The sequence below is a fragment of the Pseudooceanicola sp. genome (assembly GCF_041987405.1).
Classification (GTDB): Bacteria; Pseudomonadota; Alphaproteobacteria; order Rhodobacterales; family Rhodobacteraceae; genus Pseudooceanicola.
The window spans coordinates 1-54,569 of sequence record NZ_JBHIWR010000002.1 but is presented as its reverse complement, the minus strand read 5'-3'; the positions used below and the strand labels follow the sequence as shown (position 1 = coordinate 54,569).

General features: G+C 66.1%; 55 protein-coding genes (1 of these 55 running past the window's edge). 31 read left to right on the top strand and 24 right to left on the bottom strand.

The window, feature by feature from the left end; translation table 11 throughout:
• The 3 genes from ACFC2Y_RS04975 to rpe form a co-directional block, all read left to right on the top strand.
• Nucleotides 1–118 carry the 3' end of an FMN-binding negative transcriptional regulator gene (locus tag ACFC2Y_RS04975; RefSeq protein ID WP_375174356.1) on the top strand. Its footprint begins 302 nt before the window's first position, so the window shows 118 of its 420 coding nt (coding positions 303–420); its start codon lies off the left edge, out of view; its stop codon occupies nt 116–118.
• Between the two features lie 135 nt (nt 119–253).
• Complete coding sequence (locus ACFC2Y_RS04970) at nt 254–1,195, top strand: class 1 fructose-bisphosphatase (protein ID WP_375174357.1); 942 nt, start codon at nt 254–256, stop codon at nt 1,193–1,195.
• A 72-nt stretch (nt 1,196–1,267) separates the two neighbouring features.
• Nucleotides 1,268–1,954, top strand: coding sequence for a ribulose-phosphate 3-epimerase (rpe, locus tag ACFC2Y_RS04965; RefSeq protein WP_375174358.1), 687 nt, complete (start codon nt 1,268–1,270; stop codon nt 1,952–1,954).
• 3 nt (nt 1,955–1,957) lie between these two features.
• Here rpe and ACFC2Y_RS04960 read toward each other — a convergent pair whose 3' ends face one another.
• On the bottom strand, nt 1,958–2,503 hold the full coding sequence (locus ACFC2Y_RS04960; protein WP_375174359.1) for a LuxR C-terminal-related transcriptional regulator: 546 nt from the start codon (nt 2,501–2,503) through the stop codon (nt 1,958–1,960).
• Nucleotides 2,504–2,563: 60 nt separating this feature from the next.
• Between ACFC2Y_RS04960 and ACFC2Y_RS04955 the strand changes: the two genes are divergently transcribed.
• The 9 genes from ACFC2Y_RS04955 (at nt 2,564) to ACFC2Y_RS04915 (ending at nt 13,596) form a co-directional block, all read left to right on the top strand.
• Complete coding sequence (locus ACFC2Y_RS04955; protein WP_375174360.1) at nt 2,564–3,871, top strand: acetylornithine deacetylase/succinyl-diaminopimelate desuccinylase family protein; 1,308 nt, start codon at nt 2,564–2,566, stop codon at nt 3,869–3,871.
• Nucleotides 3,872–3,898: 27 nt separating this feature from the next.
• Nucleotides 3,899–5,383 (top strand): ABC transporter substrate-binding protein, encoded by a 1,485-nt coding sequence (locus ACFC2Y_RS04950; protein WP_375174361.1) that lies wholly within the window; start codon nt 3,899–3,901, stop codon nt 5,381–5,383.
• Between the two features lie 134 nt (nt 5,384–5,517).
• Nucleotides 5,518–6,465 carry an ABC transporter permease gene (locus ACFC2Y_RS04945; RefSeq protein WP_375174362.1) on the top strand — a complete coding sequence of 316 codons (948 nt, stop codon included), beginning with the start codon at nt 5,518–5,520 and terminating at the stop codon, nt 6,463–6,465.
• A gap of 17 nt (nt 6,466–6,482) precedes the next feature.
• Complete coding sequence (locus ACFC2Y_RS04940) at nt 6,483–7,343, top strand: ABC transporter permease (RefSeq protein ID WP_375174430.1); 861 nt, start codon at nt 6,483–6,485, stop codon at nt 7,341–7,343.
• Nucleotides 7,340–8,926 (top strand): ABC transporter ATP-binding protein, encoded by a 1,587-nt coding sequence (locus ACFC2Y_RS04935; RefSeq protein ID WP_375174363.1) that lies wholly within the window; start codon nt 7,340–7,342, stop codon nt 8,924–8,926. The genes ACFC2Y_RS04940 and ACFC2Y_RS04935 overlap by 4 nt, the downstream gene beginning before the upstream one ends.
• 11 nt (nt 8,927–8,937) lie before the next feature.
• Nucleotides 8,938–10,389: an aldehyde dehydrogenase family protein gene (locus tag ACFC2Y_RS04930; RefSeq protein WP_375174364.1), complete on the top strand. Its 1,452-nt coding sequence runs from the start codon at nt 8,938–8,940 to the stop codon at nt 10,387–10,389.
• A 144-nt stretch (nt 10,390–10,533) separates the two neighbouring features.
• Nucleotides 10,534–11,274, top strand: a complete 741-nt coding sequence (locus ACFC2Y_RS04925; protein ID WP_375174365.1) for an SDR family oxidoreductase — start codon at nt 10,534–10,536, stop codon at nt 11,272–11,274.
• 15 nt (nt 11,275–11,289) lie between these two features.
• Complete coding sequence (locus ACFC2Y_RS04920; protein ID WP_375174366.1) at nt 11,290–12,468, top strand: MFS transporter; 1,179 nt, start codon at nt 11,290–11,292, stop codon at nt 12,466–12,468.
• Nucleotides 12,469–12,573: 105 nt separating this feature from the next.
• On the top strand, nt 12,574–13,596 hold the full coding sequence (locus ACFC2Y_RS04915) for an aspartate-semialdehyde dehydrogenase (RefSeq protein ID WP_375174367.1): 1,023 nt from the start codon (nt 12,574–12,576) through the stop codon (nt 13,594–13,596).
• Nucleotides 13,597–13,844: 248 nt separating this feature from the next.
• Here ACFC2Y_RS04915 and ACFC2Y_RS04910 read toward each other — a convergent pair whose 3' ends face one another.
• Nucleotides 13,845–15,353, bottom strand: coding sequence for a DUF5818 domain-containing protein (locus ACFC2Y_RS04910; RefSeq protein ID WP_375174368.1), 1,509 nt, complete (start codon nt 15,351–15,353; stop codon nt 13,845–13,847).
• A gap of 183 nt (nt 15,354–15,536) precedes the next feature.
• Here ACFC2Y_RS04910 and ACFC2Y_RS04905 point away from each other — a divergent pair, with 183 nt between their 5' ends.
• Nucleotides 15,537–17,159 (top strand): mucoidy inhibitor MuiA family protein, encoded by a 1,623-nt coding sequence (locus ACFC2Y_RS04905; RefSeq protein ID WP_375174369.1) that lies wholly within the window; start codon nt 15,537–15,539, stop codon nt 17,157–17,159.
• A gap of 100 nt (nt 17,160–17,259) precedes the next feature.
• Here the strand turns inward: ACFC2Y_RS04905 and ACFC2Y_RS04900 are convergent, their stop codons facing one another.
• Nucleotides 17,260–17,910, bottom strand: a complete 651-nt coding sequence (locus ACFC2Y_RS04900; RefSeq protein WP_375174370.1) for a carbonic anhydrase — start codon at nt 17,908–17,910, stop codon at nt 17,260–17,262.
• Between the two features lie 179 nt (nt 17,911–18,089).
• On the opposite strand from ACFC2Y_RS04900, the gene ACFC2Y_RS04895 reads away from it, so the two are divergent.
• The 3 genes from ACFC2Y_RS04895 (at nt 18,090) to ACFC2Y_RS04885 (ending at nt 20,801) form a co-directional block, all read left to right on the top strand.
• On the top strand, nt 18,090–18,470 hold the full coding sequence (locus ACFC2Y_RS04895) for a hypothetical protein (RefSeq protein WP_375174371.1): 381 nt from the start codon (nt 18,090–18,092) through the stop codon (nt 18,468–18,470).
• Between the two features lie 67 nt (nt 18,471–18,537).
• Nucleotides 18,538–19,920: a M17 family metallopeptidase gene (locus ACFC2Y_RS04890; protein WP_375174372.1), complete on the top strand. Its 1,383-nt coding sequence runs from the start codon at nt 18,538–18,540 to the stop codon at nt 19,918–19,920.
• Complete coding sequence (locus ACFC2Y_RS04885) at nt 19,917–20,801, top strand: NlpC/P60 family protein (RefSeq protein WP_375174373.1); 885 nt, start codon at nt 19,917–19,919, stop codon at nt 20,799–20,801. Before ACFC2Y_RS04890 ends, ACFC2Y_RS04885 begins: the two co-directional genes overlap by 4 nt.
• A gap of 1 nt (nt 20,802) precedes the next feature.
• Here ACFC2Y_RS04885 and ACFC2Y_RS04880 read toward each other — a convergent pair whose 3' ends face one another.
• Nucleotides 20,803–21,144, bottom strand: coding sequence for a DUF2794 domain-containing protein (locus ACFC2Y_RS04880; RefSeq protein ID WP_375174374.1), 342 nt, complete (start codon nt 21,142–21,144; stop codon nt 20,803–20,805).
• Between the two features lie 143 nt (nt 21,145–21,287).
• Here ACFC2Y_RS04880 and pcaF point away from each other — a divergent pair, with 143 nt between their 5' ends.
• Nucleotides 21,288–22,481, top strand: coding sequence for a 3-oxoadipyl-CoA thiolase (gene pcaF, locus ACFC2Y_RS04875; RefSeq protein WP_375174375.1), 1,194 nt, complete (start codon nt 21,288–21,290; stop codon nt 22,479–22,481).
• A 99-nt stretch (nt 22,482–22,580) separates the two neighbouring features.
• Here pcaF and ACFC2Y_RS04870 read toward each other — a convergent pair whose 3' ends face one another.
• The 3 genes from ACFC2Y_RS04870 to sfsA all read right to left on the bottom strand — a co-directional run bounded on the left by ACFC2Y_RS04870 (nt 22,581) and on the right by sfsA (nt 25,226).
• Nucleotides 22,581–23,333 (bottom strand): SDR family oxidoreductase, encoded by a 753-nt coding sequence (locus ACFC2Y_RS04870; protein WP_375174376.1) that lies wholly within the window; start codon nt 23,331–23,333, stop codon nt 22,581–22,583.
• Between the two features lie 234 nt (nt 23,334–23,567).
• Complete coding sequence (gene map / locus ACFC2Y_RS04865) at nt 23,568–24,374, bottom strand: type I methionyl aminopeptidase (protein ID WP_375174377.1); 807 nt, start codon at nt 24,372–24,374, stop codon at nt 23,568–23,570.
• 150 nt (nt 24,375–24,524) lie between these two features.
• Nucleotides 24,525–25,226 carry a DNA/RNA nuclease SfsA gene (gene sfsA, locus ACFC2Y_RS04860; protein ID WP_375174378.1) on the bottom strand — a complete coding sequence of 234 codons (702 nt, stop codon included), beginning with the start codon at nt 25,224–25,226 and terminating at the stop codon, nt 24,525–24,527.
• Between the two features lie 49 nt (nt 25,227–25,275).
• Between sfsA and ACFC2Y_RS04855 the strand changes: the two genes are divergently transcribed.
• The 5 genes from ACFC2Y_RS04855 (at nt 25,276) to ACFC2Y_RS04835 (ending at nt 29,309) form a co-directional block, all read left to right on the top strand.
• On the top strand, nt 25,276–26,001 hold the full coding sequence (locus ACFC2Y_RS04855; protein ID WP_375174379.1) for a competence/damage-inducible protein A: 726 nt from the start codon (nt 25,276–25,278) through the stop codon (nt 25,999–26,001).
• Nucleotides 25,994–26,716, top strand: a complete 723-nt coding sequence (locus ACFC2Y_RS04850) for a GNAT family N-acetyltransferase (RefSeq protein ID WP_375174380.1) — start codon at nt 25,994–25,996, stop codon at nt 26,714–26,716. The genes ACFC2Y_RS04855 and ACFC2Y_RS04850 overlap by 8 nt, the downstream gene beginning before the upstream one ends.
• Before the next feature lies 1 nt (nt 26,717).
• Nucleotides 26,718–27,287: a peroxidase-related enzyme gene (locus tag ACFC2Y_RS04845; RefSeq protein WP_375174381.1), complete on the top strand. Its 570-nt coding sequence runs from the start codon at nt 26,718–26,720 to the stop codon at nt 27,285–27,287.
• Between the two features lies 1 nt (nt 27,288).
• Nucleotides 27,289–28,284, top strand: coding sequence for an OmpA family protein (locus ACFC2Y_RS04840; protein ID WP_375186130.1), 996 nt, complete (start codon nt 27,289–27,291; stop codon nt 28,282–28,284).
• A 170-nt stretch (nt 28,285–28,454) separates the two neighbouring features.
• Nucleotides 28,455–29,309, top strand: coding sequence for a hypothetical protein (locus tag ACFC2Y_RS04835; protein ID WP_375174383.1), 855 nt, complete (start codon nt 28,455–28,457; stop codon nt 29,307–29,309).
• Nucleotides 29,310–29,462: 153 nt separating this feature from the next.
• On the opposite strand, the gene ACFC2Y_RS04830 is transcribed toward ACFC2Y_RS04835, so the two are convergent.
• The 5 genes from ACFC2Y_RS04830 to ilvD form a co-directional block, all read right to left on the bottom strand.
• Nucleotides 29,463–30,368, bottom strand: coding sequence for a LysR family transcriptional regulator (locus ACFC2Y_RS04830; RefSeq protein WP_375174384.1), 906 nt, complete (start codon nt 30,366–30,368; stop codon nt 29,463–29,465).
• A 163-nt stretch (nt 30,369–30,531) separates the two neighbouring features.
• Nucleotides 30,532–30,903 (bottom strand): hypothetical protein, encoded by a 372-nt coding sequence (locus tag ACFC2Y_RS04825; RefSeq protein ID WP_375174385.1) that lies wholly within the window; start codon nt 30,901–30,903, stop codon nt 30,532–30,534.
• A 13-nt stretch (nt 30,904–30,916) separates the two neighbouring features.
• Nucleotides 30,917–31,690, bottom strand: coding sequence for a DUF6478 family protein (locus ACFC2Y_RS04820; protein WP_375174386.1), 774 nt, complete (start codon nt 31,688–31,690; stop codon nt 30,917–30,919).
• A 102-nt stretch (nt 31,691–31,792) separates the two neighbouring features.
• Nucleotides 31,793–32,440, bottom strand: a complete 648-nt coding sequence (locus ACFC2Y_RS04815; RefSeq protein ID WP_375174387.1) for a hypothetical protein — start codon at nt 32,438–32,440, stop codon at nt 31,793–31,795.
• Nucleotides 32,427–34,184, bottom strand: a complete 1,758-nt coding sequence (gene ilvD, locus ACFC2Y_RS04810) for a dihydroxy-acid dehydratase (protein WP_375174388.1) — start codon at nt 34,182–34,184, stop codon at nt 32,427–32,429. The genes ACFC2Y_RS04815 and ilvD overlap by 14 nt, the downstream gene beginning before the upstream one ends.
• Before the next feature lie 114 nt (nt 34,185–34,298).
• Between ilvD and ACFC2Y_RS04805 the strand changes: the two genes are divergently transcribed.
• From ACFC2Y_RS04805 to ACFC2Y_RS04790, 4 genes are read left to right on the top strand one after another with little or no spacing between them, the layout of a single operon-like run.
• Nucleotides 34,299–35,165 (top strand): lysostaphin resistance A-like protein, encoded by an 867-nt coding sequence (locus ACFC2Y_RS04805; RefSeq protein WP_375174389.1) that lies wholly within the window; start codon nt 34,299–34,301, stop codon nt 35,163–35,165.
• A gap of 1 nt (nt 35,166) precedes the next feature.
• Nucleotides 35,167–36,069, top strand: a complete 903-nt coding sequence (locus ACFC2Y_RS04800) for a CPBP family intramembrane glutamic endopeptidase (protein WP_375174390.1) — start codon at nt 35,167–35,169, stop codon at nt 36,067–36,069.
• A gap of 60 nt (nt 36,070–36,129) precedes the next feature.
• Entirely contained in the window at nt 36,130–37,092 is a 963-nt protein-coding gene (gene accD / locus ACFC2Y_RS04795) for an acetyl-CoA carboxylase, carboxyltransferase subunit beta (RefSeq protein ID WP_375174391.1), read from the top strand.
• A 32-nt stretch (nt 37,093–37,124) separates the two neighbouring features.
• The gene (locus tag ACFC2Y_RS04790; RefSeq protein ID WP_375174431.1) at nt 37,125–38,372 is read left to right on the top strand and encodes a bifunctional folylpolyglutamate synthase/dihydrofolate synthase; all 1,248 of its coding nucleotides are present in this window, start codon (nt 37,125–37,127) and stop codon (nt 38,370–38,372) included.
• Between the two features lie 261 nt (nt 38,373–38,633).
• On the opposite strand, the gene zapE is transcribed toward ACFC2Y_RS04790, so the two are convergent.
• Nucleotides 38,634–39,710, bottom strand: coding sequence for a cell division protein ZapE (zapE, locus tag ACFC2Y_RS04785; protein ID WP_375174392.1), 1,077 nt, complete (start codon nt 39,708–39,710; stop codon nt 38,634–38,636).
• 131 nt (nt 39,711–39,841) lie between these two features.
• Here zapE and ACFC2Y_RS04780 point away from each other — a divergent pair, with 131 nt between their 5' ends.
• Nucleotides 39,842–41,080, top strand: a complete 1,239-nt coding sequence (locus ACFC2Y_RS04780; RefSeq protein WP_375174393.1) for an MFS transporter — start codon at nt 39,842–39,844, stop codon at nt 41,078–41,080.
• A gap of 262 nt (nt 41,081–41,342) precedes the next feature.
• Here ACFC2Y_RS04780 and ACFC2Y_RS04775 read toward each other — a convergent pair whose 3' ends face one another.
• The 6 genes from ACFC2Y_RS04775 to ACFC2Y_RS04750 are packed head-to-tail and all read right to left on the bottom strand — an operon-like array spanning nt 41,343 to nt 45,778.
• Nucleotides 41,343–42,260 (bottom strand): alpha/beta fold hydrolase, encoded by a 918-nt coding sequence (locus tag ACFC2Y_RS04775; RefSeq protein ID WP_375174394.1) that lies wholly within the window; start codon nt 42,258–42,260, stop codon nt 41,343–41,345.
• Entirely contained in the window at nt 42,257–43,171 is a 915-nt protein-coding gene (locus ACFC2Y_RS04770) for an ornithine cyclodeaminase family protein (protein WP_375174395.1), read from the bottom strand. Before ACFC2Y_RS04770 ends, ACFC2Y_RS04775 begins: the two co-directional genes overlap by 4 nt.
• Nucleotides 43,168–43,788: an HAD family hydrolase gene (locus ACFC2Y_RS04765; protein WP_375174396.1), complete on the bottom strand. Its 621-nt coding sequence runs from the start codon at nt 43,786–43,788 to the stop codon at nt 43,168–43,170. Before ACFC2Y_RS04765 ends, ACFC2Y_RS04770 begins: the two co-directional genes overlap by 4 nt.
• The gene (locus ACFC2Y_RS04760; RefSeq protein ID WP_375174397.1) at nt 43,785–44,249 is read right to left on the bottom strand and encodes a YaiI/YqxD family protein; all 465 of its coding nucleotides are present in this window, start codon (nt 44,247–44,249) and stop codon (nt 43,785–43,787) included. The genes ACFC2Y_RS04765 and ACFC2Y_RS04760 overlap by 4 nt, the downstream gene beginning before the upstream one ends.
• Nucleotides 44,246–45,076: an S-formylglutathione hydrolase gene (gene fghA, locus ACFC2Y_RS04755; RefSeq protein ID WP_375174398.1), complete on the bottom strand. Its 831-nt coding sequence runs from the start codon at nt 45,074–45,076 to the stop codon at nt 44,246–44,248. Before fghA ends, ACFC2Y_RS04760 begins: the two co-directional genes overlap by 4 nt.
• Nucleotides 45,077–45,778, bottom strand: a complete 702-nt coding sequence (locus ACFC2Y_RS04750) for a nitroreductase family protein (RefSeq protein ID WP_375174399.1) — start codon at nt 45,776–45,778, stop codon at nt 45,077–45,079.
• Between the two features lie 251 nt (nt 45,779–46,029).
• On the opposite strand from ACFC2Y_RS04750, the gene ACFC2Y_RS04745 reads away from it, so the two are divergent.
• Nucleotides 46,030–46,707: a TetR/AcrR family transcriptional regulator gene (locus ACFC2Y_RS04745; RefSeq protein WP_375174400.1), complete on the top strand. Its 678-nt coding sequence runs from the start codon at nt 46,030–46,032 to the stop codon at nt 46,705–46,707.
• Here the strand turns inward: ACFC2Y_RS04745 and ACFC2Y_RS04740 are convergent.
• Complete coding sequence (locus tag ACFC2Y_RS04740) at nt 46,685–47,395, bottom strand: NYN domain-containing protein (protein WP_375174401.1); 711 nt, start codon at nt 47,393–47,395, stop codon at nt 46,685–46,687. The two genes, ACFC2Y_RS04745 and ACFC2Y_RS04740, sit on opposite strands and share 23 nt — an antisense overlap.
• Before the next feature lie 72 nt (nt 47,396–47,467).
• A complete protein-coding gene (locus ACFC2Y_RS04735; RefSeq protein ID WP_375174402.1) occupies nt 47,468–48,388 on the bottom strand; it encodes a LysR family transcriptional regulator in 921 nt (306 codons plus the stop codon).
• A 91-nt stretch (nt 48,389–48,479) separates the two neighbouring features.
• Here ACFC2Y_RS04735 and ACFC2Y_RS04730 point away from each other — a divergent pair, with 91 nt between their 5' ends.
• Nucleotides 48,480–49,100 (top strand): class I SAM-dependent methyltransferase, encoded by a 621-nt coding sequence (locus ACFC2Y_RS04730; RefSeq protein WP_375174403.1) that lies wholly within the window; start codon nt 48,480–48,482, stop codon nt 49,098–49,100.
• Nucleotides 49,101–49,399: 299 nt separating this feature from the next.
• Here ACFC2Y_RS04730 and ACFC2Y_RS04725 read toward each other — a convergent pair whose 3' ends face one another.
• Complete coding sequence (locus tag ACFC2Y_RS04725) at nt 49,400–50,338, bottom strand: hypothetical protein (RefSeq protein WP_375174404.1); 939 nt, start codon at nt 50,336–50,338, stop codon at nt 49,400–49,402.
• A 260-nt stretch (nt 50,339–50,598) separates the two neighbouring features.
• Nucleotides 50,599–51,726: an S-(hydroxymethyl)glutathione dehydrogenase/class III alcohol dehydrogenase gene (locus ACFC2Y_RS04720; RefSeq protein ID WP_375174405.1), complete on the bottom strand. Its 1,128-nt coding sequence runs from the start codon at nt 51,724–51,726 to the stop codon at nt 50,599–50,601.
• Nucleotides 51,727–51,928: 202 nt separating this feature from the next.
• Between ACFC2Y_RS04720 and ACFC2Y_RS04715 the strand changes: the two genes are divergently transcribed.
• Nucleotides 51,929–52,201: an I78 family peptidase inhibitor gene (locus ACFC2Y_RS04715; protein ID WP_375174406.1), complete on the top strand. Its 273-nt coding sequence runs from the start codon at nt 51,929–51,931 to the stop codon at nt 52,199–52,201.
• A gap of 21 nt (nt 52,202–52,222) precedes the next feature.
• On the opposite strand, the gene ACFC2Y_RS04710 is transcribed toward ACFC2Y_RS04715, so the two are convergent.
• Nucleotides 52,223–52,651 carry a c-type cytochrome gene (locus ACFC2Y_RS04710; protein ID WP_375174407.1) on the bottom strand — a complete coding sequence of 143 codons (429 nt, stop codon included), beginning with the start codon at nt 52,649–52,651 and terminating at the stop codon, nt 52,223–52,225.
• Nucleotides 52,652–52,770: 119 nt separating this feature from the next.
• On the opposite strand from ACFC2Y_RS04710, the gene ACFC2Y_RS04705 reads away from it, so the two are divergent.
• Nucleotides 52,771–54,429 carry a DNA polymerase Y family protein gene (locus tag ACFC2Y_RS04705; protein WP_375174408.1) on the top strand — a complete coding sequence of 553 codons (1,659 nt, stop codon included), beginning with the start codon at nt 52,771–52,773 and terminating at the stop codon, nt 54,427–54,429.
• Nucleotides 54,430–54,569 lie beyond the last annotated feature (140 nt).

Here is a 54,569-nt window from a genome sequence, read left to right as displayed (position 1 = left end):
CCGAAAGCTCAGCCAGAACAGCCGCCCGGAGGACCGGGCGGGGGTGGTTGCGGCGCTCGACGCCTCGACGCACCCGGGCGATCGGGCGCTTCATGCAGAGATGACGCGCGCGGACTGACCGGCCCCCTGATTTCTTTTTGCCGAAAATATCTTCGGGAGGTCCGGAGGGCAGACAGCCCTCCGGTCCCCTCTCTCCGCTTTCGCTGCGTCGCGGAATGGGGCATAACCGCTGCGACCGCAGACGGAGACGCCCATGCCCGCCATTGATCCCGCCCATATTCCCGCCAACCTCCGCCCCGTGATCGAGGCGATGTGCGCCACCGGGGCGCAGCTGTCGCGCGTCATCGCGCGCGGGCCACTGGCTGGGGCGCTCGGGGCCGGGGTTGGTGAAAACTCCGACGGGGACCAGCAGAAGGCGCTGGATGTCATGGCGGACGAGATGTTCGAGGCCGCGCTGGAAGGTACGGGCGTGAAATACTACGCCTCGGAGGAGCAGGAGACGGTCCTGACCCTGGATGAGGGCGGCAGGTTTGCCCTGGCCACGGACCCGCTGGACGGCTCGTCGAACATCGACGTGAACGTGACCATCGGCACGATCTTCTCGATCTTCGAGGCGGCGGAAAGCGCTGAGGCAAGCTTCCTGCGCCCGGCGTCGGACCAGATCGCGGCGGGTTACATTGCCTATGGGCCGCAGACGCTGCTGGCGGTGACATTCGGCGCGGGAACGATGCTGTTCGTGCTGGACCCGGACACCGGGGCCTTCGTTCTGGCGGAAGAGAAGATGGATCTGCCGGTGGCGGCCAAGGAATTTTCGATCAATGCCTCGAACCGGCGGCACTGGTTTCCCCCGGTCCTGGCCTATGTCGAGGAATGCGAACAGGGCGTGGATGGCGCCAAGGGGAAGAACATGAACTTCCGTTGGGTCGGGTCGCTGGTGGCGGAAACGCACCGGATCCTGACGCGCGGCGGCACCTTCCTGTACCCGTCGGATGCGCGCAAGGGTTATGAGGCCGGGCGGCTGCGCATGGTCTATGAGGTGGCGCCGATGGCCTTCCTCGTGGAACAGGCGGGGGGCAAGGCGACGGATGGGGTGGCCCCGATCCTGTCGCTGACGGCGGAGGCGCTGCACGAGAGGCGGCCCTTTGTCTTCGGATCGGCCGAAGAGGTCGACCGGATCGCCGAGCTGCACGGGTAATCCGCCTCCGGCGGGAGTATTTTTGGCAAGATGAAGCAGGGGCCGGACCCCTGCCCTGAAAGGAGGCCGCGAATGGGCTTTGACAGGAACCTCAAGATCGCACCCTCGATCCTCGCAGCGGATTTCGCCAACTTCGGGGCGGAGATCGAGGCCGTCGAGGCGCAGGGCGCCGACTGGATCCATGTCGACGTGATGGACGGGCATTTCGTGCCGAACCTCACCTTCGGGCCGCCGCTGGTGAAAGCGATCCGCAAGCATGTGGGCACTGTGATGGACGTGCATCTGATGATCGCGCCGGTTGATCCTTACATTGAGGCCTTTGCCGATGCGGGGGCGGATATCCTGACCGCGCATGTCGAGGCGGGGCCGCATATCCACCGGACGCTGCAGGCGATCCGCGGGGCGGGAATGAAGCCCGGTGTGGCGCTGAACCCCGGCACGCCTGCGGCGGCCGTTTCGGAGGTGCTGGATCTGGTCGATCTGGTCTGCGTCATGACGGTGAACCCGGGCTTCGGCGGGCAGAAGTATATCGACATGACCGCCAAGGTGCGCGAACTGCGGGCGATGATCGGCGACCGGCCGGTGCATATCGAGATCGACGGCGGCATGGACCCGAAAACCGCGCCGGAGATGCGCGCGGCGGGGGCGGATGTTCTGGTGGCCGGGTCTGCCGTCTTCAAGGGCGGATCGGTCAGCAATTCCGCGCCTTATGGCGAGAATATCCGGGCGATCCGGACCGCCTGCGACACGCTGGTCTGACGCTCAGAAGGCCGGGCCGGAGAGGCGGGCCAGCAGTTCGGCGGCATTGCGGGCGCCGAAGCGGCGCAGCAACCGGGCGCGGACATCTTCGACCGTGCGCGGCGAGAGGCCGAGGTCGCGGGCGATTTCCTTGCTTGTCCTGCCACGGGTCAACCCCGCCACCACCGTGCGTTCGCGCGGGGTGAGGTGGCGGTCGGCGGTGTCTTCGGGCAGCAGCGCGAAAGTCATCACCAGTCGGGCCAGCGGATTATCCGGCGTCAGGGTGCGGGCGCGGAACCGGACCAGCAGGCTGCGACCCGTCGCGTGGCGCAGCAGGCGTTCATCGGAAAAGGTCTGACCCGCCCGCAGCGGGTCGAGGCCGATGTCGCGCACCGCGCGGAAGGCCTGGTCGCTGTTGTAGAAGATGCGGAAATTCTGCCCCGGCAGGGTGGCGCGGTCATGGCCCGTCATCTCGGCAAAGGTCGCGTTGCAGGCACGGATCACGCGGGATTCGGTCAGGCAGATGCCCAGGGGGGCCATGTCGAAGGCGAGGGCGGTGAGGTCTTGCATCGGGGCATCCCGTGAAACTACGGTATTGAGACCGTAGTCTGTCGGGCGCATCCTGTCACCATGGCCGAGACCCCAGACCTGACCGACATGCAGGCGGCATTGTCCGCCGAGGTGGAAAAGCGCCGCGACGATCTGATCGCGCTGACGCAGGACCTGATCCGTATCCCGACTCTGAACCCGCCGGGCGAGAATTATCGCGAGATCTGTGATTACCTCGATTACCGGCTGCTGAAATCCGGGTTCCATACAGAGCTGATCCGGGCCAAGGGCGCGCCGGGCGACAGCGACAGATATCCCCGCTGGAACATCGTGGCGCGGCGTGAGGGCACGCGGCCCGGCGAATGCGTGCATTTCAATTCCCACATCGACGTGGTGGATGTGGGCCGGGGCTGGACGACCGACCCCTTCGGCGGCGAGCTGAAGGACGGCAAGGTCTATGGCCGCGGCGCCTGTGACATGAAGGGGGGGCTGGCGGCCTCCATCATCGCGGCGGAAGCCTTTCTGGCGGTGGTGCCGGACTGGCAGGGCGCGATCGAGATCAGCGGCACGGCGGATGAGGAATCCGGCGGCTTCGGCGGTGTGGCCTATCTGGCGGAGAAGGGGTTCTACGCCAAGGTCGATCACGTGATCATCCCCGAACCCTTGAACGTGGATCGCATCTGCCTGGGCCATCGCGGTGTCTGGTGGGCCGAGATCGAGACCCATGGCGAGATCGCCCATGGCTCCATGCCCTTCCTCGGCGATTGCGCGGTGCGGCACATGGGGGCCGTGCTGCACGAGATGGAGGAGACGCTCTTCCCCGCGCTGGCGCAGAAACGGACCGATATGCCCGTGGTGCCCGAGGGGGCAAAGCAATCGACGCTGAACATCAATTCGCTGCATGGCGGGCAGGAGGAGATCCCGGGGGACTCCACCGGGCTGCCCTCGCCCGTGGTGCCGGACAGCGCGCGCATGGTGATCGACCGCCGGTTCCTGATCGAGGAGGACATCGACGAGGTCCAGGCCGAGATCCGCGATGTGCTGGAACGGGTGAAATCCGGGCGGGCGGGGTTCGACTTTTCGATCCGCGAAATGCACCGGGTGCTGCCGACGATGACCGAGAAGGATGCGCCGGTGGTCACGACGGTGACAGAGGCGATTCGGCAAACCCTTGGAAAGGACCCGGCCTATGTCGTTTCGCCCGGGACCTACGATCAAAAGCACATAGACAGGATCGGGAAGCTGAAAAATTGCGTGGCCTATGGCCCCGGAATTCTGGACCTTGCGCATAAACCGGATGAATATGTCGGTGTGGATGACATGGTGGCCTCTGCACAGGTGATGGCACTCAGTCTGCTGTCACTCCTCGGGCCACCGCAAAACCCCTGAAAAAAGGGGGTGCACAGGGAGACTGCTATGACTTTTAGACCCTTGACTGCAGGGCTCGCCAGCGTGCTGGCGCTGTCGGCCTCCATGGCGCTGGCCGAACGGACGGATATCGTCTTCGGCCTCCAGCTGGAGCCGCCGCATCTGGACCCGACCTCCGCCGCTGCGGGGGCCATCGATTCGGTACTTTATTCCAACGTGTTCGAAGGTCTGACCCGTTTTGGTCCCGACGGATCGGTCGGGCCGGGTCTGGCGCAGAGCTGGGAGATTTCCGACGACGGGCTCACCTATACCTTCAAACTGGCCGAGGGCGTGAAGTTCCATGACGGCACGACGATGGACAGCGAGGACGTGAAATTCTCGCTCGACCGGGCGCGGGCGGAGGACAGCACCAATGCGCAGAAGGCGCTTTTTGCCGGGATCGAGAACGTCGAGGCAACCGACCCGACAACGGTGACCGTGACGCTGAAGAACCCGGACGGGAATTTCCTGTTCAACATGGCCTGGGGTGACGCGGTAATCGTCGCGCCGGAGAGCATCGAGAACATCAAGACCACCCCGATCGGGACCGGCGCCTTTATGTTCGACAACTGGACCCAGGGCGACAAGATCGAGCTGAAGAAGAACCCCGAATACTGGGGAACGCCCGCGATCCTTGATGCGGTGACGTTCAAGTTCATCTCCGACCCGACCGCGGCCTTCAACGCGATGATGGCCGAGGACCTGGACGGGTTCGGCGCCTTCCCCGCACCGGAGAACCTGCCGCAGTTCGATGCCGACCCGCGCTTCAAGGTGCTGATCGGGTCGACCGAGGGCGAGACGATCCTGGCGATGAACAACAAGATGCCGCCGCTGGACAATGTGAAGGTGCGCCAGGCCGTGGCCCATGCGATCAACCGTCAGGAGATCATCGACGGGGCGATGTTTGGCTACGGTACGCCGATCGGCACGCATTTCGCACCGCACCATCCCGACTATGTCGATCTGACCGAGCTGTCGGCCTACGACCCCGAAAAGTCCAAGATGCTGCTGGAAGAGGCCGGGGTGTCCCTGCCGCTGCAGCTCAAGATGACCCTGCCGCCGCCATCCTACGCGCGCCGCGGGGGCGAGATCGTGGCGGCCCAGCTTCGCCAGGTCGGGATCGAGGCGCAGATCGAGAATGTTGAATGGGCCCAGTGGCTTGAGACGACGTTCCGGGGGGCTCATGACTATGGCTTCACGATCATCAGCCATACGGAGCCGCTGGATATCAACATCTATGCGCGGCCGGATTACTACTTCCAGTATGACAATCCGGAGTTTCAGGCTCTGATGGCCGATTTCAGCGTCGAAAGCGATCCGGACAAACGGTCGGAGATGCTGAAGACCGCGCAGCAGACCATCGCTGAGGACTACGTGAACGGCTACCTGTTTCAGCTGCCGCTGCACACGGTGGCCAAGACCGGGCTGGAAGGGCTCTGGATCAATGCTCCGACCCAGGCGTCGGACATGACCGGGGTGTCCTGGTCCGAATGAAACTGCGTCCGCCGGATACCGACCCTGTCCTGTCCGGCGGACCGCTTTGCCATCCGGCGGGCCCCGCCGCGTGGCAGTGTGACCTTGCAGATCGGGGCCTTTCCCCGATGGTCATGGCTTAAGACTGAACCGCCATGCTGCGCTATACCCTGACACGCCTCCTCTCCCTCGCGCTCAGCCTCGCCGTGGCGTCGGTCGTCATCTTTCTGGTGATCGAGATTCTACCGGGCGATCCGGCGGCCTTCATGCTGGGCACCAATGCGCAGGAGGACACGCTGGCCGCCTTGCGCGAACAACTGGGCCTGAACGGCACCCTGTGGGAGCGGTATCTGGGGTGGGTCGGCGGCATGCTGACCGGCGATTTCGGCACCTCCTACACCTACCGGACCCCGGTGTCGGAGATGGTGGCGGACCGGCTGTGGATCTCCCTGCCGCTGGCGATCTATGCGCTGACGCTTTCGACCGTGATCGCCTTTCCGGCGGGGATCTGGGCGGCGTCGCGCCGGGGATCGGCGGTGGATGTGGGGGTAATGGGGGTGACGCAGCTTGGCGTGGCCATCCCGAACTTCTGGTTCGCCATGTTGATGGTGGTGGTCTTTGCAGTGAATCTGCGCTGGTTCTCCGCCGGGGGTTTCCCGGGCTGGGACGAAGGGTTCTGGATTTCGGTCAAGGCGCTGACCCTGCCGGCCATCGCGCTGGCCCTGCCGCAGGCTTCGATCCTGGCGCGGGTCATGCGCTCCGCCCTGCTGGACACATTGTCCGAGGATTTCGTGCGAACGGCGCACGCCAAGGGCCTGTCGCGCCGACAGGCGCTCTGGCGGCATGCGCTGCGCAATGCGCTGATCCCGGTGCTGACGATCATCGGGCTGCAGTTCTCCTTCCTGCTGGCGGGGGGGATCATCATCGAGAACGTCTTCTTTCTGCCCGGCCTCGGGCGGCTGATCTTTCAGTCAATCTCTGCCCGTGACCTGATCGTGGTGGAGTCGGTGGTGATGCTGCTGGTCTTTGCCGTTGTCCTTGTGAACTTCATGGTCGAGATCGCCTATGCGCTGGTCGACCCCCGGCTGAGGCACCGGCGATGACAGACCCGCGCACGGATATGCTGCCGCCGCAGGGCGCGCCGGTTCGGCTCTGGGGGCGGGCGCTGCGGTCGCGCAACCTGGTGATCGGGCTGCTGCTGACTCTGACATTTGCTCTGGCGGCGCTGATCAGCTTTGCCTGGACGCCGTTTGACGTGACCGGGATGGATATCGCCAACCGGATCAAGTCGCCGTCCTGGCGCAACCCCTTGGGAACAGATCATTTCGGGCGGGACATTCTCTCGATGATCATGGTGGGCGCGCGGGTGTCCATCGCCGTGGCCTTTGTCGCCGTCGGGATCGGGTTGCTTTTCGGGGTGCCGCTCGGCCTCTGGGCGGCGGCGCGCAAGGGCACGCTGCTGGACGAGGTGATCATGCGGGGCAATGACCTCGTCTTTGCCTTCCCCTCGCTGATCATCGCAATCCTGATCACGGCGATCTTCGGGCCTTCGGCGCTGAATGCGATCATCGCCATCGGCATCTTCAACATCCCCGTCTTCGCCCGGCTCACCCGGTCCGGCGCGCTGACGCTGTGGCAGCGGGATTACATCCTGGCGGCGCGGGTTGCGGGCAAGGGGGCGGCGCGGATTTCAGTCGAACATATCCTGCCCAATGTCACCAACCTGCTGATCGTGCAGGGGACGATCCAGTTCTCGCTTGGCATCCTGGCCGAGGCGGGGCTGAGCTATGTGGGCCTTGGTGTGCAGCCGCCCACGCCCTCCTGGGGCCGGATGCTGGCAGAAAGCCAGACGATGATCTCCTTCGCGCCGCATATGGCGCTGTTCCCGGGGCTTGCCATCCTGCTCACGGTGCTGGGGCTGAACCTGATGGGCGACGGGCTGCGCGACCTCTTCGACCCGAAACTCCGGGGGCGGTCATGAGCCTGCTGCGGATCGAGGGGCTGACGCTGGACATCGGGCGGCACGCGATCCTGCGGGACGTGTCGCTGTCTGTGGACCCCGGACAGATCGTCGGGGTGATCGGCGAAAGCGGCTCGGGCAAGTCGATGACGGCCTTTGCGGTGATGCAGCTACTGCCCGACGGCGCGCGGGCCAAGGGCGTGGTGGAGCTGTCGGGCCACGACATGCTATCTCTTCCCGAGGCAGAGCTGTGCGCCCTGCGCGGCAACGAGGTCGGCATGGTGTTTCAGGAGCCGATGACGGCGCTGAACCCGATCCGCACCATCGGCGATCAGGTGGCAGAGACGATCCTGATCCATGAAAAGGTCAGCCGGGCCGAGGCGCTGGCGCGGGCGCGCGATGCGCTGAACCGGGTGGAGTTGCCAGAGGACCGCTTTCCGCTGACCCGCTATCCGCATGAGCTTTCCGGCGGGCAGCGTCAGCGGGTGGTGATCGCCATGGCCATCGCGTTGCGGCCCGCGCTGCTGATCGCGGATGAGCCGACGACGGCGCTGGACGTGACCACTCAGGCGCAGATCCTCGACCTGCTCAAGCGGCTGGTGCGAGAGGACGGCATGGGGATGCTCATGATCTCGCACGACCTGGCCGTGGTGTCGGACATGGCGGATGAGATCGTCATCATGCAGAACGGCGTGGTGGTGGAACGCGGGGCCTGTCCGGCGATTTTCGGCGCGTTGCAGCACCCCTATTCGATCTCCCTTCTGGCGGCCTCGACCCATGCACCAGACCGATCGGTCCACACGGAGGAGACGCCCCTACTGCGCGTCCGCGATGTGCGTCGGACCTATGTGCTGCCGCGCAAGACGCTGTTCGGAAAACCCGGCACGGTCGATGCGGTCAAGGGCGTGTCCTTTGACCTGAAAACGGGCGAGAGCCTGGGCCTTGTGGGCGAGTCGGGCTGCGGGAAATCCACCCTGACCCGCGCGATCCTGGGGCTGGAGGAGGTGCAGGGCGGAGAGATCCTGCTGGATGGCGAGCCAGTCTTTACCGGTCACCGGCCGAACCGCGATGTGCGGCGGCGGATGCAGGTGGTGTTCCAGGATCCCTACGGTTCCTTCAATCCGCGCCACCGGGTGGACCGTCTGATCTGCGAACCTTTCCACCTGCTGGACAGCCCGCCTACGGGGGCAGAGCGGGACCGCGCGATTGACGAGGCGCTGGTTTCCGTCGGGCTGGGGGCGGCGGACAAGTACAAGTATATCCACGAGTTTTCCGGCGGTCAGCGACAGCGGATCGCGATTGCCCGGGCGCTGATCATCAAGCCGGAGCTTATCCTGCTGGATGAGGCGGTCTCGGCGCTGGACGTGCAGGTGCGGGCGCAGATCCTCGACTTACTGGCCGATCTGGGTGCGGAGTTCGGGCTGAGCTACCTGTTCATTTCCCACGACCTGTCTGTCGTGCGGGTGATCACCGACCGCTGCCTCGTGATGAAATCCGGCGAGATCGTGGAACAGGGCGCGACGGAGCAGGTGTTCACCAATCCGCAGCACCCCTACACGCGCGAGCTGATCGCCGCCGCGCCGGACCTGCCGGAATTAGCCTGAGGGAGATGATAATGAGCCTGCAAGATCTGTGGTTCGATCCAGCGCAATGCCTGATCGGAGGGGAATGGGTCGCACCTGCGGGGGGCGGCACACTGCCTTTGCATGACCCCTCGACTGGGGCGGAGATCGGCGCCATCGCGCGCGGCGGGGCGTCGGACATCGACGCGGCGGTCGAGGCCGCGACGCGGGCCTCGCAGGGGGACTGGGGCAGGATAGCGGCGGCGGAACGCGGGCGCATCCTGTCGCGTCTGGGCCGCATGGTCCTGGAGAAGGTCGAGGCGCTGGCCCGGATCGAAGCCGCGGACGTGGGCAAGCCGCTGAAACAGGCGCGGGCCGATGCCGTGGCGCTGGCGCGCTACCTGGAATTCTACGGCGGCGCGGCGGACAAGCTGCACGGGCAGACGATCCCCTATCTCGACGGCTACACCGTCTACACCCTGCGCGAGGCGCATGGCGTCACCGGCCATATCGTGCCCTGGAACTATCCGATGCAGATCATCGGGCGGTCGGTCGGGGCGGCGCTGGCGACCGGTAACGCTTGTGTGCTGAAACCGGCCGAAGATGCCTGCCTGACAGCGCTGGCCTTTGCCGATCTGGCACGGCAGGCGGGGCTGCCTGCGGGCGCGCTGAACGTCGTGCCGGGGCTTGGTGCGGAGGCCGGGGCGGCACTGACCGCGCATCCCGGGGTGCACCACATCTCCTTCACCGGGTCGGTGGCGACCGGGCGGATGGTGCAGCGCGCGGCGTCCGAGAATGTCGTGCCGGTGACGTTGGAGCTGGGCGGCAAGTCGCCCCAGGTGGTCTTTGACGATGCGGATATTGAGGCCGCCCTGCCGTTCCTGGTGAACGCGGGCATTCAGAACTGCGGGCAGACCTGTTCGGCTTCCTCCCGCATTCTGGTGCAGCGCGGGGTCTATGACCGGGTGCGCGAGGCGATGGCGGCGCGCTATGCCGCGCTGCGCGTCGGGCGGGCGATTGACGATCTGGACGTGGGGCCGGTGATTTCGGCCAAGCAGAAGGGGCTGGTCGAAGACTTCCTCGGGCAGGGCGCTGATCTGGAGGTCGCAGGGCAGGCGTCTCTGGGCGATCTGCCGGGGGGCGGCTATTACATCGCGCCGACGCTTTATGCCGGGGTGGCGCAGGACCACACGCTGGCGCGCGACGAGATCTTCGGCCCGGTGCAGGTGATGATCCCCTTCGATGACGAGGCGGAGGCGGTGGCGATCGCCAATGGCACCGACTACGGGCTGGTGGCCGGGGTCTGGACCCGCGACGGCGCGCGACAATTGCGGCTGGCCCGCGCGATCCGGGCGGGTCAGGTCTTTCTGAACAACTACGGCGCCGGGGGCGGGGTCGAACTGCCCTTCGGCGGCATCGGCAAGTCCGGGCACGGCCGCGAAAAGGGGTTTGAGGCGCTGTATGGGTTTACCACGCTGAAGACGGTGGCGGCCTATCATGGGTGACGGGGGGATGGGTGCGGAGCACCCATCCTACGGTGCTTCATGTCGGGCTCATCGCAAGCGCGGTGACAAAAATGCATGATCGGACGTGGCTTGTAATTACCGGTCGGTCAGTTGATCGTCCGGCGGGGCTATTTGGAGGACAATATGAGACTTGAGGGGAAAACCGCCATCGTCACCGGCGGCGCGCAGGGCTTTGGCGAGGGTATCGTGCGGCGCTTCGTCGAAGAGGGCGCGCGGGTCATGGTGGCCGATATCCAGGGCGACCTGGCCGAGACGGTGGCCAAGGACGTCGGCGGGATAGGCTGCCAAGTCGACGTGTCGAAGACCGACAGCATCAACGCCATGGTGGCCAAGGCGACCGAGGCCTGGGGCCAGGTCGATATTATGGTGAACAACGCGGGCGTGTCGCATCTGCCGAAACCGTTGGAAGAGGTGACGGAGGAGGAGTTCGACCGCGTGCTGAACGTCAACGTCCGCTCGATCTACCTCACGGCCAAGGCGCTGGTGCCCGCGATGAAGGCGCGCAAGTCGGGGTGTTTCGTCCAGATCTCCTCGACCGCCGGGGTAAGCCCCCGTCCGAACCTCAACTGGTACAATGCCTCCAAGGGCTGGGTGAATACGGCGACGCGGACCATGGCGGTTGAACTGGCGCCGCATGGCATCCGTGTGAACGCGGTGAACCCCGTGGCGGGTGAGACCCCCTTGCTGCCGACCTTCATGGGTGAGGACACGCCGGAGATGCGGGCGAAATTCCTGTCGACCATCCCCATTGGGCGGCTGTCGACCCCGCAGGATATCGCCAACGCCTCGCTCTACCTCGCCTCGGACGAGGCGGCGATGGTGACCGGGGTCTGCATGCTGGTCGACGGTGGCCGCTGCATCTGATCTGACCGGGCCGACATGCGTTTCGATTTCGTCCTGCTGATTGCGGCCTATGTGCTGTCGCAATTCTTCCGGTCCTTCCTGCCGGTCCTGACCGGCGTGCTGGAGCAGGACATCGGGGCGACGGCCGCCGATCTGTCGAATGCGGCCGGGGTCTGGTTCCTGACCTTCGCGGCAATGCAGCTGCCGGTTGGCTGGGCGCTGGACCGTCTGGGGCCACGGCGCACGGCGGCGGTTTTGCTGGGCCTCGGCGGCGGGGGCGGGGCGCTGCTTTTTGCCTTTGCACAGGCGCCCTGGCATATCGTGGTCGGCATGGGGCTGGTCGGGGTCGGCTGCGCGCCGGTGCTGATGGCCTCCTACTACATCCTGGCGCGGGTCTACCCGGCGGCGATGTTCGCGACCTTTGCCTCGCTGATCGTCGGCATCGGCCAATTGGGCAACCTCGCGGGTTCCCTGCCGCTGGCGCTGGCGGTGGAGGCCTTTGGCTGGCGGTCCACCATGCTGGTGCTGGCGGTGGCCTGCATCGCGATGGCGCTGGCGCTTGGCCGGGTGATCCTGGACCCGCCGCAGGTGACGGATGCCCCGGCGGGCGGGCTGGGCGCGCTGTTCCGCATTCCGGGGTTCTGGCTGGTGCTGCCCTTCATGCTGGTAAGCTATGCGCCGGTGGCCGGGATCCGCGCGCTCTGGTCCGGGCCCTATTTCGCGCAGGTCTTTGCGGCGGATACGCGGGACATCGGGAACTACACCCTGGCCATCGGGCTGGCCATGATCCTCGGCACGCTCACCTATGGACCGGCGGATCGGTTTCTGGGAACGCGGAAATGGCTGAACGTGGGGGCGGCGACCACCGGTGTCGTTCTGCTGCTGTGGCTGGCGATCATGCCCCCGGCGACGCTGGCCGCCGCGCTGGCGGTGATGGTCGGCATCGCCTTTGTCACCTCGAATTACGCGGTGATCATCGCGCATGGCCGGGCCTTCCTGCCGCCGCATCTGGTCGGGCGGGGGGTGACGATGGTTAACCTCTGCGGGATCGGCGGGGCCGGGGTGGCGCAGATCCTCACCGGGGCGATCTTTGAGCGCTCCACCGCCGCGGCCACGCAGCCGCAAGAAGCCTTCGCGCCGATCTTCCTCTACTACGCGGCGGCGCTGGCAGCGGGGCTGGTGGCGTACCTCTTCATCAGGGACCGGACCGACTGAGCCCGGCCATGCCTCGCCTTGATATGAGGCATCATCGCATTACGCTTTGCACCGGAGCGTGGCTGCGTTATACGCCGCCGACCCTAGGTGAAAGGAGTTTTCCAGATGGGCTATCGAGTCGTCGTCGCGGGTGCCACGGGCAATGTGGGCCGCGAAATGCTGAACATCCTCGCGGAACGCCAGTTCCCGGTGGACGAGATCGCAGTGCTGGCCTCGCGCCGGTCGCTCGGCACGGAGGTCAGCTTTGGCGAGAAGACACTCAAGACCCAGGACCTGGACACCTTCGATTTCACCGGCTGGGACATCGCGCTCTTTGCCGTCGGCTCCGGCCCGACCAAGGAATATGCGCCCAAGGCAGCCAAGGCGGGCTGTGTCGTGATCGACAACTCCTCGCTTTACCGCTACGACCCGGACGTCCCGCTGGTGGTGCCGGAGTGCAACCCCGAGGCGGTCGATGGCTACGCCAAGAAGAACATCATCGCCAACCCGAACTGTTCGACCGCGCAGATGGTCGTGGCGCTGAAGCCGCTGCACGACCGGGCGAAGATCAAGCGCGTGGTCGTCTCGACCTACCAGTCCGTGTCGGGCTCGGGCAAAGAGGCGATCGATGAGCTCTGGGACCAGACCAAGGCGATCTACAATCCGACGGATGAGTATGAGCCCAAGGTTTATCCCAAGCAGATCGCCTTCAACGTGATCCCGCATATCGACGTCTTCATGGAAGACGGCTCCACCAAGGAAGAGTGGAAGATGGTCGCGGAGACGAAGAAGATCATCGACCCCTCGATCAAGGTCACGGCAACCTGCGTGCGCGTGCCGGTCTTTGTCGGCCATTCCGAAGCGGTGAACGTGGAATTCGAGGACTACCTCGACGAGGACGAGGCCCGCGACATCCTGCGCGAGGCCCCGGGCTGCATGGTGATCGACAAGCGCGAGGACGGCGGCTACGTCACCCCGATCGAATGCGTGGGCGATTATGCGACCTTCATCTCGCGCATCCGCCAGGACAGCACGATCGACAACGGCCTGAACATCTGGGTCGTGTCGGACAACCTTCGCAAGGGCGCGGCGCTGAACGCGGTTCAGATCGCCGAAACCCTGGGCAAGCGGGTGCTGAAGAAGGGGTGAGCGGCGGTCCGGCGCATCCGCGCCGGTGAAAGGTCCAGTGGACCTTTCAAGCCGCGAACGGGCGGAGCCCAGGGGTTGAGCGGCGGTCCGCAAAGCGGCGATTGATCCAGTGGATCAATCGACGGCCGAACGGGCGGAGCCCCGGGGTCAGGCGAGGCTCCCCTGATCAGCAGCGCGGCACGAAGGGGCCCGCCGTGCCAGTGATCGCAACCGCCAGTGGCTGCGATCACCTTCAGGAAAACACTGACCTAGCACTGGATGAACACCCTCCCGTCACCGCGGATCACGCGGCCGCCGAGGTTGATCGGCTCTCCATCCGGGGCCATCACCGCCACGCCGTCGGGTCCGCGGCTTTCCAATGGAAACTCTCTCCGGGGCTGGTCGAAGATGAAGGCCGGATCGTCGCCTAGCGCGACGTATCCCGTGCGGGGCGCCCCGTTCAGGGACGTTTCGATCACGAGGCCGCTTGACCCGGTGCGCGTGACGTCAAAGTCGGGCCGGGCACAGTTGCCGCCCTTGGCCGTCCACGGTCCGGCCAGGTAGGCCGCGTCCAGACGGATGCCGCCCGCGCGATCGGGGTCCCGATCACGTGCCGGAGGTGCCACCTCGCGGATGCGCTCGACGGAAATCGTCGCCTGGCCCTGCTGGCAGAAGGACATCTCGGCCCGGGTTCCACTGACCTCCACGTATTCGCCCGGCGTGAGGTTGCGGTCAGAGGCCAGCGCATAGCGGTCGCCGTCTGGCGTGACGAGCATCGGGCACTCGACACCGCTGCGCACGCGCCCCTCGATCTGCATGCGGCCGTCGTTGCCGTCGCGGGGCGGGGCGATTTCCTCGATCTCGGAGACGCGGACCGTGTCGATGCCGTTCATGCAAAACGCCATGTCGGCGCGGCGGCCTTCGATGCGGACATATTCGCCCGGGGTGATACCGACGCGGGACGAGGTGAGGGCGTAACGGTCGCCGTCGCGGGTCTGCAGCACCGGGCATTCGGCGCCCTCGCGCACCCGGCCCTCCAGCGAGACGTTGCGCTGTGCAGGGTCCGATCGCGTGACCTGGAAAACGTCGGATTTCAGCGTCAGACCCCTGTCGGTATCGACAACGAAGATCAGGTCATCGCCAGCCTCGGCCCAGTCGGGCACGCGCAGCTCCGTCCGCAGGTCACCCTGTGCGTTCACCTGCGCTTCGCGGATGGCATTCCATTCGGAGGCACGCGGACCAACGCCAAGCGTGACGTAGTCGGATGGTCGGAGATTGCGGGCCGTCACGGTGAGCAGGCTTCCCGGCGTGCCGCTTTGGGGGTTGAGGTCGATGGTGGAGGCGGGACCGTCGCCGGGAATGTCCAGCAATTCGCCGACCGCCAGCGCGAAGGGATCAACATCCTCGTTTTCCTGAAGAAGTTCGATCAGGGACACGCCAAATCGTCCGGCCACATCGGCAAGCGTGTCGCCCGGTTCGATGCGGTAACGGTTCCCCTGATCGCGGGTCGGTGCGGTGTCGGACCCGCCAGCCACCAGTTGAAGGCGCGTGCCGACGGAAATGTCGCGCGGATTGCCGAGCGAGGGGTTGAGGTCCATGATCCGGGCGAGCGAGACCCGACACTGTTGTGAAACGCGGTACAGGGTATCGCCGGGCTCGATGGTATAACTCTGGCCACATCGCGATTGCGCCGAAGCCGCCGTGGCAAGGCCCGCCGTCGCGACAAGGGTCGCAAGGCCCAGGCCCAAATGCCGTTTGAGAGCGTGTGGTCGTGGCATGTGTGGTCTCCCGTCATTGTTGGTGACACGGGGATCAACAGGCGTCTGAGGCGGAATGTTCCAGCCGGCATAGGTGGCGCACACGCGGAAAACCGTATGTGAATTCCGTAAACGCGTTTGTCACTTGGCGTTGAGGCCGGATTGCACGACAAAGTCACTCAAGTGCACGACAACGAGGTCACCATGCGTTCCTTTCTTCTGACTATGACTGTCCTGGCCATTCCAACCGCCCTCTGGGCCGACGAATTCTCGGTTCCCAGCCGGGTGGCGGAGGCCACGGTCTTTCCCCAGGGTGCGACGCTGACACGGGTGGCGGAGTTCGATCTGCCCGCCGGGCGCCACCAGATCATCCTGGCGGACATGCCCCGGATCGACCCGGGCAGCCTGCGGCTGAATGCGCCGGGGCTGACCGTCGGCGCGGTGCGGTATCGCAGCGATTTCGTCCCGCCCCGGACGGAACAGCAGACCGCCGCCTTCGAGGCGGCAGAGGCGCTGGTGGAGGAAAAGGAACGGGCGGTGGAACTGGCCCGCGATGCCGTCGCCGCGATCCAGATCGAGGTGGAGACCGCCCAGGCGCGCGTCGCTTTCCTGGACGGGATCGGGCAGTCTGACGGGCTGGCCCAGGTCTCGACCGACAAGCTGCGTGAACTGTCGCAGATGATCGGTGAAGAGGGGCTGGACGCCCGCCGCGAGGCCCGCGCCGCCGAGACGCGCATCCGCGAGGCGATGCGCGCCACCGAGGAGGCGCAGGAGGAGCTGACCCGGGCGCAGCAGGCGCTCAAGGCACTCTCCACCGGGGACAAGGATCGCGCCTATCTGGCAATCGACGTAATGTCGGATGGCGGCGCGGCGGGGCGGATGGTTCTGACCTATACGGTCGCCCAGGCCTCCTGGACGCCGACCTATGATGTCCGGCTGGTGACCGAAGGGACGCAGAGCCTGACGATGGAGAACGGCGCCTATGTGCAACAGCAGACCGGCGAGGACTGGCGCGGGGTGTCGCTGACCCTGTCGACGGTCCAGCCGACCGGGCAGGGCGAACCGGGCGAGGTCTGGCCCTGGCTGCGGCACTATATCGACCCGCAACGGCCCGAGCCGCTGCAACTAACGCGCAGCATGGGCAAGGCGGAGGATGCGGCCGCCCCCGCTCCGGCGATGGAATCGGTCGTCGCGACCTCCGACTTCAACGGGCTGTCGGTGACCTATCGCTATCCCGATCCGGTGAGTGTGGCCAACGGGGCCGACGCGGTAAAAATCGCGCTCGGCACGCTGGACTTCACCCCGCAGATCTTTGCCCGCGCGGTGCCGTTGGCGGATGCGACCGCCTATCTCGCCGCCGAATTTACCAATGATTCCGGCGAGCTGATCCTCGGCGGCGGTTCGGCCCAGTTCTATCTGGACGGGACCTATGTCGGACAGCGCCACCTGGATCTGATCGCCAGCGGTGACAAGACCGAGCTCTCCTTCGGCCCGATCGAGGGGCTGCGGCTGGACCGCGTCGTCAAGGACCGGCAGGAGGGCGACCGGGGCGTGATCACCCGCCGGAACGAACAGAACGAAGAGGTGGAGATCACCCTGCGCAACCTGACCGCCCGCGCATGGGAGGTGCGGCTGCGCGACCGTGTGCCCTATTCCGAACAGGAGGATCTGGAGATCTCCTGGGATGCGCAGCCGGTGCCGACCGAAACCAACGTGGAGGATCGGCGCGGGGTTCTGGAATGGCGGTTCGACATGCCGCCGACCTCGGACCAGCGGGTAGAACTGAACCACCGCATTCGTTGGCCCGACGGCAAGGTCCTGCGCTGACCGGGAGGGCGGCCCACGGGGGCGCAAGCGCCCGTGTGACATGACAAAGGGGGCAAATGTCTGCCCCCTCTTTCGTGCGTCGTGACCCGGACAGGCGGCGTCAGATCACCTCGAAGGCGTCCTTGGAGGGCACGTATTGCTCCAGCCCGCCTTCGCCGATGTCATTCCACAGGCCATGCAGCGACAGGTCGCCCTTTTCCACTGCCTCTTTCACGAAGGGAAAGGTCATCAGGTTGTCGAGCGAGACGAGGATCGCCTGTTTCTCCAGCGCGCGGGCCTGTTCCACCGGGTCGGCGATATCCTTGACCCGTTCGTACCCGGGGCGCAGCAGGTCCATCCAGCGGCCGACGAAGCTGGATTTCTCCTCCAGTTCCGGGGCATGGCCCGAACACATGTCGAGGCATCCCTTGACGCCGCCGCAGTTGGAATGGCCGACAATGACCACATGGGCGACCTTGAGTGCGGTGACCGCATATTCGATGGCGGCCGAGGTGCCGTGCTGATTGCCATCCGGCTCATAGGGCGGGACGAGGTTGGCGATGTTGCGGTGGATGAAGAATTCCCCCTGATCCGCGCCGAAGATGGCGGTGACATGCACGCGGCTGTCGCAGCAGGAGATGATCATGGCGCGGGGGCGCTGCCCTTCGTCGGCCAGGCGTTTGTACCAGGACTTGTTGTCGCTGAAAGTCGTGGCGCGCCAGCCGTGGAACCGTTGGACCAGATAGGCGGGAAGGGGCTTGGCAGTCGTCATGAGGCATCCTTTCGTCATCTGCGGACCGCAAGGCGGTTCCGGCGTATATAGCGCGTGAAACGCGCTGTTGAAGCGGATTTGATCCGAATTCTGCAGAGATTTCCCCGGCGACGAAAGGTTTTGGGAAGGGATCGCCCCCATAAAGACCTGCGTGGGGCTTGAAACGAGGGGTGAGTGACGTGGATCATGTAAGGGTTCTGGCGCAAGAGGAGGACGTGCTCCTCGATCCGGATCGGCTGCAATCGCTGTACGATCAGCTTGGCGATGTGGAGGCGGAGGATGTCGTCTGCCGCGCCATGGAAGAACTGGCGATACGGCTGTCACTGGTGGAACGGCTGTACCGGCAGGATCGCCGCGCGGAGATGCGCAAGGCGGCGCGGTCGCTGACCGGGATTGCGGAACAGATCGGGATGGACACGCTGTGCCGGGTGGCGGGGGATGTGATCTATTGCATCGACGCCCATGACCCGGTCGCCCTGGCGGCGACGCTCTCGCGGCTGCTGCGGACCGGCGAACGCTCGCTGAGTGAAATCTGGGATCTGCAGGGCATGCATCTCTGACCCGGAAACCGCTTGCGGTGCCGGGCCATCGGACTAGGCTTCGCCCGACTATCCAGCGGAGATGCCGATGCCCCTGACTTTCTCGACCAATTCTGACGCGCTGCCCCTGCATGTGATCGCCGCCGACCAGCTGGAGGGCTGGATCGCGGCGCAGGAGGGCACGGTGGCCACCTGGATCGCCGCCGCCGGTTTCAAGGCCGCTCTGGGCGAGGTGCTGCTGGTGCCCGACGCCAATGGCGCGCCCATGATGGCGCTGGCGGGCTATGGCAGTGCGGCCAAGCGGGCGCGGGGCCGGTTCGGGCTGGCCGCCGCAGCGGCAAAGCTGCCCGAGGGGTGTTATCGGCTTGCGGGCGACCTCTCCGCCGTCGCGGTGGAGGAGGAGGCACTGGGGTGGTTACTCTCCGGATATGTCTTTGACCGCTATGCAAAAACCTCCGGAGCCAGAGCGCGGCTGGTCGCGCCCGAGGGCGTGGATGCCGCCCGGCTGGAGGCCATCGCGGCGGGCGAGGCGCTGACCCGCGATCTGATCAACACACCGGCCAGCGACATGGGCCCGGAGGAGCTGGAAGACGCGGCGCGGGGGCTGGCAACGGAGTTCGGCGCGGTCTTCGACGTGATCCGGGGCGAGGCGCTGCTGGAGCAGAACTTCCCGATGATCCACGCGGTCGGGCGCGCCTCTGATCGGGCGCCGCGACTGATCGACTTTACCTGGGGCGAGACGGGACCCAAGCTGACGCTGGTCGGCAAGGGGGTCTGTTTCGACACTGGCGGGCTGAACATCAAGCCCGGTGCCTCCATGGGCCTGATGAAGAAGGACATGGGCGGGGCGGCAACGGTCCTGGGCCTGGCGCGAATGATCATGGCGCTTGGCCTGCCGGTGCGGCTGCGCGTTCTAATCCCGGCGGTGGAGAACGCGATTTCCGGCTCCGCCTTCCGCCCGCAGGACATCCTGACCGCGCGCAACGGGCTGACGGTGGAGATCAATAACACCGATGCCGAGGGGCGGCTGGTGCTGGCGGATGCACTGGCCCTCGGGGCGGAGGATGGGCCGGACCTGATGCTCTCCATGGCGACTCTGACCGGCGCGGCGCGGGTGGCGGTCGGACCGGACATCGCCCCCTATTTCACGGATGACGACGCTGTCGCCGCCGCGATTGCACAGGCCGGGGCCCGGGTCGCCGACCCGGTCTGGCGCCTGCCCTTCCATCAGCCCTACGAGTCGATGATCGAGCCGGGGATCGCCGATCTGGACAATGCGCCCAAGGGCGGCTTTGCCGGGTCCATCACCGCCGCGCTATTCCTGCGGCGGTTTGCGGGCGAAGGCGCGCGCTATACCCATTTCGACATCTACGGCTGGCAACCCGCCAGCGCCCCGGGGCGACCCAAGGGCGGTGTCGGTCAGGGCGCCCGCGCGGTGCTGGAGGCGCTGCCCGAGGTGCTCGGGCTGTGAAAGGGGCACCGACCGACCGCCGCGTCCTGCGCTCCAACGGGGAGGTGGCGCATCTCTCCCTCCGGGGCCGGGTCGAGGCGCGGCGCTTTGCCGAAAGCGCACGGCACAGCGTCGCCGTGCCGGTCACGCCGATCATCGGCAAGGCCTCCCCCTTCGGGCCGAGAGAGCGGGAACTGGCCTTTGGCGAAGCCTTCGAGGTTCTGGACATCCAGGGCGGGCTGGCCTTTGGCTGGGCTGCGCGGGACGGCTATGTCGGCTATGTCGCCGCAGAGGCGCTGAGCGAGCGGTCGTTCAGACCCACGCATCGTGTGATCTCTCCCAGCTACTGGATGAGCGAACCGCGCCTGAAATGCGGCTATGACCCGGAGCGGCTGCCGATTGGCGCGCTTGTCAAGGTCTTCACGACGCACCGCGATCACTGCGACTGGGCCGAGGTCGATCTGCCCCCGACCGATCCGGACATGAAGGGCGGGGCGGTCTATGTGCCGATGCCCACCCTTGCGCCCCTGGGCGGCGCGAGCGACCTCGTGGCGGAGGCGGAGCGCTATCTGGGCGTGCCCTACCTCTGGGGTGGCAACAGTGGCTGGGGGATCGACTGCTCGGGCCTCGTTCAGGCGGCCTGTCTGGCCTGCGGGATTGCCTGCCCCGGCGACAGCGACCAGCAGGCGGCGAAGCTGGGAGAGGCGCTGGCGGAGGACGCCGACCTGCGGCGCGGCGACCTGATCTTCTGGAAAGGGCATGTCGCCCTCGTTGTGGGTGACGGGCGCATCCTGCATGCTAATGCCCGCGACATGATGGTCGCTTACGAGGACATGGCGGCGGCGCTTGCCCGGATCGAAGCCGCCGAGGGGCCGGTGACGGTGCGGCGACGGGTGGTGTAGGTCACTCCACGGCGCGGATCAGCTTGCGCTCCAGCACGCGCAGGACGGTCTTCAGGTCCTGCCCGCGTTTCAGGATCTGCCCGTCCATCCCGACAACCGAATACATCCCCTGCTTCAGCCGCAGCTTGGGGCATTTCTCGATCCGGTAGAGTGGGTTTTCGGCTGTGCGGCGAAAGACGGAAAAGACCGCGCGGTCCGACAGGGTGGATATCCCGTAGTCCCGCCATTCGCCCGCCGCGACCATCCGGCCATATAGCGACAGGATCACCGACAGTTCCGTCCTGTGGAACGCGATGCGTTCTGAGTATGGGCCGGGGAAGGGCGTCGGGCTGTGGACCGTCATGACGGCAGAGTTGATCGGATCTTATCCGAAATCAAGCGTCTTGATGGGCTGCTGTCCGCCATGCGGAACGGAATTCCATTTAACTTGACCCCGCGGTCGGTTTCACTCAGGTTGCGGGCGAAATTTACCCGGGAGGATGACCAATGACCGAAGCTTATCTCTGCGATGGCCTGCGCACGCCGATCGGGCGTTATGGCGGGGGGCTGGCGACGGTCCGCCCGGACGACATGCTGGCCGGGGTGATGAAGGCGCTGATGGAGCGGAACCCGGGCGTCAGGATCGACGATGTCTACATGGGCTGCGCCAACCAGGCGGGGGAGGACAACCGCAACGTCGCACGCATGTCCGCCCTGCTGGCCGGGCTGGGAGAGGACGTGCCGGGCGCGACGATTAACCGTCTCTGCGGCTCCGGCCTCGACGCCGTGGGCACGGCGGCCCGTGCCGTGAAGGCAGGCGAGATGGAGGTGCTGATCGCGGGTGGGGTCGAGTCGATGTCCCGCGCGCCGCTGGTCATGCCCAAGGCCGACAGCGCCTTTTCCCGCAAGGCGGAGATCTACGACACCACCATCGGCTGGCGCTTTGTGAACCGGGCGATGCACAAGCATTTCGGCACCGATTCCATGCCCGAGACGGCCGAGAACGTGGCCGAACAGTTCCAGGTCGGCCGCGAGGATCAGGATGCCTTCGCCCTGCGGTCGCAGGAACGGGCGGCGGCGGCGATTGCTAGTGGACGGCTGGCGGAGGAAATCGCCCCGGTGGTGATCCCGCAGCGCAAGGGCGATCCGAAGGTGGTGGACACCGACGAACACCCCCGCGCGACCTCGATGGAAAAACTGGGCGCCCTGCCCGCCCCCTTCCGCGAGGGCGGCTCGGTCACGGCGGGCAATGCCTCCGGTGTCAATGATGGTGCCTGCGCGGTGATCGTCGCCTCCGAGGCGGCGGTGAAGAAATACGGGCTGACCCCGCGCGCCCGGATCACCGCCATGGCGACCGCCGGCGTGCCGCCGCGCATCATGGGGATCGGCCCGGCGCCAGCGACGGAAAAGCTGCTGGCGATGACCGGATATTCCATCGGCGACATCGACCTGATCGAACTGAACGAAGCCTTCGCGGCTCAGGGCCTCGCCGTGACCCGTCAGCTGGGCCTGCCGGATGACGCGGATCACGTGAACCCGAACGGCGGTGCCATTGCCCTCGGCCATCCCCTGGGCATGTCGGGCGCGCGTCTGGCGCTGACGGCAGGGATCTCCATGGGCCACATGGGGGCGAAGCGCGCGATCTGCACCATGTGCATCGGCGTCGGTCAGGGCATTGCCCTGATGCTCGAAGCGGTGTGATCGCGGCAGCCAAGTCCCGGCCTCGCGCCGGGACCCATTGACGCCAAAGACTGATGGGCTAAAGGCCCCGGCGCTAGGCCGGGGCGCGGCGGTCTGCGGTCAGGTCTTGCAGACGGAATTCCCACCATCCGCCAGCATCGCCGTCCCGGTCACAAAGCTGGCCTCGTCCGACAGTAGGAAGGCGGCGACGCTGGCGATCTCCTCCGGTTCGGCCAGGCGCTTCAAGGCATGCAGCTGTGCCGCCCAGTCGCGGAAGGACGGATCATCCCCGGCCATGGGCGTTTTTGTCCCGCCGGGTAGCAGGGCGTTGACACGCAGCCCCTCGGCACCGTGTTCCACCGCCAGGGCCCTGACCAACCCGGTGAGCCCCGCCTTGGCGGCGGCATAGGCGCCCATGCCGGGGATGCCCAGTTCCGGCCCGACAAAAGAGCCGGTGAACAGCAGGGATCCCCGTCCGGCCCGCTTCAGCGCCGGGACCTGGGTCTGCGCGGCGATGAAGGCGGCGGTGAGGTTGACGTCGATCACCTCGTCCCAGTCCGCGCGCGGGGTGTCGATGACCGGCGTGCCATTGCCGAGGGCGCCGGCGTTGTTGAAGGCGGCGTCGAGCTTGCCGAACATGCTTTCGCCCCGGTCGACCAGCCCCTGCATATGCGCGGCGTCGGTGACACCGCCGGCGCGGGCCAGCACTTTGGTGCCCGTCTCGGCCAGGGAGTGGGCAAAAGCCTGCAACCTGTCGTCACCGCGTGCGGTCAGGATCAGGTTGGCCCCTTCTTCGGCCAGCAACGTCGCCGTGGCCGCGCCGATGCCCGACGAGGCGCCGGTGATCAGGATGGTTCTGTTTTCAAATCGCATGGTGTGCTCCCGTTGTTGCTACGGGAGGGGTTGGACCACGCGCCACTGTCGTCGGGCGACCCGGATCCTGCGCTTGGCCATGGCGGCACGTCAAAACCGCAGGAACCGGAGAAATCGCCACGTCTTCTTGCTCAAATCGCCCCGGGGACCACAGGGCAGCCCCTTTCTTTTTGCCAAAAAATATCTTGGGGGCGCCGCGCAGCGGCGGGGGCAAAACCCCCTTCGCGGTCGGGATCAGCCGTAGGTCGGGTGGAATTTGCCCGCAGGCGAGAGGGTGAAAATATCCACCCCGTCCCCAGTCACGCCGACGGAATGTTCAAACTGCGCCGACAGGGACTTGTCCCGGGTGACGGCGGTCCAGTCGTCGGCCAGCACCTTGGTTTCCGGACGGCCCAGGTTCACCATCGGTTCGATGGTGAAGAACATGCCTTCCTCCAGCGTCGGGCCCGATCCGGGGCGGCCGTAGTGCAGGACGTTCGGCGGGGCGTGGAAGACCCGGCCCAGCCCGTGACCGCAGAAATCGCGCACCACGGACATGCGGTTGGCCTCGACATAGGTCTGGATCGCATAGCCGATGTCGCCGAAGGTATTGCCGGGCTTCACCGCCTCGATCCCCTTCATCAGGGCATCATGGGTCACCTCGACCAGCCGCTCGGCCTTGCGCGACAGCTTCCCGGCCACATACATCCGGCTCGTGTCGCCATACCAGCCATCGACGATCACGGTGACGTCGATGTTCAGGATGTCGCCATCCTTCAGCTTCTTGTCGCCGGGGATGCCGTGGCAGACCACATGGTTGATCGAGATGCAGGAGGCGTGCTGGTACCCCTTGTAGCCTATGGTGGCGGAGGTGGCGCCGGCGGCGGTCACCTTCTCCTCGATCAGGCGGTCGATCTCTCCGGTGGTCTGTCCGGGAAAGACATGGTCGGCAATCTCGTCGAGGATCTGCGCGGCCAGACGACCGGCGGCGCGCATGCCGTCGAAATCCGCCTCCTGATAGATGCGGATACCGTCGCGCGTGATCTGGCCTTTGTCGTCCAATATGAGCCCCTTGCATGGTTTCAGGCCTTAGATAGGGCGATTCCGGGGGAGGTACAACGGAGGCGGGGTGTCGTGGGGGATCGGTTTGTGACAGGGGCGTGCGGGCAGCGGTCAATCCGGCCCTGACGTCGTGGCCCGGTTCCGCGCATCTCAGATGACAGGCAGATCCTGTCCGATCCCGATCCCCTCCGGTGTGATCGCCGCGCCGATGGCCCTGATCTCCACCCCCGCCGCCTGTGCTGCCGCGACCGCCGCTGCATAGGCCGGGTCGATATCCGCAGCCAGCGTGACCCGTGTGGCATCCGTCCGCTGCACGAGGTACAGCACCATGGCGCGGTGGCCGGCGCGGGCCATGCTGGCCAGCTCCTCCATATGTCGCGCGCCACGGGCGGTTCGGCTGTCAGGGAACTCCGCCAGGCCGGGTTGGCGCGAGAGGGTGACGGATTTCACCTCGACGTAGAAATCCGGCCGCCCCGGCGCGCGGAGCAGGAAATCGACGCGGCTCTTCTCGCCGTACTTCTGTTCCGGCAGGACCTGCGGATAGCTGTCGAACCCCGCGACCTGACCGGCCAGCAGCGCCTCCTTCAGTGCGCGGTTGGCGACGGAGGTGTCGACGCAGGTGAAATCCCCGTTTTCGTGATCGACCAGTCGCCAGCCGAATTTCAGCTTCTTCTTCGGGTCGTCATTGGGTTCCACCCAGATCTTCATGCCCGGCTCGGCCAGCCCCATCATCGAACCGGGGTTGGCGCAATGGGCCGTGATCTCGGTGCCGTCCTCCAGCCGGATATCCGCAAGGAAGCGTTTGTAGCGGCGGATCAGCCGGGCCGGAACAAGGGGGGTGGGAAAGCGCATGGGGCGGGCCTATACCTTTTCCCAGCCTGAAAACAAGCCGGAGCCCGCCATGCCAAACCCTACCGCCGCCATGCTTGTCATCGGGGATGAAATCCTGTCCGGCCGCACGCGGGATTCCAACATGTACCACCTGGCGGGGGAGCTGACCCGCGTCGGCATCGACCTGCAGGAGGTGCGCGTCGTCGGCGACGAGGCGGAGCGGATCATCGCGGCCGTGAAGGCCCTCTCGGCCAGCTACGACGAGGTCTTCACCTCCGGCGGGATCGGGCCGACCCATGATGACATCACCGCCGATTGCGTGGCTGCGGCCTTTGATCGCCACATCGACATCCGCGATGATGCGCGGACCCTGCTGACCAAGGCCTATGAGGCGCGCGGCGTCGTGGTGACCGACGAACGGCTGCGCATGGCGCGCATCCCCGACGGCGCTGCGCTGATCGACAACCCGGTCTCCACCGCGCCGGGGTTCACTGTGGAAAACGTGCATGTCATGGCCGGGGTGCCCAAGGTGTTCGAGGCGATGGTGGCCTCCGTCCTGCCCGGGCTGACCGGCGGGACGCCGCTCTTGAGCCAGACCTGGCGGGTGCAGATGCCCGAAGGCGAGATCGCCGGGCCGTTGCGCGGGTTGGTGGAGGCCTTTCCGGAGCTCTCCTTCGGGTCCTACCCCTACAGCCTGAACGGTGTTTTCGGGGCGAATATCGTCGTACGGGGCACCGATGGCGCACAGGTGGATGCGGCAATCATCCGGCTGCAGGAGGTGTTCCCGAATGACTGATCTTGCGAAGATCTTCGACACGCTCGACGCGACCTGGCCTGCGGCCGAAAAGCACCGTGTCGGCCCGCTGACCCTGCGCCAAAGCGACGGCGGCGGCAAACGGGTGACGGCGGCCACCGCGGATGGCCCGGTGCAGCCCGAGGTCGTCGAAATTGCCGAAGCCCGGATGCGCGACCTGGGCCAAACGCCCCTCTTCTCCCTGCGTCCTGGGGATGAGGCGCTGGACGAGCTTCTGGCGACCCGGGGGTACGCGGTCGTGGACCCGACCAATGTCTATGCCTGCCCGGTCGATATGCTGGCACGGCAGGACACCGATGTGGAACAGGCCACGCTGGCCGTTTGGGAACCGCTGGCGATCCAGCTGGATTTCTGGCGCCAGGGCGGGATAGGCCCGGACCGTATCGCCGTGATGGACCGTTCGACTTGCGAAAAGACGGCGCTGATCGGGCGGCATGACAATTCGCCCGGCGGCACCGCCTATGTCGCCATACACGAGGGCATCGCCATGCTGCATGCGCTTGAGATCATCGAACCGGCGCGGCGCGTCGGCATGGGGCGGTCGATGACCGTGCAGGCGGCGCAATGGGCGGAAAAGCATGGGGCGACGCTCTTCAGCTGCCTCTGCGTCGCGCAGAACGTGGCGGCGAACGGGCTTTACACCAAGCTCGGGATGGAGAACGTCGGACAGTACCACTACCGGATCAAGGAGAGCTGAGATGACCCAGGACCTGCCAACCGCATTGAACCTGCCGATGGTCGACCCGCTGCCTGCGAGCACGCAGAAATACTTCGACATCTGCGATGAAAAGCTGGGGATGGTGCCGAATGTGCTGAAGGCCCACGCCTTCGACATCGACAAGCTGAACGCCTTTACCGCGCTCTACAACGATCTGATGCTGGCAGACAGCGGGTTGACCAAGCTGGAGCGGGAAATGATCGCGGTGGTCGTCTCCTCGATCAACGGCTGTTTCTACTGCCTGACCGCCCATGGGGCGGCGGTGCGGGAACTGTCTGGCGATCCCAGGCTGGGCGAGATGATGGTGATGAACTACCGCGTCGCCGATCTGGATGCGCGGCAGCGGGGGATGCTGGATTTCGCCGCCAAGGTGACCGAAGCCTCGCGCAAGATCGAGGAGCCGGATCGCCAGGCGCTGCGCGACGTCGGGTTTTCGGATCGGGACATCTGGGACATCGCCAATGTCGCGGCCTTCTTCAACATGACGAACCGGGTGGCCAGCGCCACCGATATGCGTCCGAACGACGAGTATCACGCGCAGGCGCGGTAACATGCGGGGTGGCCTTGGGGCATATCTGGCGGGGCTCATGCTGGCCTCTGCGGCCCGGGCCTTCGAGCCGGAGAGCCTGCCCGAGGCCGCCATCGCCACCCATGACACGCGGGAGGCCCCGGCCTCCCTCTCGCTGCCTGTCGGGACCTATGACGGCACCCTTCCGATGCTGGAGGTCGAGGGCGCCCTGCACACGCGGGCCTGGCGTATCCCCTCGACCACTCTGTCCTCATTGCGGATCGTGCAGGGGCTTCGGGTGGATCTGGCCGAGGCGGGCTACGAGATCATCCTGGATTGCGACACCCAGGCCTGCGGCGGTTTCGATTTCCGTTTCGGCCTGACAGTGCTACCTGCCCCGGAGATGAACGTTGACCTGTTCGATTTCCGTGTGATCACGGCGGAGCGGGAAAACGCTCGTGGCCCCGAGTATGTCTACCTGCTGGTCAGCCGGGGACGCAGCAACCGCTTTGTCCAGCTGATGGAACTGGTGACGGCCACAGCGGGCACAGCCCCGACGTCCGACGCCGCCCCGACGCCCGACGCCGCCCCGGTCCCGAGCCGGGGTCCCGACGCGCCCAGAACCCCGCCCGCCTCCGGCGCGTCGCCGGATGATCGGGTGCCGGTGCTCATCGGGGCGCTGACCACCTCCGGCCATGTCGTCCTGTCCGATCTGGACTTCGCCTCCGGCGCCGGTGCGCTCAGCGACCGCAGCTATCCCTCGCTGGAGGCACTGGCCGAATACCTCAAGGGCAACCCCGCCCGCGTGATCGCCGTGGTCGGCCACACGGATTCCGTCGGCTCGCTCGAGGCCAACGTCGCCCTCTCGAAACGCCGGGCCGAAGCGGTCCGCGCCCGCCTGGTCACCCGCTACGGCGTCCCGGGCGCGCAGGTGCAAGCGCAGGGGGCGGGGTACATGGCCCCGGTGGCGTCGAACCTGACCGCCGAGGGGCGCGAGGCGAACCGGCGGGTCGAGGCGGTCTTGTTGAGCGGGGAGTGAGGGGGGCTCTGCCTGCTCCTCTTAGGCATTGAAGAATTTATCAAGCGGCTTCATGGCATTGAACCTGCACCAAGCCGAGGGTCCTTGACACGATATGGACACGGTTGCACCATTGCAGGTGATATTGCCGTTTTTCTTTCAACAATTGTTACGTAAAGATTGGAGTACTCATGACTTACTCAAGTTTCATCAATCGCACCGCCTCCACCACTGCACTCTCTGCATTTCTGATCGGTATGGGCGTTGCCGCATGCGCCGCGCCTGTTGCGGTCGACTTGAACGGCTGGACCGTAGAGAACTACCCAGAGGTAAACGGTTTCGCGGGAGCCAATTGGACAGTCGATGGATCTGGCGACACCGTCTTGCAAAGTGTCAATGGCCAGCCCACAATTTTCTACAGTGACTTCCAGGCCTATGGGCTCAACACCTCGGGGAAGATCAAGGTTGAGACGGGAAATGACGATGACTTCGTCGGATTTGTTCTGGGGTTTGACCCGGGCGATACGTCGTCTTCTTCCGCCAACTATCTATTGATAGACTGGAAGCAAAATACACAGACCTATAATTTCAACGGTGGTACCGCGGCTTCGACTGTCGGATCTACGGCTGAAGAAGGTCTGGCGATTTCTCGCGTCACGGGCACTCCGACAGCAGATGAGCTCTGGGGTCACGAGAACCAGGGGGGGAATGCGTCAGGTGGGCTGGAAGAGTTGGCACGTGGCGCGACCCTTGGCAGCACTGGCTGGGTGGACAATACCGAATATGAGTTCACGTTTGATTTCGGGCCGAACAACCTGCAGGTATGGGTCGACAGCGTGTTGCAGTTCGATCTGACCGGAAACTTTGAAAATGGTCGCATCGGCTTTTACAACTTCAGCCAGAATCAGGTTCGATATTCTGCCTTCGAAACGGATCAGGGAAGCTTTCCGGCCGTTCCATTGCCGGGTGCGGTTGTGCTTCTGGCAGGTGGCCTCGGCCTGATGGGTGGCCTGGGGCGACTTGCCAAACGCAAGTCGGCGGGCTGAACCCGGACGCCTGAGCGACTGACACGGATTTGATCGCGCCTGCCAAGCGAACCCGGGAAAAGAACGGCCTCCCCCAAAAAGAAAAACCCGGCGAAACCGCCGGGTTCAAGTTGGCCTGGTGTCAGGCAGGGAAGGAAACTCACGTGGTAACACTCACCACTTGTCGGGGCCTTTTTCGTTAAAGCTCCGGACAAGGAAATCGATAAAGGCGCGGACCTTGGGCTGGGTGAACCGGCCCGGCGGGTAGACCGCGTAGATGCCCTGCGTTTCGACCGGCAGTTCGGGGATCGCGTCCTCGACCAGGCCCTGATCCATCGCATCCGCATAGAGAAAGGACGGCAGGTAGGCGATGCCGAGGCCGGAGATCGCGGCGTTCAGCAGCGATTGCCCGTCGTTCACCGAAAGCCAGCCGGCGGTGCGTACCTGGCGCTTTTCACCCGAGGGGGCGGTCAGCTTCCAGACGTTGCCCGAGGCCTGCGAGGAGTAATGCAGGAGCTTGTGCTCGTTCAGGTCGTCGATCTTCAGGGGCCGGCCGTATTTCTCGAAATAGGCGGGGGCCGCGATCATGCGCTTGTTGGTCTCGGTCAGCTTGCGGGCGCGCAGGGTGCTGTCCTCAAGCTCGCCGATGCGGATGGCCATGTCGAACCCTTCGGAGATCAGTTCGACGTAGCGGTTGTTGAGCACCATGTTGACCGTAATGTCCGGAAATTCCGCCAGGAATTCGCCCAGGACCGGGCTGAGGTGATTGACGCCGAAATCCGTCGCGACGGAAATGCGCAGCAGGCCCGAGGGTGCTGATTGCATGGATGTCACGAGGGCGTCCGCCTCTCCCGCGTCGTTGAGGACACGGCGGGCGCGGTCGTAATAGGCCAGACCGATCTCGGTCGGGGACACGCGACGCGTGGTCCGGTTCAGAAGACGTGCGCCCAGACGGGCCTCCAGCGAGGAGACATGTTTGGACACGGCGGATTTGCTGATCCCCATCTTCTTGGCCGCGTCGGTGAAACCACCTTGATCCACGACCGTCGCGAATGCTTCCATCTCTGTCAGACGGTCCATTGTCGTACCTTTCTGCTCAAGCGTTTCGTTTGCCTTGGCATCAGGTATCAGGACCAAATCGGGCGCAAACCGGGCGGGCCATCGTCAATTGAGGGGTATTGTCGGGATCGTTCTTGGGCCGGAAACAGGGAAACGCCCCGTTTCCTGCCACAATCCTTAAGATTCAGGCCGTTTCGACGCAATGTCGCCGGAATGCCCGTTTCAGTAGGTCCAGTTCCGCACGCAAAAGGTCGATCTCGGCCTGCATTGTTTCGTCAGCGGTCTCTCCGGCGATGATCGCCGCGCTGTTGAGGACATCGCCGGTTTTCTCCTCGACGATGGTGATTGTCTGTATTCCGTCACAGATCGCGTTGACCGGGATGGCAAAGGACAGGCGCCAGGTGCCGTCGCCCGCCGGGCTTACCGTGACATCGTCGACAGGCGCGTCGCGAAAGCGGACGGCGACGCCGGGGCGGATGCCCTCGGGGACGTCGGTGATCGTGCCTTCCCACTGGCCATGGGCGAGGCGGGTCTTGGTGACGGTCAGCACGCTCATCGGTTGCTCCTCCTCAGAATTCCGCGCGGGGGCAGCGGGCGAAGGTCACGTCATGCAGAATGATCTGGTTCATCTGCGGGTCTTCGAAGATCAGGTCCAGCCAGGCCTTCTCCAGCCGTTTCTCGTTCAGCCCGGAATAGGCCAGGTCAAACTCCACCATGGTCTCCGCCCGGTTCAGCGGCAGGTCGCGCACAATCTGTTCGGTATTGGGGCCATGCGTGATGTTGAGCCGGGCAAAGATCTCGATCGGCTTTTCCACCTCGATGGAGGTCGACAGGCGGATCAGATGGTTTTTGCGCAGGTCCGTCAGCACCTCGGCGGGCAGGTCCACGACCAGCGACAGGAAGGTGCCGTCAAAGGCGAAGACATCCATGGACAGGCCGTAGGGGGCCAGGTCCTCCTCCCGGGTGTTGCGACGCTGGCGCAGGGACAGTTCCGACCGGATGCAGTCGTGATGCACGGTCACCTCACCGCCCAGGCGCGAGCGGGAGGCAACGGAGGCGAGGCCCGGGACGGGCAGGGGTGCGCGCCACAGCGCCGGGCGCCAGGACCAGTCGGTGCCATGCGGTACCGGAAAGATGTTGGACCCGCGCGCGGGCAGGGCCAGCCGTTCGTCCGCCTTGCGGATCAGCCGGTCCAGCGGCTGGCGCAGGCTTTTGGCGCGGCTGCGCAGGACCCGCAGGCTGGGAATGTCGAGAGTTTCGGCGGCCTTGGCCGAGGCCGACCATTGGCGCAGCTCGCGCCACAGGAAGAGCCGTTGAAGAAAGGACCGTATCGCCGTTGCCATGGGTGCCTGCAGTGTCCGCTTGCATCGGCGGTCACGCCGCCGTTGCCGTGTTATGCCATGGAAAACCTTGCGCGCCTATTGCGTATTGGCCCGGGGCCCCGCTCAACCGCTTGGTTTCTGGACCGCCAGCGTGTCGCCCGTGGTCGTGCCGGTGGTCGCTTGTCGGATGTTGTTCACCAGCGACAATAGCAGGTCCCGTCCCCCGCGCCCGGTCGCCGCGCCGCCAGGGGTGCTGTAGGCCGCGAGGCCGAGCGTATGGCCGGACACCTGCATGACCCCGCGCCAATGCACGGGCGCGGCCTCCTTCGTGGCGCGCTGGCCGCCGTCGGACAGCTGCACCAGACGCACGCCGCCGACAGTGGACTGGTTGAGGATCTGGGCCGGGCCAAAGGTATCGGCCAGTTGCTGTGCCGTGGGCAGCGGCGTGTCGGGGTCCGACCGGACCGCCGTGACCGTCATGAAGGACAGCGAACTGACCCCCTCGATTTCATCGGAGTTCAGTAGGTCGCACTGAGCAATCAGGGCGAACTGCCGGGGGCCGCTCGGGCGCAGCGATTTGGCGTCGATGCAATAGCCCGCCGGGCCCCGGATGGTCAGCGTGCCCGCATCCAGCTCGGCACTGTCCAGCGCGCTGCCGGTGCTGCCGGGCAGGGTCATCTGACAGCCCGTCAGGGCGACACCGGCCGCCAGCGCGATCAGGGCCGGGGCGCGTGTGCGCCCCCCGGCCCCGTTCCGGTCAAAGATCGGCATAGATGTGCTTTTCGGTCTTGCCACCCGGATGGGTCACGGCGCCGAGGTAGGTCTTGCCGACAAGCTGGGCGTATTTCCACAGCGCGCCGGAGGCATAGATCGTGTCGCGCGGGCCGCTCCAGTCGGCCTTGCGCTTCTCCATCTCCTCGTCGGACAGATCGACGCTGATCGTGCCGTCCACCGCGTTGATGGAGATGATGTCGCCGTCCTTCAGCATGGCAATCGGGCCGCCATGGGCCGCCTCTGGCCCGACATGGCCGACACAGAAACCGCGCGTCGCGCCGGAGAAGCGGCCGTCGGTGATCAGCGCGACCTTCTTGCCCATGCCCTGACCCGAAAGCGCGGCGGTGGTGGCCAGCATCTCGCGCATGCCGGGGCCGCCTGCGGGGCCCTCGTTGCGGATGACGATGACCTCGCCTTCCTTGTATTCCCGCTTCTGCACGGCGGCGAAGGCGTCTTCCTCGCATTCAAAGACGCGGGCGGGGCCGGAGAAGACCTGCTCTTCCGCGCTCATCCCTGCGACCTTCACGATGGCGCCTTCGGGGGCGAGGTTGCCCTGCAGGCCGACAACGCCGCCGGTCTTGGTGATCGGGGTTTCGATCGGGTAGATGACCTTGCCGTCCGCCTTGCGGGTGACGGTGTCCAGCTCCTCGCCGATGGATTTGCCCGAGGCCGTCACGCAGTCCTCGTGGATCAGACCCGCCTTGCGCAGCTCGTTCATCACGACGGGGATGCCGCCGACGTCGAACAGATCCTTCGCCACGTGCTCGCCGCCGGGCTTGAGGTTCACGAAGTAGGGCGTGTCGCGGAAGATTTCGCAGACGTCCTGCAGGGTGAACTCGATCCCCGCCTCGTGCGCGATGGCGGGCAGGTGCAGACCGGCGTTGGTCGAGCCGCCGGTGCAGGCCACGACGCGGGCGGCGTTTTCCAGCGACTTACGGGTGACGACGTCACGCGCGCGGATGTTCTTTTCGATCAGGTGCATGACCGCGCGGCCCGAGGCCTCGCCGTACTGATCGCGGCTCTCGTAGGGGGCCGGCATGCCGGAGGAGTTGAGCAGCGCAAGGCCGATGGCTTCGGAGACGCAGGCCATGGTATTTGCGGTGAACTGACCGCCGCAGGCGCCCGACGACGGGCAGGCGACGCGTTCCAGGATATCCAGCGCGGCGTCGGACATGGTGCCGTTCTGGTGACGGCCGACCGCTTCGAACATGTCCTGCACGGTCAGGTCGCGGGTCCGGAAATCCTCGGGGATCTCGTCTATCTGGGGCGCCTTGCCCGGCAGGATCGACCCGCCGTAGATGAAGACCGACGGCACGTTCAGGCGCACCATGGCCATCATCATGCCCGGCAGGGATTTGTCGCAACCCGCAAGGCCCACGATCGCGTCGTAGCAGTGGCCGCGCATGGTCAGTTCGACGGTATCCGCAATCGCCTCGCGCGAGGCCAGCGACGACCGCATGCCCTCGTGCCCCATGGCGATGCCGTCGGTGACGGTGATGGTGGTGAATTCACGCGGCGTGCCTTCGCGGGCCTTCACGCCCAGCTTCACGGCCTGCGCCTGACGGTTCAGGGCGATATTACAGGGGGCGGCTTCGTTCCAGCAGGTGGCCACACCGACGAGCGGCTGGTGAATTTCCTCTTCGGAAATGCCCATGGCATAGAGGTAGGAGCGGTGCGGCGCGCGTTCCGGTCCTTCGGTCACGTAACGGCTGGGCAGCCGGGATTTGTCAAACTTTGTCATCTATGCCTCCCCGGGGTGTCTGGCTGAAACGGGGATAAATGACGCGCCGGGGGCAGACAAGGCCGATTACAAGGCCGATTGCGGCCCCCGCGCCGGGGGGATAGCGTCGCGCTCATGAATTATCAGGCACATGACATCCTGACCGGGCAGGCCCAGCCCCGCGCGGAACTGTGGCGGACCGGCATTGGGGTGCTGATCCTGGTGGCCGGCACGCTGGTCCTGACGGCGGTCTGGGTCATGGCGGTGCCGCTCTTCGGGCCGCCCGGGCCGGGCCGGCTGATCCCGGGGGAAACGCCGACCGGGATGATCTGGATCCTGGCTTCCTTCCTCTGCCCGCTGGTCATGCTGGCGCTGGTGATGCGGACGCTGCACGGGCGGACCCTCGGGTCGCTGATCGGGCCGCTGCCCCTCGCCGGGCAGCAGTTCCTCCGCGTGCTGCCGGTGCCCCTGGGGGTGCTGGGTCTGGCGCTGATCCTGCCTTCGCCCGGGGGGCATGACCTGGTGGCGAACCTGCCGCTCTCCGCCTGGCTGGTCTGGCTGGGGCCCGCCCTGCTGCTGCTGGTGGTGCAGGTCGGGACGGAGGAGCTGATCTTTCGCGGATACCTCCAGTCGCAGCTGGCGGCGCGGGTCCGGTCTCCTCTGGTCTGGCTGGTCCTGCCCTCGCTGGTCTTCGCGGTGCTGCATTTCGACGCCACCGCCGGGGCAAACCGCTGGCTGATCGTCGGGGTCACCGGGCTCTTCTCGCTCTGCGTGGCGGATCTGACGGCGCGGGCGGGGACGCTTGGCCCCGCGATGGCGCTGCATCTGGTCAACAACTTCGGCTCGCTGATGTTGGTCGGGGCCATGGGGCCGATGCAGGGGCTGGCGCTGTATGTCGTGCCGGTGGATATGTCCGATCCGGTGCTGCGCCCGGCGCTGGTGGCCGAAGCCCTGCTGATCATCATCATGTGGCTCGGCGCGCGGATCGTATTGAGACGGTGAGATGAATGGCTATCACCCGCATGAGGCCCATGTCGCCCCGGCCCGTGGGTCGGCGGCGCTGCTCCATACCATCGTGGGGTTCTGCGCGATCGAATTCCTTTACGGGCTGGCGCGGGATGCGCTGGATTTCGCGGCGTTCAACCTGATGCCTGTGGCGGTTGGCGAGTTGCTGGATCGGGTCAGCGCGGCGGCATTGCTTTACGATCTCTTCGCCTTTCTGCTCCTCGCGGCGGTGGTGGTGCTGGTCGTGCGGCTGGTGCATCGCCGGGGGCTGGCCAGCCTTCTGGGGGATCGCCGCCGCCTCTGGCGCGACGGGCTGCGCGGCACGCTTGGGGGTGTGGCGCTCTTCGCCGCGCTGGAATTCGTCATGCCATGGTGGGACCACGGCGCGGCGACGCGCCAGTCGCTGGCCACCTGGGCGCAGATCCTGCCCTGGGCGCTGCTGGCCCTGCTGGTGCAGACCACGGCGGAGGAGATCTTCTACCGTGGTTACCTGCAACAGCAGATCGCCGCGCGCTTTGCCTCGCCGCTGGTCTGGATGACGGTGCCGAACATGGCCTTCGCGGCGGTGCATTGGTTCAACGGAGAGGCCTTTGCCGATTCCGTGCAATATGTCCTCTGGGCCTTTGCCTTCGGGCTGGCGGCCAGCGACCTGACCGCGCGCACAGGCAGCCTGGGGGCGGCGATCGGGTTTCATCTGGCCAACAACATCTTTGCCTTCCTCATCGTCGGCGAGGCGGAAAGGATGGACAGCGGCCTTGCGCTCTTCCTGCTGCCGTCGCTGCCGGAGGGGCTGCTGGACGTGCCTGCGCCGCCCGGGCCGATCCTGTCGCTGGCCTTCGGATCCGACCTGCTGATCCTGGCGCTGGCTTGGCTGGCGGTGCGGGTGGCGATCAGGCGTTGATTGCATTCCGGCCTGTTAGCGCCTATCTCGACAGAAATCCGCAACCGTTCTGGACCCGCTATGAACTGGATCACGAACTACGTCCGCCCGAGGATCAACTCGATCTTCTCGCGTCGCGAAGTACCTGAAAACCTCTGGTCGAAATGTACCGAATGCGGAACCATGCTGTTCCATCGGGAATTGTCGGAGAACCTGAATGTCTGCACCTCCTGCGGGCATCACATGGGGATCACGCCGCGCGCCCGGTTCGAGGCCCTGTTCGACGGCGGCGTCTTTGTCGAGGTGAAAGTGCCGGACCCGGTGGCCGACCCGCTGCATTTCCGCGACCAGAAGAAATACCCCGATCGGATGAAGGCGGCGCAGCGCGACACGGGCGAGCATGAGGCGATGCTGGTGGCCGAGGGCGAGATCGGCAGTACGCCGATCGTCGCGGCAGCGCAGGACTTTTCCTTCATGGGCGGCTCCATGGGGATGTATGTCGGCAATGCCGTGATCACCGCCGCCGAGCGCGCGGTGAAGCTGAAGCGCCCGCTGATCCTCTTTTCCGCCGCCGGCGGCGCGCGGATGCAGGAGGGTATCCTGTCGCTGATGCAGATGCCGCGCACCACCGTGGCGATCCAGATGCTGAAAGAGGCCGGGCTGCCCTATATCGTCGTGCTGACGCATCCGACGACGGGCGGGGTGACGGCCTCCTATGCGATGCTGGGCGATGTGCATATCGCCGAACCCAATGCGCTGATCTGCTTTGCCGGGCCGCGGGTGATCGAACAGACGATCCGCGAAAAACTGCCCGAAGGCTTCCAGCGCGCCGAATACCTGCTGGATCACGGAATGCTGGACCGGGTCACCGTCCGGACCGCCATGCGGGACGAACTGATCACCATCACCCGGATGCTTCTGGGCCTGCCGCCCGCGGTGAAGGGCAACCTGCCGAAACCCGAACCGGAGCCGGAGGCGCTGCCCGACCCCGGGCAAGAGCCCCCCGCGAGCGAGGCCAAACCAGCGGCGGAGCCCAAAAAGTGACGAGCCAGGGCTCGGACGTCATCCTGGAGCGGATGATGTCGCTGCACCCCAAGGTGATGGACCTCGTGCTGGATCGCGTCTGGCGGTTGCTCGACGCGCTCGGCAACCCGCAGGACAATCTGCCGCCTGTCATCCATATCGCCGGAACCAACGGCAAGGGCTCGACCCAGGCGATGATCCGGGCCGGGCTGGAGGGCGCGGGGAAGCGGGTCCATGCCTATACCTCGCCGCATCTGGCGCGGTTTCACGAACGCATCCGGCTGGCGGGCGAACTGATCACCGAGGATCACCTGACCGAGGTGCTGGACGAATGCTATGCCGTGAACGGCGGCGACCCCATCACCTATTTCGAGATCACGACCTGCGCCGCCCTGCTGGCCTTTTCGCGGGTGGAGGCGGATTACACCTTGCTGGAGGTCGGCCTTGGAGGGCGGCTGGATGCGACCAACGTGATCCCGCGCCCGGCGATGACGGTGATCACCCCGGTCTCCATCGACCACACGCAGTACCTGGGCGACACGCTGGAACAAATCGCGGGCGAAAAGGCCGGGATCCTCAAGCGCGGCGTGCCCTGCGTGGTCGGCCCGCAGCAGGACAGCGCTCTGGAGGTGATCGAACGTCAGGCGGCGCGTCTGGGTGCGCCGCTGATCGCGCAGGGTCAGCACTGGCATGTCTGGGACGAACGCGGGCGGCTGGTCTTTCAGGACGAGAGTGGGCTGCTCGATCTGCCCCTCCCGGCCCTGCCCGGGGCGCATCAGATCGACAATGCCGGGGCGGCGCTCGCCGTGCTGCGCGGGCTCGGGTTCGACGACCGCGCGGCGGAGGCGGCGATGACCGACGTCCGCTGGCCCGCCCGGATGCAGCGCCTGCGCGCCGGGCCGCTGGTCACAGCGGCGGGCGAGGCGGAGCTCTGGCTGGACGGCGGGCACAACGCCTCCGCCGGGGAGGCGCTTGGGCGGTATCTGGGCGGATTGCCCACGCGGCCGACCTACCTGATCTGCGGGATGCTCAATACCAAGGACGTGCGCGGTTACCTCCGCCCGCTGGCGCCGCATGTCGCCCGGCTCTGCGCCGTGTCGATCCCCGGCGAAAGTGCGACGCTCAGCGCCGCGGAGACGGCAGGGGCCGCGCGGTCGGTCGGTATGGTCGCGGACGAGGCCGCGTCGGTGCGCGCGGCGCTCGACGGCATTGTGGCGCAGGATCCCGGCGCGCGGGTGCTGATCTGCGGATCGCTCTATCTGGCGGGCGAGGTTCTGCGCGAAAACGTGCAGCCAGGTTAACGCGCGGTTTCATTTTCGCGCTCAGGCCAGAAAATTTCGCTGATTCGGTAAAAAGCGAATCACAAGGCATTGACCGATTCGCGATGATTCGCCTAAGTTGGGAGCCAGATGTTGTACAGGCAAGTCGCCATCCGGGACCTCCGCCCTCCAGTCTTCATACAGCGGCAGTCCAAGTAAGGGTGGTGTGCAGCACTACCTCGGGCACAATATGAGGGGGCCGGTTCAACGGTCCCCCATTTGCCGTTAACCAGTTGACAGCTGTCAACTTTCCGGCTCCGCACCCCAACCCGCATCCTGCATCTCGCGCAGGCGGCTTGCCGTGCGTTCGAACTCGAAAACGCCCTCACCCTCGATATAGAGCGATTCGGGCTCGTCGGCGGCAGAACAGATCAACCGCACCTTCGCCTCGTACAGCGCGTCGATCAGGGTGACGAAGCGTTTCGCCTCGTTGAAGTTCGACCGGCCGAGGCGCGGGATGTTTTCCAGGATAAGGACCTTCACCGCCTCGGCAATGGCCAGGAAATCGCCCGGTCCCAGCATCTGCCCACAGATCTCGTGAAAGGTCGCCCGGCCGACACCGTTGCGATAGGCGGGGATCGTCACCTCCCGCCCCTTGACGGTCAGCACCAGTGGCTCGCCCCCGCCGCCCGTCAGATCGGTCCAGATCGCCTCGATCTCGGCCCGGGCCTCGGCGTTGACGGGGGTGAAATAGACTTGCCCGCCGGACAGGCGGTTCTGGCGGTAATCCTTCGGGCTGGCCAGTTCGTGGATGACCATCCGTTCCTTGATGAGGTCGATGAAGGGCAGGAAGAGCTGCCGGTTCAGCCCGTTCTTGTACAGATCATCCGGCACGCGGTTGGAGGTGGTGATGATCACCACCCCGCGATCCATCAGCGCCTCGAAGAGGCGGCCGACAATCATCGCATCGGCGATATCTGTGATCTGCATCTCGTCAAAGGCCAGCACGCGCAGCCCCTCGGCGACCTTGTCGACCACGGGGGCCAGGCTGTCCTCGACCCCGGTCTTGCGGGCCTCGTGCAGCCCGGCCTGAATCTCCTGCATGAAGGCGTGGAAATGCACCCGGCGGACCGGCACCTGCAGGCTTTCCACGAAGAGGTCCATCAGCATCGACTTGCCGCGCCCGACCCCGCCCCAGAGGTAGAGGCCCCTTGTCTCCACCACCGTCTTCCTGCGAAAGAGGCCGCGTTTTTCCGGTTTGGCTTCCAGGCCCGTCAGGATGCGGTCGAACTCCGGCAGGACGGCCTCCTGCGCCGGGTCTTCGTGCAGCTCTCCGCTCCGGATGCGGGCTTGGTACAGGTCGCGCATGGTATGGCTCATGATGCCTGTTACCGCGCGGCAGGCACGGGGAAAAGAGCAGCGTTGCAAATGCGGGAGATCACAAAGGGTGAATTGCGCCCCGCCGCGCTTTGGGATTGGATGCGTCTGCATTCATCCCCCGGAGTCGCGCCATGACCTTGCCCCGCCTCATGACCCCCGTTCTGATCGTCGGCTGCCTCATCATTCTGGTGAGTTTTGCCGTGCGTGCCTCCTTCGGCGTGTTCCAGATCCCGATCGCGAATGAGTTTGGCTGGGCGCGGGCGGATTTCTCTCTGGCCATCGCGATCCAGAACCTCGCCTGGGGGATCGGGCAGCCGATTTTCGGCGCCTTCGCGGAAAAACTGGGCGACCGGCGGGCCATCATCCTGGGCGCGGTGATCTATGCGGCGGGGCTGGTGCTCTCGTCCTTTGCGGTGACGCCCACGCAGCATCAGTTGCTGGAGGTGCTGGTCGGCTTCGGCGTGGCCGGGACCGGGTTCGGCGTGATCCTGGCGGTGGTGGGGCGCGCGGCCTCCGACGAGAACCGGTCGATGTCGCTGGCCATTGCCACGGCGGCGGGCAGCGCGGGGCAGATCGTCGGCGCGCCCTTCGCGGAATACCTGCTGGGCCAGATGCCCTGGCAGAGCGTTTTCCTGATCTTTGCGGTGATGATCTTGGCGGTGATCCTGCTGCTGCCCTTCATGCGCGCGCCGGTGGCCGCGTCGAAGGCAGAGCTGGAGGAGAGCCTGGGGCAGATCCTTGTCCGCGCGGGCAAGGACCCGACCTTTTCGCTGATCTTCCTCGGTTTCTTTTCCTGCGGTTATCAGCTGGCCTTCATCACCGCGCACTTTCCGGCCTTCGTGACCGAGATGTGCGGGCCGATCCTGCCGGGTGGTGTGCTGCACAATATCGGGATCACCACGACCTCGGCGCTTGGGGCGGTGTCGATATCGCTGATCGGGCTGGCCAATGTGGCGGGGACGCTGACGGCGGGCTGGCTGGGCAATCGCTATTCCAAGAAGTATCTGCTGGCTGGGATCTATACGCTGCGGACCATCGTGGCTGCGGTCTTTATCCTGATGCCGATCACCCCGGCGAGTGTGCTGATCTTCTCGGTCGCCATGGGCGGGCTGTGGCTGGCCACGGTGCCGCTGACCTCGGGCCTGATCGCGCATATCTACGGGCTGCGCTACATGGGGACGCTTTACGGCATCGTCTTCTTCTCGCACCAGCTGGGCGGGTTCCTGGGCGTCTGGCTGGGTGGGCGGATGTATGACGTCTATGGCGATTACAACCTGGTCTGGTGGATCGGCGTCGGCGTCGGGGCGTTCAGCGCGATCGTGCATCTGCCGGTGCGGGAGAAGCGGGATCCGGTGGCGCTGGCGGCGTGAGGTTGGGTGAGGCGGTTACACCTTAAGATTAAATTTGAAGCCAATTTGCGCGCTTGGATCAGAAGTCCCGCCCGGCGGCACGCCGGGCTGCGCCGACCCGCCCCCGTCGCACCAAAGGTGCGCCAAAATAGACTGGCACGCCTTTGGCGTGACGGGCGGCGCATTTGCGCCACCCCGCGGGACGGCGCAGCCCTTACCAATTCGCGACAGACGTTAATGGATAGTGTTCTGCTAACCGAGCGCGACACCGACCTCTAGCCACTCACTCCCGCGCATCCCCAAAGGCCCGCGCCACTTCGCGCGGGTGCGTGATCGGCATCCAGTGGGTGGCCCCTTCGATCTGGGTCTGGATGGCGATGCGGTTCCAGCGGGTCAGGTTGCCCATGCCGGCCAGGGGGATCGTCGTGTCGCTGGTGCCCCAGATCGACAGCACGGGCACATCCACGCGGCTGAGCTTGCGGTGTTCGTATTCCCGCTCGTCCCGCAACACGTGGCGGAGGGACGACAGCACCGCCGGGATGAAGCCGCGCCAACCGAGCTGCGCCGCCTGTGCCGCGGCGATTTCCGACAGCTCGGGGTGTGCGTCGGCCAGCCGTTTCGCGCCGTCCCGGAAGGTGCGCGGGAAGATTGCATGGGCGATCCAGTCGCCGATTTTGCCCATGTCGCGCATGTTGCGATAGAGGCTCTTCGGAAAGCCGCCGAAGCCTGCCGGGGCCACCAGCACAAGCTGGCGGATCCGGTCGGGGTGGCGGGCGGCAAAGCAGGTGGCGATCACCCCGCCCATGGAGTAGCCGAAGAGCGTGATGTCATCGGCGACCTTCTCATGGGCCAGCAGATCTTCGAGCTGCTGGACGAAGAAGGCATCGTCCTGTTTGCCCTCGGGGCGGTCGGAATAGCCCCGGCCGTAGAGGTCATAGACCAGGACACGATAGCCCATGTCGGCCAGTTCCCCGGCCAGCTGATGCCAGACGAAACCGGGGGTGGTCAGCCCGTGGACACAGACGGCCACCGGGCCGCGCACGCCGCCGTACCATTGGTAATGGGTGATGCCCTGGGGCAGTTCGGCCAGGCTGCCCGGCGCCTCGACCCGGGCGGCGTCGTCCATGACGGGACGACGCTGTTCGATGAGGAAGGGAGTGACCGCAACAGCGACGAGAAGGAGAAGCAGAAACCAGATCATCGGGCGTCTGTCCAGGCGGTCAGGATATGCCGGGCGGTCATCAGGTCCAGATGCGCGCCGCCGCCGTTCTTGAACAGGGTGATGTCCTCGGGCGCGCGGGTGAAGTCCGGCAGCTGATAGTAATCGGCGACGATATCCTCTTCGGTGATCGCGCCGGAGCCGATGGCGAGGGCAATCTCGCCGATGTGGTGCACGGTGGTGTCGCGGCTGTCGACGAAGATGCGTGCACGGCGCATGGTGTCGTCGTCGGCCTCGCGCATGTCGGGGCGATATGCCCCGATCAGATCAATATGCTGACCCGGGCGCAGCCAGGCCCCGTTCAGCACCGGCACCGTGCCGGAGGTGGCGCAGGCGACTATATCGGCCTCGCCCACGGCCTCGGGCAGGTCGATGGCTGTGGTGGTGTGGGGGAAATCGGCGGCCAGCGCCTCCGCCTTGGTGGCGGTGCGGTTCCAGATGGCGAACTGCGCCTCGGGGAAGGCGGCGCCATAGGCCTCGCGCAGCGAGCGGGCCACGGCCCCGGCGCCGATGATGAGGATCTGCCGGCTGTCCGGCCGTGCCAGGCGGCGCGCGGCAAGAAGGCTGTCGGCGGCGGTCTTCCACTTGGTGACGAGGTGAAAGTCGATCATCGCCTCCAGCGTGCCGTCCCGATCCGACAGCAGGCTCATCATCCCGTTGACGGTGTCCAGCCCCCGGTCGGAATTGCCCGGAAAGATCGTCGCGGCCTTGATCGCCAGCCCCAGCCCGTCGATCCAGGCCGACCGGGTCAGCAGCGTGTCCTTGTCGCGGTAGAGGAAGCTGTCGGCGACCTCGGCCCGGGGCATGTCGTGCCCGGCGGCCAGGGCATCGGAGAGCGCAATCCAGTCAAGGACCTTCTCACCCTCCTCGAAAGAGATGATCGGCATGCTCATGCCGCCTGATCCTGCCGCAGCAGCTCCTCCGCGACCAACCGGTCGATCCAGCCTGCGGGGCCGTCGAACAGATGCGTCTGCCACCCGCGCGCGGCGGCCACGGCGATATTGTCCGCCCTGTCATCGACGAAGAGCAGCGTTTCGGGGGGCAGGCCGCAGTCTTCCTCGACCATGTGGTAGATCTGCGGGTCGGGTTTGGTCACGCCCATGCGGCCGGAGATATAGGGGCGGTCGAATTCGCTCAGGAAGTCGTACTGCGTGCAGGCGAAGTCAAAGCTGCCTTTGCCGAAGTTCGACAGGGCAAAGACCGGCACGCCATTTTCCCGTAACGCCCGCAGTGCCCGCACCGAGGGCTGGATGGCGGGGGAGGCCATTTCGATCCAGCGGTCGTGCCAGAGGCGGATATCATCGCGGAAGGCGGGGTTGGCCTCGGCCGTGTCGTAGATCGTCTGGCGGAAGTCCTGGCCGCGGTCGACGCTTTCGTTCATCCCGTGCAGGTCGACCTCGGCGAAGAGGGCCTTGCGCCGGGCCTCGCCGATCGCGCCGTCGTAGAACCGTTCGGGGTTCCATTCGAGCAATACGTTTCCGATGTCGAAAATGACCGCCTTGATCGTCATGATGGCCCTTGCCCTTCGCGTTCTGCCGCGCGGATTTCGCGTTCCAGCGCGTCCAGAAAACGGGAGCGGTCAGTCTTTGTAAAGCCCTTGCCCGATCCCTTGGCGAACGGGTCGGCGGCGCGGATATCGGTCATCAGGTCCCGCATGGCGAGCTGGGCGCCGATGTTGGCCTCAGTCAACCGCTCGCCATTGTGGCGCAGGACACGGGCGCCGGAGGCGACGCATTTCGCCGCCAGGGGCATGTCGGAGGTCACCACCACATCCCCGCGCCCCGCCTGTTCGGCGATCCACTTGTCCGCCTCGTCCGGTCCGGCGTCGACGATGACGACCTCCACCAGCGGGTTGGCGGAGGGGCGCAGGCCGCCGTTGCAGACCAGCTTCATCGCCACCCTGTTGCGGGTGGCGACGCGTTCGGCCTCTGCCTTGACGGGGCAGGCGTCTGCATCGACGTAGAGGGTCACGCGTAGAGCGCCTCGGCGTGGAAGGCGACGTGATCCTCCATGAAGGTCGAGACGAAGAAGTAGCTGTGGTCATAGCCCTTCTGCAGCCGCATCTGAATCGGCTGACGCCGCGCGGTGGCGGCGGAGGCGAGCCGGTCGGGGTTGAGCGCGTCGAAGAACTGATCCGAGGTGCCGGTGTCGATCAGGATCGGTCCGTCAAAGCCCGTCTCCTCCATCAGGAGCGTCGCATCGTGGCGCGCCCAGAGGCTTTCGTTCGCGCCGAGATAGGCGGTCAGCTGCTTGCGGCCCCAGTCGGTCCGGGTCGGGTTGCAGATCGGCGCAAAGGCGGAAACGGAGCGGAAGCGGCCGGGCAGGGACATGGCCATGGTCAGCGCGCCATGGCCGCCCATGGAATGGCCGGTGATCGACTGGCGGTCCGGGTCGATGGCGAAACGGGCGGTCAGCAGGGCGGGCAGTTCCTCGGCCACGTAGTCCCACATCTGGTAATGCTTCGCCCAGGGGTCCTGGGTGGCGTTGACGTAAAAGCCCGCGCCCTGGCCCAGGTCGTAGGCCGGGTCATCCGCCACGCTCTCGCCGCGCGGCGAGGTGTCGGGGAAGCAGAGCGCAATCCCCTGTTCGGCGGCCCATTGCTGCGCGCCCGCCTTGGTCATCGCGTTCTCATGGGTGCAGGTCAGGCCGGAGAGATACCACAGCATCGGCACGGGGCCGTCCTGCGCCTCTTCGGGCAGGAACAGGCCGAAGGTCATGTCGCAGTTGGTGGTCGTGGCGGCGTGGGTGTAGACACCCTGGGTGCCACCGAAGCAGCGGTTTTCGGACAGGGTTTCCATTCAGGTCTCTTTCGGATTGACGGTGAGGATTTCGGTGATCGGTTTCTTGAGCGTCGCGGCCCGGGGGATCGTGGCGTCCGGCGCGGCGTGACCGACGGCGAGGATCATGATGGGTTTTTCGTGATCGGGACGACCGCAGATTTCGGTCAGGAATTTCATCGGGTTGGGCGTGTGCGTCAGGCTATAGAGCCCGGCGTGGTGCAGCGCGGTGATGAGGAAGCCGGTGGCGATGCCGGTGCTTTCGGGGACGTAGTAGTTCTTGAACCGCGTGCCATCGGGGCGCAGCCCGTAGCGCTGCGCAAAGATGACGATCAGCCAGGGGGCCTCCTCCAGGTGCGGCTTGGAGACACCGGTGCCGATCGGCTCCAGCGCCGCGAGCCATTCATCGCCCGCGCCGCCGTCGTAGAATTTCTGTTCCTCCTCCTCCGCCGCCTTGCGGATCCGCGCCTTGAGCGTTGGGTCGGAGATGGCGACGAAATGCCAGGGCTGATGGTTCGCGCCGGAGGGGGCGAGGCCTGCGGTGGCCACCGCGGTTTTGATCACGGCCAGATCGACCGGTCGGTCGGAAAAGTCGCGCAGGGTGTGGCGGGTCTTCATTCGCGCGTGAAAGGCCTGCGCGCCGGAGAGGCTTTCGACCTCGTCCAGGTCCTGCCGGTCGGGCAGGGGCAGCGCCTCAAAGGCGGGCGTGGCGTCTGATGGCATTGGGGCCTCCGTTTTGTCGGTTTGTCCCTGACGGCGGGGGGCGGGTCAAGGGTGGGGGCGCTGCCCCCGTCCTGCGGACTCCCCCGAGATACTTCTGGCAAAAAGAAAGCCCCGCGTCGTCCGGCGCGGCGTCGGGTCTCGCGTTCACGATCTTCTGACCGCGTGCGTTATTTTCTGCAATTGCGATTGGTGTCGCTTGCGCCATCTAAACAGGTGAGTCTAGATTGGCAGGAGCTGTCAGGGAGGGATCCATGGGCGTCACACGCCCCGTCATGCGAACAGGTCGCAAGTTCGGCCAGGTGCTGGAGGGCGCGCGCGAGGTCTTTCTGGCGGAGGGCTACGAGGGCGCCAATGTGGATGACATCGCCCGGGCGGCGGGGGTCTCCAAGGCGACGCTCTATAGCTATTTCCCGGACAAGCGGCTGCTGTTCATGGAGGTGGCCCGGGGCGAATGCCAGCGGCAGGCCGAGGGGGCGATGCGGCTGGTGCAGCCGGATCTGCCGCCGCGCGAGGTGCTGTTGGCGGGCGCGCGGCAGATCGTGGAGTTCTTCAATTCGCCGATGTCGCTGTCGATCTTTCGCATGTGCGTGGCCGAGGCGGACCGGTTTCCGGAGCTGGGGCGGGAATTCTATCGCAACGGGCCGATGATCGCGCGGAACATGCTGGCGGATTATCTGAAATGCGCGACCGAGAACGGGTTGCTGCAGGTCGAGGATACGGAGCTGGCGGCGGAACAGTTCGCCGAGCTTTGCAAGGCCGGGATTTTCACGCAGCGTCTGTTCGGCGTGGCGGGGGAGTTGTCGGCGGAGTGGTGCGAAAAGGTGGCGCAGTCGGCGGTGGAGATGTTCCTGGCGCGGTATGGCGCAGCGGGGGCGACCGGGTGTTGCGCCCCCGAGACGTCAGATCCTAGTCGAGCCGACGCACCATGAGCTGATTGCCGGGCCCGCGTTTGGTTTCCAGCACCTTGATCTCTCCGACCAGGTCCGAGAGTTTGCGCTTGCCGTAGGAGCGGGTGTCGAAATCGGGGTTTTCGGCGGTCAGATACTGGCCGAGTTGGCCCATGGTGACCCATTCGTCGTCGGTGTCGATCTTGTCCATCGCGCGCAGGATGAGAGGCTGGGCCTCGGTCGGTTTCTTCTTGGTCGCGGGTTTGTCCGGTCCCTTGTCCTGGGCGGGTTCCTCGACGATGTTCTCGATCAGGATAAAGCGGTTGCAGACATTGCGCAGGCTTTCCGGCGCCTTGGATTCCCCGATCCCGATCACGTCGAGCCCCTGTTCGCGGACCCGGTTGGCGAGCGCGGTGAAATCGCTGTCGGAGGAGACCAGGACGAAGCCGTCAAAGCGGCCGGTGTGCAGGATGTCCATCGCGTCGATCACCAGGCCGATGTCGGAGGCGTTCTTGCCCTTGGTGTTCGCGGTTTCCTGATGCGCCACGAGGCCCAGGGCGCGGACCTGTTCGGTCCAGGGGCGCAGCCGGTCCGACCCCCAGTCGCCATAGACCCGCCGCAGCGCCGGTTCGCCGAAGGAGGTGATTTCCTTCAGGATGGCCTGGGCGTAGCGGGCGGGGATATTGTCGGCGTCGATGAGGACGGCGTAGAGCGGGCGTGTTTCGGGCATGGTGGGCCTCCTTCCCTCCCACATAGGGTGGCGCGGCGGAGATGGCCACAGGCGATTGGTCAGGGGAAATGCTCAGGGGGCGGCCTGGTTGCGGGTCCGCTTGATATGGGCCGAGATCGCCTCCGCCAGGTGGTCGAAGACGTGGCGGATACGGCGGGAGGACTGCAATTCGCGATGTGTCACCAGCCAGATGGGGTAGGTGAAGGCGCGTTCGCCGGGCAGCAGCAGGTCCACGTCGGGGGTGACGCGGCCCAGGTCGTCGCTCATCAGCCCGATGCCGAGGCCGGCGCGGACCAGTTCCCACATGACCAGCCCGCTGTCGGTGCGGTAGCGGATGTTCTGTTCCGGGATGGGGATATCGAAGCTGGCCATGGTGGCGGCCATGCCCTTTGCGTCGAGGAATCCGACAAAGTCATGCCGGGCGAGGTCGGCGCGGGTCTGCGGGCGGCCGCGCCGTTCGAGGTAGGCGGCGGCGGCGTAGAAGCGCCCGTGCCCCTCGCCTAGCAGGCGGGCGGTCAGGTTGGGATCTTCGGGGCGGACGTGGCGGATGGCGATGTCGGCCTCGCGCCGGGACAGGTCGCGGAGGTCGTTGGCGGAGACGACCTCTATGTCGATCTCGGGTGTCTTGCGGGCCAGATCGGCGATGATGCGTGGCAGGAGATGGGCGGAGAAGACATCCGATGCGGTGACGGAGACGGTGCCGCGCAGTGCCTGGCTCTGCCCGGTCGCTGTGAGGGCGGCGCGTTCGGCGGCGGCGCCCATCTCCCGCATGTGGATCAGCAATTGCTGGCCCGGGTCGGTGAGGATCAGCCCGCGCCCGGCCCGGTCGAAGAGCGCAACGCCGAGCTGGTCCTCCAGCGCGGTGACCTGGCGGCCCACGGTCGGCTGGGTCTGGCCAAGCGCACGGGCGGCGGCGGAGAGGGAGCCGTGTTCGGCCGTGGCCAGGAAGGCACGGGCCTGGTTCCAGTCAAAGGATGCTGCGGGCCAATTCATGCGTATTTGTATGCCTTTTCTGCGAAATCAGGCAATTCTTATATGGTCGGCGTATGGGTAAACAGGGTTGAGCGTTGTGATGGAGAGCGAGATGACAGCGGAAACTTTCTGGGACGGGGTCGCGGCCTCCTATGCGAAACGGCCGATCGCGAACATGGATCAGCATGACCGGACGGTGGACCGGTCGGCGGCCTATCTGACGCCGGAGGCGGAGGTGCTGGAGGTCGGCTGCGGCACCGGGACCATCGCGATGAGGCTGGCGCCCTCGGCGCGGCATGTGCTGGCGACGGATGTGAGCGGCAAGCTGCTGGAGATCGCGCGGGAGCGGCAGGCGGAGCGCGGGGTCGAGGGGGTCACCTTTGCCCGGCACGGGATCATGGATCTGCCGGAGGGGCAGTATGACATGGTCGCGGCCTATAACGTTCTGCACCTGATCGAGGATATCGACGGGGCGGTGGCGGAACTGGCGGCGCGGGTGAAGCCCGGGGGCGTGCTGGTGACGAAGACCGGCGTGCTGGGCGAGAGCTGGCGCGGGCGAATGCTGCGCGTCGTGATCGGGGCGATGCAGCTGGTCGGCAAGGCGCCCTATGTCGGGTTCCACAAGGTGCGCGATGTGGACGCGCTGATGGAGAGGCACGGGCTGCAGATCGTGGAATCGGAGACCATGGGCGGCGCGGTCGGCGTGCGGTTCCTCGTGGCGCGGAAGGTGTGATGGTCGGGTGACGTGCGGTCGCCTAGCGCCGGGGCCGTGCGTGTTGGTGGGTGTCGGGGTCCCGGCGCAGGGCCGGGACGTGGTGCGAGTGCGAGATCTGAAAACGGTGCGTGCCCCGGACTTGTGCCGGGGCCGCCAGTTTCTTCGGGCGGGGTCCTTTTTGTCTCGTTGCGCGCGGGGTCCCGGCGCGGGGGCCGGGACGTGGTGTCGTGTGGGGGCGACGAGTGGATGGCGCGGAAGGTGTGACGTGAAAAGGGGCGCCGCAGCGCCCCTTTGCCTTGATGCGATCGGGTTATCCGTTACCCGGCATCCAGCGGTGCGAAGTAGCGGAAGTAGACCACGGGGGGTGTCTGCTCGCCGCCCGAGCCGCGGTTGCCTGCCGTGCCGGTCTCCGCTTGCGAGGTGCGGGTGTCCTCTTCGGAGGAGCCCGAGGCGTCTGCGTTGGTGCCGCTCTGACGTGCTGCATTGCGGAATTTTTCGTAGGCCGAGGACCAGCCTTCGGTGCCTGCGTCGGAGAATTCCTGCGAGCTGATGGTGCCGGAGGCATCGGCATCAAGACCGTCATATTCCATGTTCAGCACTTCGGAGATGTCATTCTTCATGCTCGATGCGTTCGACCATTCCTCTTCGGAAATGTCGCCGCTCTGGTCATCGTCGAACATGCGGAACTGCCGGGCCGAGCGGGACGCGGTTTCCTCGTCGCTCATGGAGGTGATGTCGTTGTCCTCAAACCCGGCGGGCACAAAGACGTAACGGCGCAGCAGAAGTATCGCATCCGGGTTGTCGCCGGCCGCGGCCTGCTGACGCGCATCGTGGGTCGCGCCCATGTATTCCTGGGTGTCCACGGCACCGTTGCCGTTGGTGTCGAGCCCGGCGAAATCGGGGATTTCGGCGTTTTCGCCACCGGATTTCGGGGTGTCGCCGCCCACGGCGCTGCGGGCGCTCTGGTTCATGCAGTCGACATATTCGGCGCGCGACAGCTCGCCGTTGCCATCGGCGTCGAGGGCGTTGAAGGTCTGATCACGGACCGCGGTCACTTCGTCCTGCGAAATGATGCCGTCGCCATTGCTGTCGGAATTGACAAAGCCGTTCTTGCAGATCGAGTCCGCACCGGCGGTCACCTGTGGGGTGGCGGTGTTGGAGTTGGACGCGCTGGACGAACTTTCGGTCGCGGCCATGGCCGGAGTGGCCAGCGCGAGTGTCGCGAGTGTGATTGCTGTATGTGTCTTGCGGATCATGCTTTCTCCTCCTTGTGTGGTGAGGTGGAGCCGGGCGCCTCCCGGCCCCTCGACCTGCCAACAGGGGGAGAGGCGCAATGTTCCAGCAGTGAAAATAAGGATGGATCCGGCGATCCGACGGATCTGCAATCGGGGGAGAGACGGGGGCAGATGGGTGCGGAGCACCCATCCTACGGTTTGTTTCGGGAGTGGGATGCGCGATGTGCCCCGGCCTTGTGCCGGGGCCGCGTGGGGTCATGGCACCGGGGTCCCGGCGCCGATCAATACAGCACCACCGAGCGGATCGACTCGCCCGCGTGCATGAGATCGAAGCCCTTGTTGATGTCGTCCAGCGACATGGTGTGGGTGATCATCGGGTCGATCTCGATCTTGCCGTCCATGTACCAGTCGACGAACTTCGGCACGTCGGTCCGGCCCTTGGCGCCGCCGAAGGCCGTGCCCTTCCAGACCCGGCCGGTGACCAGCTGGAACGGACGGGTGGAGATCTCGGCCCCGGCGGGGGCGACCCCGATGATGACCGACACGCCCCAGCCACGGTGCGAACATTCCAGCGCGTCGCGCATGACCTGCACGTTGCCAGTGGCGTCAAAGCTGTAGTCCACGCCGCCGATCTGGTCCGCGCCGCGTTTGGTCAGATCGACGATGGCCTGCACGGTGTTGTCGACCTTGGTGGGGTTGACGAAGTGGGTCATGCCGAATTTCTTCGCCATCTCGGCCTTGTCGTCGTTCAGGTCGACGCCGATGATCATGTCGGCCCCGGCCATGCGCAGGCCCTGGATGACGTTCAGCCCGATCCCGCCCAGACCGAAGACCGCGGCGGTGGAGCCGATCTCGACCCCGGCGGTGTTGATCACGGCGCCGATGCCGGTGGTCACCCCGCAGCCGATGTAGCAGATCTTGTCGAAGGGGGCGTCGTCGCGCACCTTGGCCAGCGCGATCTCGGGCATCACCGTGTGGTTGGCGAAGGTCGAACAGCCCATGTAGTGATGGATCGGCGTGCCATCGAGCATCGAGAACCGCGTGGTCCCGTCGGGCATGAGGCCCTGTCCTTGCGTGTTGCGGATCGCGGTGCAGAGGTTGGTCTTGCCGCTGAGGCAGGAGGGACATTCACGGCATTCCGGAGTGTAGAGCGGGATCACGTGGTCGCCGGGCTTCAGCGTGGTGACGCCTTCGCCGACTTCCATCACCACGCCCGCGCCCTCGTGGCCGAGGATGGCGGGGAAGATCCCCTCGGGGTCGGCACCGGAGCGGGTGAATTCGTCGGTGTGGCAGATGCCCGTGGCCTTGATCTCGACCAGGACCTCCCCGGCCTTCGGGCCGTCGAGGTTGACCTCCATGATCTCAAGGGGTTTCCCGGCCTCTAGGGCGACGGCGGCTCTGGTGCGCATGAGATGTCCTTTCGGATGCAGGTTGGCCCACCTTGCGGCAGGCTGGACAGTGTTTCAATCATCTAACGCGGTGCGGTGTGGCCGGAAAGACCAGATTTTCCGGGCGATGATATCGCGTCATGGTTGCATTGGATGGTTGCACCGGGCGGGTTGTGGGCGCAAAGTGGCGCAAGTTTGAAGACGGGGATCAGGAGTGGGGCAGATGCGGGCAGTGATGGTGTTTTCTGCGGTTCTGGCGCTGGCCGGCTGCAGGGAGGCCGAGGTGATCGAAGCCGGACAGGATGCCTGCGGCGCGTCGGGCTATGGCGATCTGCTCGGCAAGGGCCGGGCGGCGATTGTCGAGGCCGGGCTGGTCGAGGGGCCGGACCTGCGGGTCTTTGGCCCCGGGGCGGCGCTGACGATGGATCACCGGCCCGGGCGGCTGAATATCGAACTGGATGCAGACGGCCGGATCGTGGCCGTCCGCTGTGGCTAGGGCGCGCGCGCCGCTGCGCCGTCAGAGACGGTAGGGTTTGTGGCAGGCCCCGCAGGCGCCGCCGATCTGGCGCATGCCGGTGGCGACCCCGCTGGCCGATCCCGCGTCCAGCGCCTGCGCCGCGGATTTCAGCGCGGTGGCCTTGGCGGTGAAATCGGCCCAGTTCTGCCAGACCTTCGGGCTGGCTTCCGACGCCGGGTCGGTGGCCTGGTCCTGGAAGGCGGCGGGGATCTTGCCGGAGAGGGAGACGAGCGCGGCCCTGGCGGCCTCGGCCTCGGTCTTCGAATAGGTGGCGGGCTGTTTCGCCATGTTGCCGAGCACGCCGGTGGCCTGCTTGATCTCTTTCATCATCTGCATGCGGGCCTTCACGGAAGGGTCCTTGGCTTTGTCATGGGCGATCGCGCCTGTGGCGATGAGGCAGAGGATCAGGGTCAGGTGGCGTGGTTTCATCGGGATCTCCTTTTTCTGCTGTGACCATGGCGGGTTGCACGGGGAGAGGCCAGTGGACTCGACTCCGGGTCACGGGAGGTTTATCTGTGGAACATATCATGAACATTCGTTGCTGACCCATGCCCGCTGCCCGCCGCATCCTCTCTCTCTGGTTTCCCCGGATGGGGGCCGACCGCCTGCTGCGGCAGATGCGGGGCGATCCGGCGCTGCCCTTTGCGGTGGTGGCGACGCAGGGGGCGGCGCAGATGCTGCATTCGCTCTCGGCCGGGGCCACGGCGGCGGGGCTGGTGCGGGGTCAGCCGTTGCGCGATGCGCTGGCGATGTGCCCGGATCTGGTGACACGGCTGCGCAACCCGCAGGCGGAGGGGGCGTTTCTGGCCGGTCTGCGCAGATGGGCGGGGAAGTATTCGCCCTGGGTCGGGATCGCCGGGGAGGAGGGGCTGTGCATCGACATCACCGGCTGCGCGCATCTCTTCGGCGGGGAGGAGGCGCTGCTGCGTGCGGTGGACGAGGACTGCGCCGGGCTGGGGCTGACCGTGCGGGCGGGGGTGGCGGACACCCTGGGCGCGGCCTGGGCGCTGGCGCGGTTTGCCGGGGTGGATGCGGGGCATCACCGCAGCGGTGACGCGGTGGATCAGGAGGCCCGGGCGACCCGGTCGCGGGCGGCCAAGCGGCGGCACTGGGAACGCGGCGGGGCGGCGCCCCGGATCAAGGCGGCGGGGCTGGAGGGGCAGCGGATCGCCGCGCCGGGCCAGACCCGCGCGGCCCTTGCCGGGCTGCCGCTGGCGGCGCTGCGGCTGGAGGACGACGTGGTGGCGCAGCTGTCGCGGCTGGGCCTGCGGCGGGTGTCGGATCTGGTCGACCAGCCGCGCGCGCCGCTGTCGCGCCGCTTCGGGCCGCGGCTGGTGCTGCGGATCGACCAGGCGCTTGGCCATGTGCCCGAACCCGTCTCGCCGGTGGCGGAGGCGCGGCCCTTTGCGGTGCGGATGACCCTGCCCGATCCGATCGGGCTGACCGAGGATATGCTGGCCGGGCTGGACCGGCTGCTGCCGCGGCTGTGCGACACGGTCGGCAAGGCGGGGCGCGGGGTGCGGCTGATCCGGTTGCAGGCCTATCGGACGGATCAGACGATGCAATGGGTCAGCGCCGGGCTGGCGCGCGCCACGGCCGATCCTGAACGCATCCGGCCCCTGCTGGCAATGAAGATCGAGGAGATCGACGCGGGCCATGGCATCGACATGCTGCGGCTGGAGGCGGTGCAGACCGAACCCGTCTCCGCGCGGCAGCCCGTGGGGCATCTGGAGGCGGGGCAGGTGATCGCGGACCGGCTGGCGGCGAATACGGCGCATGACGATCTGCTGGCGCGGATCGGGGCGCGGGTCGGGATGGAGCAGATCACCCGCTGGCACCCGGCCTCCTCGCATATTCCCGAAAAGACGGCGCTGGTGCTGGCGGCGGCCTGGTCGGAGCCGGTGGAGAGCTGGCCGGAGCCGCCGGTGCCACGCCCGCTGCTGCTGTGGCGGCCGGAGCCGGTGATGGCCCCGGAGCACCCGCGCCTGACCGGCCCCTTCCGCTGGCGCGGCCGCGACCTGATGCCGGTGGAGACCGTCGGGCCGGAGCGGATCGCGCCGGAATGGTGGCTGGACGACCCGCAGTGGCGGTCGGGCGTGCGGGATTACTGGCGCGTGACGGTCGAGGGGGGCGAGCGGCTGTGGCTCTTCTTTGCCCATGGGGCGGCGATGTCGGCAGGATGGTTCTGCCAGGGGCGGTTTGCGTGAGGGGGTGGCGTAACCCCCTCACCCCAGCCCTCTCCTGCAGAGTCACAGTTGAAGTGCAACAGCGATAAGGTGCTGTTGCGATGGGACGAAACTATGAACATCTGAGCGCGGAGGATCGCCTGTCGATCTTTCGCGGCCTC

What these genes read in the sequence shown, in the direction of transcription:
- ACFC2Y_RS04815 (WP_375174387.1), bottom strand. Translation starts at nt 32,440, where the DNA reads ATGCCGATCTTTGACCGGAACGGGGCCGGGGGGCGCACACGCGCCCCG.
- ACFC2Y_RS04890 (WP_375174372.1), top strand. Translation starts at nt 18,538, where the DNA reads ATGCCCCTGACTTTCTCGACCAATTCTGACGCGCTGCCCCTGCATGTG.
- ACFC2Y_RS04870 (WP_375174376.1), bottom strand. Translation starts at nt 23,333, where the DNA reads ATGCGATTTGAAAACAGAACCATCCTGATCACCGGCGCCTCGTCGGGC.
- ACFC2Y_RS04850 (WP_375174380.1), top strand. Translation starts at nt 25,994, where the DNA reads ATGACTGATCTTGCGAAGATCTTCGACACGCTCGACGCGACCTGGCCT.
- ACFC2Y_RS04720 (WP_375174405.1), bottom strand. Translation starts at nt 51,726, where the DNA reads ATGCGCACCAGAGCCGCCGTCGCCCTAGAGGCCGGGAAACCCCTTGAG.
- ACFC2Y_RS04930 (WP_375174364.1), top strand. Translation starts at nt 8,938, where the DNA reads ATGAGCCTGCAAGATCTGTGGTTCGATCCAGCGCAATGCCTGATCGGA.
- ACFC2Y_RS04780 (WP_375174393.1), top strand. Translation starts at nt 39,842, where the DNA reads ATGACCTTGCCCCGCCTCATGACCCCCGTTCTGATCGTCGGCTGCCTC.
- ACFC2Y_RS04770 (WP_375174395.1), bottom strand. Translation starts at nt 43,171, where the DNA reads ATGAGCATGCCGATCATCTCTTTCGAGGAGGGTGAGAAGGTCCTTGAC.
- ACFC2Y_RS04840 (WP_375186130.1), top strand. Translation starts at nt 27,289, where the DNA reads ATGCGGGGTGGCCTTGGGGCATATCTGGCGGGGCTCATGCTGGCCTCT.
- ACFC2Y_RS04955 (WP_375174360.1), top strand. Translation starts at nt 2,564, where the DNA reads ATGGCCGAGACCCCAGACCTGACCGACATGCAGGCGGCATTGTCCGCC.
- ACFC2Y_RS04900 (WP_375174370.1), bottom strand. Translation starts at nt 17,910, where the DNA reads ATGACGACTGCCAAGCCCCTTCCCGCCTATCTGGTCCAACGGTTCCAC.
- ACFC2Y_RS04915 (WP_375174367.1), top strand. Translation starts at nt 12,574, where the DNA reads ATGGGCTATCGAGTCGTCGTCGCGGGTGCCACGGGCAATGTGGGCCGC.
- ACFC2Y_RS04790 (WP_375174431.1), top strand. Translation starts at nt 37,125, where the DNA reads ATGATGTCGCTGCACCCCAAGGTGATGGACCTCGTGCTGGATCGCGTC.
- ACFC2Y_RS04855 (WP_375174379.1), top strand. Translation starts at nt 25,276, where the DNA reads ATGCCAAACCCTACCGCCGCCATGCTTGTCATCGGGGATGAAATCCTG.
- ilvD (WP_375174388.1), bottom strand. Translation starts at nt 34,184, where the DNA reads ATGACAAAGTTTGACAAATCCCGGCTGCCCAGCCGTTACGTGACCGAA.
- ACFC2Y_RS04820 (WP_375174386.1), bottom strand. Translation starts at nt 31,690, where the DNA reads ATGGCAACGGCGATACGGTCCTTTCTTCAACGGCTCTTCCTGTGGCGC.
- sfsA (WP_375174378.1), bottom strand. Translation starts at nt 25,226, where the DNA reads ATGCGCTTTCCCACCCCCCTTGTTCCGGCCCGGCTGATCCGCCGCTAC.
- ACFC2Y_RS04765 (WP_375174396.1), bottom strand. Translation starts at nt 43,788, where the DNA reads ATGACGATCAAGGCGGTCATTTTCGACATCGGAAACGTATTGCTCGAA.
- ACFC2Y_RS04925 (WP_375174365.1), top strand. Translation starts at nt 10,534, where the DNA reads ATGAGACTTGAGGGGAAAACCGCCATCGTCACCGGCGGCGCGCAGGGC.
- ACFC2Y_RS04775 (WP_375174394.1), bottom strand. Translation starts at nt 42,260, where the DNA reads ATGATCTGGTTTCTGCTTCTCCTTCTCGTCGCTGTTGCGGTCACTCCC.
- ACFC2Y_RS04940 (WP_375174430.1), top strand. Translation starts at nt 6,483, where the DNA reads ATGCTGCCGCCGCAGGGCGCGCCGGTTCGGCTCTGGGGGCGGGCGCTG.
- ACFC2Y_RS04845 (WP_375174381.1), top strand. Translation starts at nt 26,718, where the DNA reads ATGACCCAGGACCTGCCAACCGCATTGAACCTGCCGATGGTCGACCCG.
- ACFC2Y_RS04725 (WP_375174404.1), bottom strand. Translation starts at nt 50,338, where the DNA reads ATGATCCGCAAGACACATACAGCAATCACACTCGCGACACTCGCGCTG.
- ACFC2Y_RS04710 (WP_375174407.1), bottom strand. Translation starts at nt 52,651, where the DNA reads ATGAAACCACGCCACCTGACCCTGATCCTCTGCCTCATCGCCACAGGC.
- ACFC2Y_RS04960 (WP_375174359.1), bottom strand. Translation starts at nt 2,503, where the DNA reads ATGCAAGACCTCACCGCCCTCGCCTTCGACATGGCCCCCCTGGGCATC.
- ACFC2Y_RS04905 (WP_375174369.1), top strand. Translation starts at nt 15,537, where the DNA reads ATGCGTTCCTTTCTTCTGACTATGACTGTCCTGGCCATTCCAACCGCC.
- rpe (WP_375174358.1), top strand. Translation starts at nt 1,268, where the DNA reads ATGGGCTTTGACAGGAACCTCAAGATCGCACCCTCGATCCTCGCAGCG.
- ACFC2Y_RS04805 (WP_375174389.1), top strand. Translation starts at nt 34,299, where the DNA reads ATGAATTATCAGGCACATGACATCCTGACCGGGCAGGCCCAGCCCCGC.
- ACFC2Y_RS04740 (WP_375174401.1), bottom strand. Translation starts at nt 47,395, where the DNA reads ATGCCCGAAACACGCCCGCTCTACGCCGTCCTCATCGACGCCGACAAT.
- ACFC2Y_RS04750 (WP_375174399.1), bottom strand. Translation starts at nt 45,778, where the DNA reads ATGCCATCAGACGCCACGCCCGCCTTTGAGGCGCTGCCCCTGCCCGAC.
- ACFC2Y_RS04945 (WP_375174362.1), top strand. Translation starts at nt 5,518, where the DNA reads ATGCTGCGCTATACCCTGACACGCCTCCTCTCCCTCGCGCTCAGCCTC.
- ACFC2Y_RS04835 (WP_375174383.1), top strand. Translation starts at nt 28,455, where the DNA reads ATGACTTACTCAAGTTTCATCAATCGCACCGCCTCCACCACTGCACTC.
- ACFC2Y_RS04910 (WP_375174368.1), bottom strand. Translation starts at nt 15,353, where the DNA reads ATGCCACGACCACACGCTCTCAAACGGCATTTGGGCCTGGGCCTTGCG.
- ACFC2Y_RS04745 (WP_375174400.1), top strand. Translation starts at nt 46,030, where the DNA reads ATGGGCGTCACACGCCCCGTCATGCGAACAGGTCGCAAGTTCGGCCAG.
- ACFC2Y_RS04800 (WP_375174390.1), top strand. Translation starts at nt 35,167, where the DNA reads ATGAATGGCTATCACCCGCATGAGGCCCATGTCGCCCCGGCCCGTGGG.
- ACFC2Y_RS04950 (WP_375174361.1), top strand. Translation starts at nt 3,899, where the DNA reads ATGACTTTTAGACCCTTGACTGCAGGGCTCGCCAGCGTGCTGGCGCTG.
- ACFC2Y_RS04825 (WP_375174385.1), bottom strand. Translation starts at nt 30,903, where the DNA reads ATGAGCGTGCTGACCGTCACCAAGACCCGCCTCGCCCATGGCCAGTGG.
- ACFC2Y_RS04830 (WP_375174384.1), bottom strand. Translation starts at nt 30,368, where the DNA reads ATGGACCGTCTGACAGAGATGGAAGCATTCGCGACGGTCGTGGATCAA.
- ACFC2Y_RS04735 (WP_375174402.1), bottom strand. Translation starts at nt 48,388, where the DNA reads ATGAATTGGCCCGCAGCATCCTTTGACTGGAACCAGGCCCGTGCCTTC.
- pcaF (WP_375174375.1), top strand. Translation starts at nt 21,288, where the DNA reads ATGACCGAAGCTTATCTCTGCGATGGCCTGCGCACGCCGATCGGGCGT.
- ACFC2Y_RS04705 (WP_375174408.1), top strand. Translation starts at nt 52,771, where the DNA reads ATGCCCGCTGCCCGCCGCATCCTCTCTCTCTGGTTTCCCCGGATGGGG.
- ACFC2Y_RS04880 (WP_375174374.1), bottom strand. Translation starts at nt 21,144, where the DNA reads ATGACGGTCCACAGCCCGACGCCCTTCCCCGGCCCATACTCAGAACGC.
- ACFC2Y_RS04730 (WP_375174403.1), top strand. Translation starts at nt 48,480, where the DNA reads ATGACAGCGGAAACTTTCTGGGACGGGGTCGCGGCCTCCTATGCGAAA.
- accD (WP_375174391.1), top strand. Translation starts at nt 36,130, where the DNA reads ATGAACTGGATCACGAACTACGTCCGCCCGAGGATCAACTCGATCTTC.
- ACFC2Y_RS04920 (WP_375174366.1), top strand. Translation starts at nt 11,290, where the DNA reads ATGCGTTTCGATTTCGTCCTGCTGATTGCGGCCTATGTGCTGTCGCAA.
- ACFC2Y_RS04970 (WP_375174357.1), top strand. Translation starts at nt 254, where the DNA reads ATGCCCGCCATTGATCCCGCCCATATTCCCGCCAACCTCCGCCCCGTG.
- zapE (WP_375174392.1), bottom strand. Translation starts at nt 39,710, where the DNA reads ATGAGCCATACCATGCGCGACCTGTACCAAGCCCGCATCCGGAGCGGA.
- fghA (WP_375174398.1), bottom strand. Translation starts at nt 45,076, where the DNA reads ATGGAAACCCTGTCCGAAAACCGCTGCTTCGGTGGCACCCAGGGTGTC.
- ACFC2Y_RS04715 (WP_375174406.1), top strand. Translation starts at nt 51,929, where the DNA reads ATGCGGGCAGTGATGGTGTTTTCTGCGGTTCTGGCGCTGGCCGGCTGC.
- ACFC2Y_RS04935 (WP_375174363.1), top strand. Translation starts at nt 7,340, where the DNA reads ATGAGCCTGCTGCGGATCGAGGGGCTGACGCTGGACATCGGGCGGCAC.